The organism is Arthrobacter saudimassiliensis, assembly GCF_059090665.1.
Window position 1 is genome coordinate 112,170 of record NZ_JBNHFX010000005.1, and the last position, 55,912, is coordinate 168,081.

At 70.9% G+C, this 55,912-nt stretch carries 52 protein-coding genes, 1 tRNA gene and 2 riboswitches (2 of these 55 only partly in view); of the genes, 21 read left to right on the forward strand and 32 right to left on the reverse strand.

Features of this window, described 5'->3' with window-relative positions; genetic code table 11:
- From fdhD to AC5RV6_RS16600, 9 genes are all read right to left on the reverse strand, one after another.
- A protein-coding gene (gene fdhD, locus AC5RV6_RS16560; protein WP_494008459.1) for a formate dehydrogenase accessory sulfurtransferase FdhD crosses the window boundary here: on the reverse strand, window positions 1-785 show its 5' portion. The gene continues 43 nt to the left of window position 1, outside the view; the window shows 785 of its 828 coding nt (coding positions 1-785); it begins with the start codon at window positions 783-785; its stop codon lies off the left edge, out of view.
- Window positions 786-817: 32 nt separating this feature from the next.
- Window positions 818-2,116 carry a molybdopterin molybdotransferase MoeA gene (locus AC5RV6_RS16565; protein ID WP_494008460.1) on the reverse strand — a complete coding sequence of 433 codons (1,299 nt, stop codon included), beginning with the start codon at window positions 2,114-2,116 and terminating at the stop codon, window positions 818-820.
- Complete coding sequence (locus AC5RV6_RS16570) at window positions 2,109-2,396, reverse strand: DUF6457 domain-containing protein (RefSeq protein WP_494008461.1); 288 nt, start codon at window positions 2,394-2,396, stop codon at window positions 2,109-2,111. Before AC5RV6_RS16570 ends, AC5RV6_RS16565 begins: the two co-directional genes overlap by 8 nt.
- Before the next feature lie 10 nt (window positions 2,397-2,406).
- Window positions 2,407-3,120: a molybdenum cofactor guanylyltransferase gene (gene mobA, locus AC5RV6_RS16575; protein ID WP_494008462.1), complete on the reverse strand. Its 714-nt coding sequence runs from the start codon at window positions 3,118-3,120 to the stop codon at window positions 2,407-2,409.
- Window positions 3,117-3,617, reverse strand: coding sequence for an HNH endonuclease (locus AC5RV6_RS16580; protein WP_494008463.1), 501 nt, complete (start codon window positions 3,615-3,617; stop codon window positions 3,117-3,119). The genes mobA and AC5RV6_RS16580 overlap by 4 nt, the downstream gene beginning before the upstream one ends.
- 217 nt (window positions 3,618-3,834) lie before the next feature.
- A complete protein-coding gene (locus tag AC5RV6_RS16585; protein WP_494008464.1) occupies window positions 3,835-4,626 on the reverse strand; it encodes an NlpC/P60 family protein in 792 nt (263 codons plus the stop codon).
- Between the two features lie 36 nt (window positions 4,627-4,662).
- The gene (locus AC5RV6_RS16590; protein ID WP_494008465.1) at window positions 4,663-5,415 is read right to left on the reverse strand and encodes an NlpC/P60 family protein; all 753 of its coding nucleotides are present in this window, start codon (window positions 5,413-5,415) and stop codon (window positions 4,663-4,665) included.
- Window positions 5,416-5,418: 3 nt separating this feature from the next.
- A riboswitch (cyclic di-AMP (ydaO/yuaA leader) is annotated at window positions 5,419-5,575 on the reverse strand.
- A 124-nt stretch (window positions 5,576-5,699) separates the two neighbouring features.
- Entirely contained in the window at window positions 5,700-6,353 is a 654-nt protein-coding gene (locus AC5RV6_RS16595; RefSeq protein WP_494008466.1) for a M23 family metallopeptidase, read from the reverse strand.
- Between the two features lie 109 nt (window positions 6,354-6,462).
- Window positions 6,463-6,673: riboswitch (cyclic di-AMP (ydaO/yuaA leader) on the reverse strand.
- A gap of 81 nt (window positions 6,674-6,754) precedes the next feature.
- The gene (locus AC5RV6_RS16600) at window positions 6,755-7,450 is read right to left on the reverse strand and encodes an iron-dependent transcriptional repressor DtxR (protein WP_494008467.1); all 696 of its coding nucleotides are present in this window, start codon (window positions 7,448-7,450) and stop codon (window positions 6,755-6,757) included.
- A 285-nt stretch (window positions 7,451-7,735) separates the two neighbouring features.
- Here AC5RV6_RS16600 and serC point away from each other — a divergent pair, with 285 nt between their 5' ends.
- Complete coding sequence (gene serC / locus AC5RV6_RS16605; protein WP_494008468.1) at window positions 7,736-8,863, forward strand: phosphoserine transaminase; 1,128 nt, start codon at window positions 7,736-7,738, stop codon at window positions 8,861-8,863.
- A 34-nt stretch (window positions 8,864-8,897) separates the two neighbouring features.
- Here the strand turns inward: serC and AC5RV6_RS16610 are convergent, their stop codons facing one another.
- From AC5RV6_RS16610 to AC5RV6_RS16620, 3 genes are read right to left on the reverse strand one after another with little or no spacing between them, the layout of a single operon-like run.
- Window positions 8,898-10,172: an MFS transporter gene (locus AC5RV6_RS16610; RefSeq protein WP_494008526.1), complete on the reverse strand. Its 1,275-nt coding sequence runs from the start codon at window positions 10,170-10,172 to the stop codon at window positions 8,898-8,900.
- Window positions 10,173-10,216: 44 nt separating this feature from the next.
- On the reverse strand, window positions 10,217-10,798 hold the full coding sequence (locus AC5RV6_RS16615) for a DUF3027 domain-containing protein (protein ID WP_494008469.1): 582 nt from the start codon (window positions 10,796-10,798) through the stop codon (window positions 10,217-10,219).
- A gap of 15 nt (window positions 10,799-10,813) precedes the next feature.
- Window positions 10,814-11,197: a cold-shock protein gene (locus AC5RV6_RS16620; RefSeq protein ID WP_494008470.1), complete on the reverse strand. Its 384-nt coding sequence runs from the start codon at window positions 11,195-11,197 to the stop codon at window positions 10,814-10,816.
- Window positions 11,198-11,407: 210 nt separating this feature from the next.
- Here AC5RV6_RS16620 and AC5RV6_RS16625 point away from each other — a divergent pair, with 210 nt between their 5' ends.
- The 4 genes from AC5RV6_RS16625 to AC5RV6_RS16640 all read left to right on the forward strand — a co-directional run bounded on the left by AC5RV6_RS16625 (window position 11,408) and on the right by AC5RV6_RS16640 (window position 18,577).
- Window positions 11,408-11,668, forward strand: coding sequence for a hypothetical protein (locus tag AC5RV6_RS16625; protein ID WP_494008471.1), 261 nt, complete (start codon window positions 11,408-11,410; stop codon window positions 11,666-11,668).
- Between the two features lie 39 nt (window positions 11,669-11,707).
- Complete coding sequence (locus AC5RV6_RS16630; RefSeq protein ID WP_494008472.1) at window positions 11,708-14,173, forward strand: helicase-associated domain-containing protein; 2,466 nt, start codon at window positions 11,708-11,710, stop codon at window positions 14,171-14,173.
- Window positions 14,166-15,812 carry a DNA repair helicase XPB gene (locus AC5RV6_RS16635; RefSeq protein ID WP_494008473.1) on the forward strand — a complete coding sequence of 549 codons (1,647 nt, stop codon included), beginning with the start codon at window positions 14,166-14,168 and terminating at the stop codon, window positions 15,810-15,812. Before AC5RV6_RS16630 ends, AC5RV6_RS16635 begins: the two co-directional genes overlap by 8 nt.
- A gap of 203 nt (window positions 15,813-16,015) precedes the next feature.
- The gene (locus tag AC5RV6_RS16640; RefSeq protein WP_494008474.1) at window positions 16,016-18,577 is read left to right on the forward strand and encodes a LuxR C-terminal-related transcriptional regulator; all 2,562 of its coding nucleotides are present in this window, start codon (window positions 16,016-16,018) and stop codon (window positions 18,575-18,577) included.
- A 138-nt stretch (window positions 18,578-18,715) separates the two neighbouring features.
- Here the strand turns inward: AC5RV6_RS16640 and AC5RV6_RS16645 are convergent, their stop codons facing one another.
- Window positions 18,716-19,375 carry an LPXTG cell wall anchor domain-containing protein gene (locus AC5RV6_RS16645; RefSeq protein ID WP_494008475.1) on the reverse strand — a complete coding sequence of 220 codons (660 nt, stop codon included), beginning with the start codon at window positions 19,373-19,375 and terminating at the stop codon, window positions 18,716-18,718.
- Window positions 19,376-19,766: 391 nt separating this feature from the next.
- Here AC5RV6_RS16645 and AC5RV6_RS16650 point away from each other — a divergent pair, with 391 nt between their 5' ends.
- The 3 genes from AC5RV6_RS16650 to AC5RV6_RS16660 all read left to right on the forward strand — a co-directional run bounded on the left by AC5RV6_RS16650 (window position 19,767) and on the right by AC5RV6_RS16660 (window position 22,480).
- Window positions 19,767-20,480 (forward strand): response regulator transcription factor, encoded by a 714-nt coding sequence (locus AC5RV6_RS16650; protein ID WP_494008476.1) that lies wholly within the window; start codon window positions 19,767-19,769, stop codon window positions 20,478-20,480.
- A gap of 3 nt (window positions 20,481-20,483) precedes the next feature.
- On the forward strand, window positions 20,484-22,046 hold the full coding sequence (locus AC5RV6_RS16655) for a sensor histidine kinase (RefSeq protein ID WP_494008477.1): 1,563 nt from the start codon (window positions 20,484-20,486) through the stop codon (window positions 22,044-22,046).
- 143 nt (window positions 22,047-22,189) lie between these two features.
- Window positions 22,190-22,480, forward strand: a complete 291-nt coding sequence (locus AC5RV6_RS16660) for a WXG100 family type VII secretion target (protein ID WP_494008478.1) — start codon at window positions 22,190-22,192, stop codon at window positions 22,478-22,480.
- Window positions 22,481-22,576: 96 nt separating this feature from the next.
- Here the strand turns inward: AC5RV6_RS16660 and groL are convergent, their stop codons facing one another.
- From groL to AC5RV6_RS16680, 4 genes are all read right to left on the reverse strand, one after another.
- Window positions 22,577-24,214, reverse strand: coding sequence for a chaperonin GroEL (groL, locus tag AC5RV6_RS16665; RefSeq protein ID WP_494008479.1), 1,638 nt, complete (start codon window positions 24,212-24,214; stop codon window positions 22,577-22,579).
- A 342-nt stretch (window positions 24,215-24,556) separates the two neighbouring features.
- Window positions 24,557-24,763 carry a cold-shock protein gene (locus tag AC5RV6_RS16670; protein ID WP_494008480.1) on the reverse strand — a complete coding sequence of 69 codons (207 nt, stop codon included), beginning with the start codon at window positions 24,761-24,763 and terminating at the stop codon, window positions 24,557-24,559.
- A 208-nt stretch (window positions 24,764-24,971) separates the two neighbouring features.
- Complete coding sequence (locus AC5RV6_RS16675; RefSeq protein ID WP_494008481.1) at window positions 24,972-25,619, reverse strand: LytR C-terminal domain-containing protein; 648 nt, start codon at window positions 25,617-25,619, stop codon at window positions 24,972-24,974.
- 32 nt (window positions 25,620-25,651) lie between these two features.
- Complete coding sequence (locus AC5RV6_RS16680; protein WP_494008527.1) at window positions 25,652-25,927, reverse strand: DUF3263 domain-containing protein; 276 nt, start codon at window positions 25,925-25,927, stop codon at window positions 25,652-25,654.
- A gap of 282 nt (window positions 25,928-26,209) precedes the next feature.
- On the opposite strand from AC5RV6_RS16680, the gene AC5RV6_RS16685 reads away from it, so the two are divergent.
- Window positions 26,210-27,109 (forward strand): uracil-DNA glycosylase, encoded by a 900-nt coding sequence (locus AC5RV6_RS16685; protein WP_494008482.1) that lies wholly within the window; start codon window positions 26,210-26,212, stop codon window positions 27,107-27,109.
- 35 nt (window positions 27,110-27,144) lie between these two features.
- A complete protein-coding gene (locus tag AC5RV6_RS16690) occupies window positions 27,145-27,990 on the forward strand; it encodes a siderophore-interacting protein (protein ID WP_494008483.1) in 846 nt (281 codons plus the stop codon).
- 67 nt (window positions 27,991-28,057) lie between these two features.
- Here the strand turns inward: AC5RV6_RS16690 and AC5RV6_RS16695 are convergent, their stop codons facing one another.
- On the reverse strand, window positions 28,058-29,539 hold the full coding sequence (locus AC5RV6_RS16695) for a threonine/serine exporter family protein (RefSeq protein WP_494008484.1): 1,482 nt from the start codon (window positions 29,537-29,539) through the stop codon (window positions 28,058-28,060).
- Between the two features lie 31 nt (window positions 29,540-29,570).
- Between AC5RV6_RS16695 and AC5RV6_RS16700 the strand changes: the two genes are divergently transcribed.
- Window positions 29,571-29,825, forward strand: coding sequence for a hypothetical protein (locus tag AC5RV6_RS16700; RefSeq protein ID WP_494008485.1), 255 nt, complete (start codon window positions 29,571-29,573; stop codon window positions 29,823-29,825).
- A gap of 164 nt (window positions 29,826-29,989) precedes the next feature.
- Here the strand turns inward: AC5RV6_RS16700 and AC5RV6_RS16705 are convergent, their stop codons facing one another.
- Window positions 29,990-31,063 carry a lipid II:glycine glycyltransferase FemX gene (locus AC5RV6_RS16705; protein ID WP_494008486.1) on the reverse strand — a complete coding sequence of 358 codons (1,074 nt, stop codon included), beginning with the start codon at window positions 31,061-31,063 and terminating at the stop codon, window positions 29,990-29,992.
- Between the two features lie 195 nt (window positions 31,064-31,258).
- On the opposite strand from AC5RV6_RS16705, the gene AC5RV6_RS16710 reads away from it, so the two are divergent.
- Window positions 31,259-32,311, forward strand: a complete 1,053-nt coding sequence (locus AC5RV6_RS16710) for an LLM class flavin-dependent oxidoreductase (protein ID WP_494008487.1) — start codon at window positions 31,259-31,261, stop codon at window positions 32,309-32,311.
- Between the two features lie 67 nt (window positions 32,312-32,378).
- On the opposite strand, the gene AC5RV6_RS16715 is transcribed toward AC5RV6_RS16710, so the two are convergent.
- The 5 genes from AC5RV6_RS16715 to pxpA are packed head-to-tail and all read right to left on the reverse strand — an operon-like array spanning window position 32,379 to window position 36,641.
- Window positions 32,379-33,356 (reverse strand): 5-oxoprolinase subunit C family protein, encoded by a 978-nt coding sequence (locus tag AC5RV6_RS16715; protein WP_494008488.1) that lies wholly within the window; start codon window positions 33,354-33,356, stop codon window positions 32,379-32,381.
- Window positions 33,346-34,248: a 5-oxoprolinase subunit B family protein gene (locus tag AC5RV6_RS16720; RefSeq protein WP_494008489.1), complete on the reverse strand. Its 903-nt coding sequence runs from the start codon at window positions 34,246-34,248 to the stop codon at window positions 33,346-33,348. The genes AC5RV6_RS16715 and AC5RV6_RS16720 overlap by 11 nt, the downstream gene beginning before the upstream one ends.
- Window positions 34,245-35,600, reverse strand: coding sequence for an acetyl-CoA carboxylase biotin carboxylase subunit (locus tag AC5RV6_RS16725; protein ID WP_494008490.1), 1,356 nt, complete (start codon window positions 35,598-35,600; stop codon window positions 34,245-34,247). The genes AC5RV6_RS16720 and AC5RV6_RS16725 overlap by 4 nt, the downstream gene beginning before the upstream one ends.
- Window positions 35,597-35,845: an acetyl-CoA carboxylase gene (locus tag AC5RV6_RS16730; RefSeq protein WP_494008491.1), complete on the reverse strand. Its 249-nt coding sequence runs from the start codon at window positions 35,843-35,845 to the stop codon at window positions 35,597-35,599. The genes AC5RV6_RS16725 and AC5RV6_RS16730 overlap by 4 nt, the downstream gene beginning before the upstream one ends.
- A gap of 31 nt (window positions 35,846-35,876) precedes the next feature.
- Window positions 35,877-36,641, reverse strand: coding sequence for a 5-oxoprolinase subunit PxpA (pxpA, locus tag AC5RV6_RS16735; protein WP_494008492.1), 765 nt, complete (start codon window positions 36,639-36,641; stop codon window positions 35,877-35,879).
- A gap of 117 nt (window positions 36,642-36,758) precedes the next feature.
- Between pxpA and AC5RV6_RS16740 the strand changes: the two genes are divergently transcribed.
- Entirely contained in the window at window positions 36,759-38,231 is a 1,473-nt protein-coding gene (locus tag AC5RV6_RS16740) for a PucR family transcriptional regulator (protein WP_494008493.1), read from the forward strand.
- Here AC5RV6_RS16740 and AC5RV6_RS16745 read toward each other — a convergent pair.
- Complete coding sequence (locus AC5RV6_RS16745; protein WP_494008494.1) at window positions 38,228-39,796, reverse strand: MFS transporter; 1,569 nt, start codon at window positions 39,794-39,796, stop codon at window positions 38,228-38,230. The two genes, AC5RV6_RS16740 and AC5RV6_RS16745, sit on opposite strands and share 4 nt — an antisense overlap.
- 33 nt (window positions 39,797-39,829) lie before the next feature.
- Window positions 39,830-40,849, reverse strand: a complete 1,020-nt coding sequence (locus tag AC5RV6_RS16750) for a CHAD domain-containing protein (RefSeq protein WP_494008495.1) — start codon at window positions 40,847-40,849, stop codon at window positions 39,830-39,832.
- Between the two features lie 173 nt (window positions 40,850-41,022).
- On the opposite strand from AC5RV6_RS16750, the gene AC5RV6_RS16755 reads away from it, so the two are divergent.
- The 3 genes from AC5RV6_RS16755 (at window position 41,023) to AC5RV6_RS16765 (ending at window position 43,465) form a co-directional block, all read left to right on the forward strand.
- Window positions 41,023-42,000, forward strand: coding sequence for an aldo/keto reductase (locus tag AC5RV6_RS16755; protein WP_494008528.1), 978 nt, complete (start codon window positions 41,023-41,025; stop codon window positions 41,998-42,000).
- A 122-nt stretch (window positions 42,001-42,122) separates the two neighbouring features.
- Entirely contained in the window at window positions 42,123-42,494 is a 372-nt protein-coding gene (locus AC5RV6_RS16760) for a DoxX family protein (RefSeq protein ID WP_494008496.1), read from the forward strand.
- Complete coding sequence (locus AC5RV6_RS16765) at window positions 42,491-43,465, forward strand: hypothetical protein (protein WP_494008497.1); 975 nt, start codon at window positions 42,491-42,493, stop codon at window positions 43,463-43,465. Before AC5RV6_RS16760 ends, AC5RV6_RS16765 begins: the two co-directional genes overlap by 4 nt.
- A 24-nt stretch (window positions 43,466-43,489) precedes the next feature.
- Here AC5RV6_RS16765 and zapE read toward each other — a convergent pair whose 3' ends face one another.
- A complete protein-coding gene (gene zapE / locus AC5RV6_RS16770) occupies window positions 43,490-44,539 on the reverse strand; it encodes a cell division protein ZapE (RefSeq protein WP_494008498.1) in 1,050 nt (349 codons plus the stop codon).
- Window positions 44,540-44,714: 175 nt separating this feature from the next.
- Here zapE and AC5RV6_RS16775 point away from each other — a divergent pair, with 175 nt between their 5' ends.
- From AC5RV6_RS16775 to AC5RV6_RS16790, 4 genes are all read left to right on the forward strand, one after another.
- The gene (locus AC5RV6_RS16775; RefSeq protein WP_494008499.1) at window positions 44,715-45,008 is read left to right on the forward strand and encodes a DUF1540 domain-containing protein; all 294 of its coding nucleotides are present in this window, start codon (window positions 44,715-44,717) and stop codon (window positions 45,006-45,008) included.
- Entirely contained in the window at window positions 45,005-45,859 is an 855-nt protein-coding gene (locus tag AC5RV6_RS16780) for an HNH endonuclease (protein ID WP_494008500.1), read from the forward strand. Before AC5RV6_RS16775 ends, AC5RV6_RS16780 begins: the two co-directional genes overlap by 4 nt.
- A gap of 74 nt (window positions 45,860-45,933) precedes the next feature.
- Window positions 45,934-46,779 carry a hypothetical protein gene (locus AC5RV6_RS16785; RefSeq protein WP_494008501.1) on the forward strand — a complete coding sequence of 282 codons (846 nt, stop codon included), beginning with the start codon at window positions 45,934-45,936 and terminating at the stop codon, window positions 46,777-46,779.
- A gap of 38 nt (window positions 46,780-46,817) precedes the next feature.
- On the forward strand, window positions 46,818-47,201 hold the full coding sequence (locus tag AC5RV6_RS16790; protein WP_494008502.1) for an RNA-binding S4 domain-containing protein: 384 nt from the start codon (window positions 46,818-46,820) through the stop codon (window positions 47,199-47,201).
- Window positions 47,202-47,222: 21 nt separating this feature from the next.
- Here the strand turns inward: AC5RV6_RS16790 and scpC are convergent, their stop codons facing one another.
- Window positions 47,223-48,749: a succinyl-CoA:acetate CoA-transferase ScpC gene (gene scpC, locus AC5RV6_RS16795; protein ID WP_494008503.1), complete on the reverse strand. Its 1,527-nt coding sequence runs from the start codon at window positions 48,747-48,749 to the stop codon at window positions 47,223-47,225.
- 135 nt (window positions 48,750-48,884) lie between these two features.
- A tRNA-Lys gene (locus AC5RV6_RS16800) sits at window positions 48,885-48,958 on the reverse strand.
- Between the two features lie 196 nt (window positions 48,959-49,154).
- On the opposite strand from AC5RV6_RS16800, the gene AC5RV6_RS16805 reads away from it, so the two are divergent.
- Entirely contained in the window at window positions 49,155-50,108 is a 954-nt protein-coding gene (locus AC5RV6_RS16805) for an endonuclease/exonuclease/phosphatase family protein (RefSeq protein ID WP_494008504.1), read from the forward strand.
- Between the two features lie 24 nt (window positions 50,109-50,132).
- On the opposite strand, the gene AC5RV6_RS16810 is transcribed toward AC5RV6_RS16805, so the two are convergent.
- The 3 genes from AC5RV6_RS16810 to AC5RV6_RS16820 form a co-directional block, all read right to left on the reverse strand.
- Window positions 50,133-54,005 carry a lamin tail domain-containing metallophosphoesterase family protein gene (locus AC5RV6_RS16810; RefSeq protein ID WP_494008505.1) on the reverse strand — a complete coding sequence of 1,291 codons (3,873 nt, stop codon included), beginning with the start codon at window positions 54,003-54,005 and terminating at the stop codon, window positions 50,133-50,135.
- A 188-nt stretch (window positions 54,006-54,193) separates the two neighbouring features.
- A complete protein-coding gene (locus tag AC5RV6_RS16815) occupies window positions 54,194-54,880 on the reverse strand; it encodes a peptidyl-tRNA hydrolase (RefSeq protein WP_494008506.1) in 687 nt (228 codons plus the stop codon).
- A gap of 84 nt (window positions 54,881-54,964) precedes the next feature.
- Window positions 54,965-55,912 carry the 3' portion of a DUF5129 domain-containing protein gene (locus AC5RV6_RS16820; RefSeq protein ID WP_494008507.1) on the reverse strand. 492 nt of this gene lie beyond the right edge of the window, so 948 of the gene's 1,440 nt are visible here — the last part of the coding sequence; its start codon lies beyond the right edge, outside the window — the gene reads right to left on this strand; it ends in the stop codon at window positions 54,965-54,967.

Sequence of the window (55,912 nt, forward strand, 5' to 3'; positions counted from 1 at the left end):
GTGCCGCGGCTGAAACCGATCAGCGTCATGCCCGCCTCGTGCGCCAGTTCGGCCGACAGCGAGGACGGCGCGCTCACCGCCGCCAGCACCGGAATCCCGGCCATCTGCGCCTTCTGGACCAGTTCGAAGGACGCCCTGCCGGAGACCTGCAGCACCATGCCGCGCAGCGGGAGCATGCCCGCGCGCAGCGCCCAGCCCACCACCTTGTCGACGGCGTTGTGGCGCCCGACGTCCTCGCGCAGGCACAGCAGCTCCCCTTCATGGTTGAACAGCCCCGCGGCGTGCACGCCCCCGGTACGGTCGAACAGCTTCTGCTCCCGGCGCAGCCGGTCCGGCAGGGAAGCCAGCAGGGGCAGCGGGAAGGCTTCGTCGTCCTCGGCCAGATTGAACCGGGCCTGCTTGCGGACGGCGTCGATGGACGCCGTGCCGCAGATCCCGCAGGAGCTGGAGGTGTAGACGTGGCGTTCCAGGGACGTGTCCGGGGGCGCGACGTCGGGGCGCAGCTGCACGTCCACGACGTTGAAGGTCTGCCGGCCCTGGTCATCGGTGCCCGCGCAGTAGCGCAGGCTGACGATCTCGCCCGGGGCGCTGACCACGCCCTCGGAGACCAGGAACCCGGCGACCAGGTCAAAGTCGTCGCCGGGGGTGCGCATGGTGACGCTGAATGACCGGCCGCCGACGCGGACCTCCAACGGCTCCTCTCCGGCCAGCACGTCCTCGCGCCTGCCGGCGCCGCCGTCGAGCCGGAAGCGGGTCACCTTCCGGCGCTGGGTGAGACGGGGCATGGTTCCTCCTGACTGGGTGGTGGATCGCCGGCTCAGCGGCCGCTGCCGGGCGTCGGCGCCTCGCGCACCTTCCACGGCAGCGGAAGCGCCAGCAGCGGCTCGTCCGGCTGGCATCCCTCCGCGGGGATGACCATGACGGCGTCGGCCTCGGCCAGGCCGCGCAGCATGCCGGAGCGGAAGTAGGGCGAGGTGTGGGCCCTGCCGTCGCGGATGGTGCAGGGCACCAGCCTGGTCCGGCCGGGCAGCGGCTCGACGGCCGATGCCGCCAGCACGTGGTGCGGGCGGGCCGGCCGGGCGCCGCTGAGCCCTTCGAGCAGGGGCTGCAGCACGGTGAACACGGCCATCATCGCGGCCAGCGGATTGCCCGGCAGCGCCACCACCAGGCGGCCGTCCTCCAGCCTGGCCAGCATGGTCGGGTGTCCCGGGCGCATGGCGATCCCGTCGATGAGCAGCTCGGCGTTCACCTCCTCCAGGGCGAGGCGGAGATGGTCGGCATCGGACCGCCCGGTGCCGCCGGTGGTGACCAGGACGTCGCCGAAGCTCATCGCGATGGCGCTCTCATCCGTCGCTTCGGTGGTCAGCGCCGCGACCACGTCCTCGAAGCGGTCAGGGAGCCGGCGTACGACGTCGACGTGCCCGCCCAGCATGCCGATCAGCTGGGGCAGCTGGGGTCCGAACGTGTCCCGGACCTGGCCGGTGTCGGGCAGGCCGGCTTCGATGACCTCATCTCCGGTAAGCAGCAGCGACACCCGCGGGGCCCGCAGCACCGGCAGCGTATCGTGCCCGCACACCGCCGCCAGCGCGATGTGGGCAGGGTTGAGGGTGGTGCCGCCCGGAATGACGACCTCGCCGGCTGCGGCTTCCTCCCCCGCCGGCCGGATGTGCTCGCCGGGCCGCGGCTCATCGGCCCGCGCGGCCGGAGACAGGCTCAGGATTCCGGCGCCGTCCAGGAGCCCGCTTTCGCTGCGCAGCACGCTGTCCGCGCCCTCCGGCACCGCCCCGCCGGTGAGGATGGCCACCGCTTCGCCGGGCTGCAGCGGGCGGCGCCCGGATTCCCGGTGGATCTGCCAGCGCTCGGGCTCGGGCTCGGGTTCCTTGAGCCGCCAGGGGGCGGTGCCCGCCACGGCCCAGCCGTCCATGGCGGCGGACGCGTAATGCGGCACGGGCTGGAGTGCGCGGGCGTCTTCGGCGAGCATCCGGCCCAGCGCCTCGGCCAGCGGCACCGTCTCCACGGGCAGTCCGGGAGCGGCGGCATAGGCGGTGCGGCGGGCTCCGTGCCAGTCCGCGTGCGCGGAGGGCCGGGGGGCTGCGGGTGCCAGGGGATCAGTCATTGCGGTCCTCCTCACCGGCAAGGGCACGGCACTCCGAGCCTGCCGCCCGCATCGCGGCGCGCATGGCGACGGCGTCCGGGGCCTGCGCGCTTCCCACGGCGACTCCGGCGGCGTAGCCCGCGATGAAGGTGGTCAGCGGGGCGGCCGGCCGGACCACCGAGTGCGCGGCGTCCGCGGCCAGCTTCAGCACGGCGCCCACGTCCACCGGCGTGCCCTCCAGCTCGAGTGCTCTCAGCAGCCTGGCGCTCCAGGCCTCAAGCTGCTCCTCCTGGCTTGCCATATGTGCTCCTTTAGTGCAGTTCCGGTGCCCCGGCGGTCGACGGTCCGGGGCCGGCGACGGCACCGGCCCGCCGGGCGTCCTCCCATGTGTCGACATCGGAGGTGCTGCCTGCCGGGACGGGTACTTCCCTCCTCTGCACCCTAGCAAGGAGTTTGAACACGGACAGGTTCTCCAATCCTCCGGCCCCGCGCTGCCCGCGGACGGCGGCGCGCAGCGCGGCGGTGTCGTGCAGGCCCGCCAGCGGCTGGGCGCGGCCTTCCGCGCAGGCCAGCAGCGACGTCCCGGGCGGCACGTCGTCGGGGCTGCCCGCCGCCTCCAGGAGGGCGTCGACGGCGGCGGCGATCCCGGGCATGTCGCAGGCCAGCACCAGCAGCCACGGCGCGCGGGCACCGGCGCGATCGAGTGCATCGAGCCCGGCGCCGATGGCTGCGGCGGGTCCGCTGTAGGGCGGGTCCTCCCGCACCGACAGGCACTGCCCGTGGGCAAGGCCGGCTGCCGGAAGGTATTCGGCCGGGCCCACCACCGCCACCTGCCCGGCCCCGGCCGCGGCCTCCACCGTCCGCGCCAGCAGCGTCCGGCCGCCGGCCCTCAGCAGCGCCTTGGGTTCTCCGCCGAGGCGCGAGGATCGGCCTCCGCTCAGAATGAGCGCATCATAGGCGGGCAAGACGGGCACGGCCGCCGGTGACTGCCGGGTTCCGTCCGCGGGCGGGGTGGTACCGGTCATGCGGCGGTGTCACTGCCCAGGAAGGCGTGCCACTGCGGCGCGGGACGTTCCAGTTCCCGGATCTGCCAGCGGGCACCGCGCGGCGGCTGCGGGCGAAACCGCAGCTCCCAGCCGAGCTGTTTGAGCGTCTTGTCCCCCTTGGCGTTGTTGCAGCGCAGGCAGCATGCCACGAGGTTCTCCCAACTGTCTCCGCCGCCCCTGGACTTGGGCACGACGTGGTCCACGGTCGCGGCCGCCTTGCCGCAGTAGGCGCACCGGTGGTCGTCGCGGCGCAGCACGCCGCGCCGGGTGGCGACCGTGCCCTCCCGGTACGGCACCCTCACATACCGGTTCAGGAGGATCACCGAGGGGCGGGCGAACACCTCGTTGGGGCCCACCACCGGTTCCCCGCTTTCGGCCACCACGCTGGCCTTGCCGGCCAGCACCAGCACCAGGGCGCGCCGGAAGGTGACCACGGCCAACGGCTCGTACCCTGCATTCAGAACGAGAGTGCGCATGCACAGTCCTCTTCGCCTGCATTCTTCGCGGCGGTTCTCCAGCAGCCGCCACGCGGAACGGTACAACGGATCGACAATGCAAGGGTAAGCCCCGCCTCCGGTCTTGACCATTTATCCGCCCGCGGCGGCCCGCCGCCGCGGGGCTGGTGAACGCGCAGACAACACAAAAGGGACCCGCGGGCGGGTCCCTTTGGTGTTTGGTTCTGTGTGGCGGGGTCTAGCCGCCGACGCGGATGTACACGCCGCCGGAGCCAAGCTCCGCATCGGCAATCACCGTGGTGTTGCCGTTGAAGCCGCCGTGCACGGCCTTGCCGCCGCCGATGTAGACCGCGATGTGGGCCAGGCCCATGCCGCCGTCGGCGTAGTAGATCAGGTCGCCGGGGACAGCCTCCGCCGCGCTCACGGTGCGGCCGAGGGAGAGGTAACCGGCCGGCCAGCCGTGATAGTTGATGCCCGCGGCAGCCAGTGCGTTGGTGGCCAGCGCGGTGCAGTCCTGCATGACGCCGAGCTGCGCGAGCGCGGCGCTGGCGATGACGGCGGCGGTGCCGCCGGCCGGGGCCGGTGCAGGTGCCGGTGCCGGAGCAGGCGCCGGGGCGACCTGCTGGGACTGCAGGGAGACGTTGGCCGCTGCCGGAGCGGAGGCGGCCGGGGCAGCCGCAGCCGGGGCCGCTGCCTGCTCCTCGACGGCGACGGGCGCGACCGCCGGAGCGGCTTCGACCACACCGGCTACCGCGGCACGCTCGAACGAGACGGGCACGTCATCGGCCACCAGCAGGGGTGCGTTGGCGATGTCCAGCTTGCTGGTGTGGACCTCGCGCTGCGCCTCGACCGGAGCCCCGGAGGCCGTGGCTGCTGCACCGGAGGCCAGGACCAGGCCGGAGGCCGCGGCGATGACTGCGGCCTGGCGGCCGACGGTGCCGGCGTTGGAGGACACTGCATCCGCCAGGGCGGAAAGGGTGTTGCGCTCGACTGCGGCCCGGTGGCGGGCGCGCTCAGGTGTCGTAGTCATGCTGATTCTTCCTCGGGTGGTTACGACAACTGGTGTCTAGCTGACGCGGACGAAGCTGGCGCCCGGCAGGTCGGAAAGGTTGTGCAGGGCGGTGTTGAAGCCGTTGAAGCCGCCGCTGATGACCTGGCCGTTGCCGACGTAGATGGCAACGTGACCGGGAGTGATGACGAGGTCGCCGGGCATCGGCGAACCGACGACGGTGCCGTAGGCGTAGAACTGGGCCGGTGCGAGGTCGCCCACGGACTTGCCGGCGGCGCGCAGGGCCTTCTCCACCATGGCGGTGCAGTCCTGGGCGACGCCGATCTGGGAGTACGCGGAACCGACCAGGATGTCGGCGACGGCGCTGGCGGCCGGAGCGCTCTGGACGGCGACGTCTGCGGCCGGGGCCGGGGCGGCCTGGACGGGAGCAGCCGGGGCCGGCGCTGCGGCCTGCTGGACGGCGGTGCGCTCGGCGGCGGCGGCCTGCTCGGCTGCGGCCAGTTCGGCTGCTGCTGCCTGCTCGGCGGCGGCGCGCTCGGCGGCGCCGGATTCGGAAACCACCTGCTCAAGGCCGGCCAGCTGGAACGGGGCGTCGGCCGGAACGGACAGGGCGCCGCCGCCGGTGACGATGTTCAGGGGCAGGGCCTCAAGCGCCTGGCGCTCGGTGCTCGGAGCGGCCTGCGCCGGGATGCCGGCGGCCAGCACGAGGCCGGACGCGGCGGCTACGACGGCGGCCTGGCGGCCTACGGATGCAAGCGGGCTCGTGGAAGTGCTGGCCGCGCGGCGGCGGCCATGGGTGCGTGATGACAAAGCTGTGCCTCTCCCTACGCCTGCGAGGTGAGCTGTCGGGTTCGGATGGGAGTCACCCGGCTGGGCGGCGCGAAGCCGCTCAACTTAACCCCAAGGGCACCAAACGGTGCCCGAAAATTGGTTCCCCCGCCCCTGCCATGCGATTGTGCGAACGGACCTCGAACAGTGGCAGAGCTAGGCGATCTGCTCGAGGGTGCCTGGCCGTTGGGGGCCGGGCACGGTGACGACCCTACAGGAAGCTTTCAGGAATGTCACGTTCCGGTCACAGAACGGTATGTCTGCGGTTACAACCAGCCCAGGGGGTCGACGACATCGCCGTTTACCATTACCTCAAAATGCAGGTGGCAGCCCGTGGAGGCACCGGTGGATCCGCTGGCCCCGAGGAGCGCTCCGCGGTCCATGGTGTCCCCTACGGCCACGTGGATCGCGGAAAGGTGGTTGTAGGTGGTCTCGACGCCGTTGCCGTGGTCGATGACGACGCGCTGGCCGCCGCCGTACGGGTGCCAGCCGGCGAAGGTGACGGTTCCGGCAGCCGCCGCGGTGACGTCCGTGCCGCAGGCCGCTGCAAAGTCCTGGCCCCGGTGGAGCTCTCCGCTCATGCCCGTAATCGGGGACACGCGGTAGCCGAACCCGGAAGTGGACACCATTTCCGAGGCGAGGGGCTTGGCCAGGGTGCCCTTGGCGGCGGCGGGCGTAACGGAGGAGGCCGCAGCCGCCACCGTGACCTCCTGCAGGCGGGCCTCGGGGTCGTACCGGCTGCTCAGCCCTGCACGCTCGAAGTTGACCTGCGCGGCGGGATCTGCCGTGACGGTCTCCTGGACCGCGGCGGCCTGGACCTGCGGTTCCGGCTCGGCCGCCGCTGTGGTAGGAATGGCGACGCTCAGGATGAGCCCGGAGGTTGCTGCCGTAATGGCAACCTTCTGGGCGGTGTCCCCCACGGAGTGATGCTTGGTTTCGGCCCGCCGGCGTCCGCTCTGGGAGCGCGGACGCGCAGGTGTTGCCGGGGCAGACGCGCGGCGCCTGCCCGAAGCAGCATGCTTCGACAAGTGGTTCCCTCTCTCAAGCCTGCGAAGTTAGCTGTCGGATTCGAGTGGAGAAGCACTCGGCCTCCGGCCGGCAGCACGGCTGTTGCCATGCTGCTTGCTGTGGAGGCTTCACCCCGAGGCAGCGGCTGCTGCCAAAGAATTGGGTCCTCCGCCCCCGCCTAGCGAACGGTATGGTGCTCCGGCCCAACGGCAGGGTTAGGCATTTGGGCCGGATAACGATGGTGGTTCAGCGTCGTCAAACACTATAGGGGAACAGCGCCGAAATTTACCATTCCGTTATCGGCGCTGCGGAATCAGCGCTGCGCGACGAAGACGTGGGAGGCCACTTCCGGCGGCAGCTCCAGCGCACCCTCGATGCCGGGGACGCGGACGGAGATGTACCCGCCGACGGTTTCGGCGGTCAGTTCGGCGCCGGGATGCAGGCCGGCCTCATCCAGCTGGCCCAGCAGCTCGGGATCGACCTGGATGGGCTCGGCAAGCCGCACGAGCTGGTACTTCTGGCCCTCCCCCGCGCCGGCCACGGCCGTGGCGAGCGAGACGGTATCGGCCGCCGCACCGGGCGCGGGCATGCCGCCAAGCTCCTCCAGTCCGGGGATGGGGTTGCCGTAGGGGGATGCCGTCGGGTGGCCCAGCAGGTCGTAAAGCCGGCGTTCGACGCGCTCGCTCATCACGTGCTCCCACCGGCAGGCTTCGTCGTGGACGTAGGCCCAGTCCAGCCCGATGACGTCCGAGAGCAGGCGTTCGGCCAGCCGGTGCTTGCGCATCACGCCAACGGCGCGGGCCCTGCCCAGTTCGGTGAGTTCCAGCTGCCGGGTGCCCGAGACCACCACCAGCCCGTCACGCTCCATCCGGGCAATGGTCTGCGACACGGTGGGCCCGGAGTGGCGCAGGCGTTCGGCGATCCGGGCGCGCAGGGCGACGATGTTCTCCTCTTCCAGCTCCAGGATGGTCCGCAGGTACATCTCTGTCGTGTCGATGAGATCCGTCATGGCCGGCCGCTCCTTGAAATCGTGCGGAAGAAGTGGGATGCGGGCAGCATCGGCCGCCACAGGTCCCTGGTATGCCCCAAGGTTAGCCCATCGCGACAAAGCCCGGGCAATCACCCGGCTGCCGGTTCGCCCCCGGCTTTTCCCGCGCCTGCCCGGGAAAAGCCGCGGGCGGAGGCGGTCCTTCCCGACGCCGCTGCGACCCGATTCACAAATGGGCCGGGCCCGCCGCGTGGGGCAGAATGAAAGGGCGAAATGCACTGACGAATCCGCTGGAGCGTAGAGACCATGGGCGAAAACCCCGCACTGACCATTCCCGCCGAACTCCTGCCCCGGGACGGGCGGTTCGGCGCCGGCCCCTCCAAGGTCCGGCCCGAGCAGGTACAGGCCCTGTCGGACGCCGGCGCACGGCTGCTGGGCACCTCACACCGGCAGGCGCCGGTGCGCGGCCTGGTAGGCAGCATCCGTGAAGGCCTGTCCGCCTTCTTCCGCGCCCCCGAGGGCTATGAAGTGGTCCTCGGCGTCGGCGGTTCCACCGCCTTCTGGGACGTTGCCTCCTTCGGCCTGGTGCAGGAGAAGGCGCAGCACCTGTCCTTCGGCGAGTTCGGCTCGAAGTTCGCCGCCGCCACCAACAAGGCGCCGTTCCTCGCTGCGTCCTCGATCCTGAAGGCAGAGCCGGGCACCCGGCCCGAGCCGCAGGCCGAGGCCGGGGTGGACGTCTACGCCTGGCCGCAGAACGAGACCTCCACCGGCGTGTCCGCTCCGGTGAAGCGGGTCGGCGGAGCGGACGACGGCGCACTCGTCCTCATCGACGCCACGTCCGCGGCGGGCGGCCTGGACGTGGACGTGTCCGAGTCCGATGTCTACTACTTTGCGCCGCAGAAGAACTTTGCCTCCGACGGCGGACTGTGGCTGGGGCTGTTCTCTCCGGCGGCGCTGGAACGCGCGGCGCGGATCAATGCCTCCGACCGCTGGATCCCGGATTTCCTGAACCTGCAGACGGCGATCGACAACTCGCGCCTGAACCAGACCTACAACACCCCCTCGCTGTCCACGCTGGTGACCCTGGACGCCCAGGTGCAGTGGCTCAACAACAGCGGCGGCCTGGACTTCGCGGCCGCGCGGACCGCCGATTCGGCCGGACGGATCTACCGCTGGGCGGAGGCCTCCGGCGTCGCCACCCCGTTCGTGAGCCGACCCGAGGACCGCTCGAACGTCATTGCGACGATCGACTTTGATGAGTCGATCGATGCTGCGGCCGTCGCGAAGACCCTGCGGGCCAACGGGATCGTCGATGTGGAGCCGTACCGCAAGCTGGGCCGCAACCAGCTGCGCATCGCCACCTTCGTCGCCATCGACCCGGAGGATGTGAGTGCGCTGCTGCGCAGCATCGACTTCGTGATCGAAAACCTGTAGGGCCGCAGCCGGCCCGACCGGGGCCCGGATGCCGTCAGGCGTCCGGGCCCTGCTGCTTTTCCGGGGCCCGGACCAGGCGCAGCCGGCGCCGGGACGAGCGGTCGTAGGCCAGCCGGAGCCGTTCGGCCCGCCAGGCCCAGGCCGCGCCGATCAGCGCGGCCGCCAGCCCGGACAGGGCGGCCACCCCGAGGCCCCAGCGGGGTCCGAAGCTGTCCGAGACCAGCCCCACGATCGGTGCACCGATCGGCGTGCCGCCCATGAAGATGGCGAAGTACAGGGCCATGACCCGCCCGCGCATGACCGGCGTGGTGGTGGTCTGGACGTAGGCGTTGGCGCTGGTCATGAGCGTCAGCGCGAACAGCCCCACCGGCACCAGGGCCAGCGCGAACAGCTCCAGGCTGGGGGCCAGGCCGGCCAGCGCGCATGCTGCGCCGAACAGGCCCGCTGCTCCGAAGACGAAGCGCAGCCGCGGCCGGTCCCGCCGGGCGGAGAGCAGCGCTCCGGTGACGGAGCCGATGGCCATGATGGAGTTCAGCAGCCCGAAGATCCCGGCGTCCTGCCCGAACTCCGTTCGGGCCATGGACGCTATATATACGGCGAAGTTCAGCCCGAAGGTTCCCACGATGAAGATCGCCAGCATCACCATGATCAGGTCCGGACGGTAGCGGACGTAGCGCAGGCCGGCCCGGATCCTGCCCTTGCCGGGCGGGGCCTTGGGCAGCACGCGCAGCTCCGAGGAGCGCATGTTCACCAGTGCGAGGACCATCGCGCCGAAGGTCAGGGCGTTGATCATGAACACCCAGCCCGGGCCGACCGCCACGGTGAGCAGCCCGGCGACCGCCGGTCCGATCATGCGGGCGCCGTTGAAGGAGGCGCTGTTCAGGGCGACGGCGTTCGGCAGGTCCCGTTCGGAGACCACTTCGGAGACGAAGCTTTGCCGGGCCGGGGCGTCCACCGCCGAAACGACGCCCAGGGCCAGGGCGAACGCGTAGACGTGCCAGAGCTCCGCGGCGCCGGTGACGACCAGGGCGCCGAGCCCGACACCGAGCAGCGCCATCGACAGCTGCGTGGCCAGCAGCACCCGCCGGCGGTCATAGCTGTCAGCCAGCAGGCCGGCCCAGGGGGCGAGCACCAGCTGCGGTCCCAGCTGCAGCGCCATGACGATGCCCATGGCCGCGGCGTTCTGGTCCGTGAGGATGTCGTACACCAGCCAGTCCTGGGCGGTGCGCTGCATCCAGGTGCCGATATTGGAGACCAGTGCCCCGAGGAACCAGATGCGGTAGTTGAAGATCTTCAGGGACCGGAACATCATCGCTCCGCCTCCGTCAATGCCGCATCCAGTGCCGTCACGGGTTACTCGTCCTCCTGTTCCCCGCCCTGTGCATCGGGGCCCGCGGGGGCCTGCGCGTGGCGGGTTTCGGTGCCGCTTTCAGCCGCAGCGGCGTCGGTGTCGACGTCGGCGCCGTCGGCGGCGGCGGCGGCGTCAGCATCGCCGGAGGCCGCGGCCTCGGCCTGTTCCTTGTCCGCTGCGATTTCCTCCGGGCGCACCCGTTCGGACCAGGGCACCCACTCCGGCGCCAGCAGCGCCTTCGCGGAGGGCAGCAGGCCCACCTCGCATACGGTGGCGACCTTGCCGCGGGGCACGCGCGCCAGGGTGGCGTACCACTCCCAGCCCGCGTATCCGCGGCGGTTGGCTTCGAACCGGTGGGTCAGCAGCCGGTCCGCCTCGATCGTCACGCCCACGTGCGCACCGATTTCCTCTTCGCCGGTGATCTCCAGCAGCCCCTGCCGCGCCGTTTCGACAGCGGCGGCCAGGACGGCGTCGGGCTTGGTGGGCCTGCGCGGCGCGCGCTTTCGGGGGGCGGGGGCAGCGGGCTGGTCCGCCGGATCGGCGGCGCGCGGTTCCCCGCCGTTCGGAGCAGTGGAAGTCGTCATCGAACCGCGCCCGCCCTATACGTCGAGGTCGTCCGCGACGGCGCGCAGCACGGCGGCCACCTTGGCGGCATGCCTGCGGTCCGGGTACCGGCCGCGGCGCAGCCCGTTGGAGATGCCGTCGAGCAGCTTGATCAGGTCCTCGGTGATCACCGCCATGTCCTCGGCGTTCTTCCGCGTTGCCTTGGCCACCGACGGCGGCGCCTCGAGGATGCGGGCGGACAGCGCCTGCGGCCCGCGCTTGCCTTCGGCGACGCCGAACTCCATGCGGGTCCCCGGCTTCACCTCGGTAACGCCCGCGGGCAGGGCGGAGGCATGAAGAAAGACCTCCTGGCCCTCATCCGTAGCCAGGAATCCAAAACCCTTACCAGCGTCAAACCATTTGACCTTACCGATGGGCACTTCGATTACCTCGTTCTCAGCAGTTGGAAAGCGGCGGGCGCGGCCCGCCGTCGTCGTTTCAGCCCGCAGCGCGCCCCGGCGCCGAAACGGCGGCCGGTGTCAGCGAATCCTACGGGGAAGTCTGTTCCCTTTAGAATATCCCGGGCGCGGGCCCATCCCCTACCTTGGCGGTTCGGCGGCCGCGCCGCTGCGCTGCTAGCGTTGAATCCCATGAGCAACAGTGCCCTCCCCCCGTCCGGCGGAGCCCCGGGCCGTTCCCGGCGGGCCCCGCTGCAGCGGTTCTTCGCGGCCCTCGCCGGGCTGCTGGCCGTGGCCGGATTGGTGAGCCTTGCCGCGATCCTGCTGGGCGCCCTCAACGGGACCGATGTGTGGCCCGGATTCGCCGCCGGCGCCATCTATGCCCTGCCCGCCGCCTTCATCCTGATGGGCGTGCTGGTAATTGACGGCATCCGCCGTCGGCGGCGCAGCTAAGACCTCTGTTTTGATCCGGTCTCGGGTAACGTAAAGCTGATGTCAGCGATTCGTGCCTTGGCCGAAGACCTCGCGTCTCGCAGTGACCAGCAGCTGCGCGAACTGCTTGCCGCCAGGCCGGACCTTGTGCTGCCGCCCGTGCCGCACTTCGATGCGCTGGCGGCCCGCGCCTCCACCCGCATCAGCGTGCAGCGGGCGCTTGAGAAACTCAGCGCCCCGGAGCTGCAGGTCCTCGAAGCCGTGGACCTGACCACCAACGAGGAATCCCAGCTGAGCACCACCGCCGCGTGGCTCAAGACGATGGTCGCCGGGTCCACGATCAAGGCGCTCGACGCCATCCTGGTCCGCCTCCATTCCCTGGCTTTGCTGCGTCGGGCGGCCCCGCATCCCGGCGCCCCGAAGGCCGACGCGAACCGCCGCTTCTACCTTCCGGTCTCGGTCCTGGGCGAAGCCCTGGGCGCGTATCCGGCGGGCCTTGGCCGGCCCTATTCGACGCTTGCCGCCCAGCTGCCGGACTTCCGTCAGCGGCTGGTGGGCATCGTGGCGGGCCTGCGCGAGGCCGGCCTGCCCATCGAGAAGGCCGACACCCCCTCCACCGCGGCGCACGCGCTGCACCACCTCGTCTCCGACCCGCAGGGCTGGGACGCGCTGATGGCGCAGGCTCCGCCGCAGACCGCTGAACTGCTGCGCCGGTTCAAGTACTCCCCCGTCGGCACCATCGGGCGCCGGTCCTCCCTGAGCCGCGCCGTGTTCGACAACCCGGCACCGGCTCCGGTGGAGTGGCTGGTCGCCCGGGGGCTGCTGGTGCCGCTGGACCAGCTGCACGTGGAGCTGCCCCGCCCGGTGGGGCAGGCCAGCCGGGGCCACGTGGTCGTCTCGGAGCTGCAGCTGCGCGAACCGGTGCCCGCGGGGCGGCCGGTGTCCCGCGCCCTGCGCGACAACGCCGCCTACGGGGCCATCGCGGAGACGCTGCGCCTGGTCACCGAACTGCTGGCCGTCGCCAGGCAGACCCCCATCAGCACCCTGCGCTCCGGCGGAGTGGGGGTGCGCGAGGTGCGCCGCGTCGGCGAGGCGCTGCACACCGACACCGCCGTGACCACCTGGCTGCTGGAGCTCGCCGCCCTGGCCGGGCTGCTCTCCCTCGATGTGACCACCTCCCGGTGGGACGCCCCGGAGACCGCGTGGCTGACCGTCGACCGCGAACACCAGTGGCGGCTGCTGGTCCAGGCGTGGCTGAACGCGGACCGCGCCCCGTCCCTGGTGGGCTCCCCGCTGCCCGGCGGAACCGCCATCAGCGCCCTGGCCGGGGAGGTGGCCCGCCCGGACGCGCCGGTGGTGCGCAGGCGCATCCTTGAACTGCTGGCCCGGCTGGCGGCCGCGGAGCCCGACACCGGCCCGGACACCCGGGGGGCGGAGGAGGACGGCGGCGCGGCGCTGACCGCGTACGACGCCGAGGAACTGATCTCCGCCCTGACCTGGCACCAGCCCCGTTTGCAGCGCCGCTTCGCCCGCCTGGTGCCCGGGATGCTGCGCGAGGCTGCCCAGCTGGGGCTGCTGGGCTCGGGCGCCGTCACGGACCTGGGCCTCGCCGTCGCGGCCGAAGACTACGCGCGGGCCACATCGCAGCTCCGCGAGGCCCTCCCGGAGCCGGTGACGTCCTTCCTGCTCCAGGCGGACCTCACCGCCGTCGCCCCCGGATACCTCGAACCGCGGGTGGCGCGCCAGCTCGCCCGCATCGCCGCCCCCGAGGGGCAGGGCCCGGCGGCGATCTACCGTTTCTCCGCGGACTCCCTCCGCCGCGGGCTGGACTCGGGGTGGGACGCCGCCGGCATCCTGGAATTCCTCGGCCGGCACTCCGCCACCGAGGTCCCCCAGCCGCTTCGCTACCTGGTGGAGGACACGGCCTCCCGCTACGGGCGGCTGCGGATCGGGCCCGCCCTGTCCTATCTGCGCGGCGACGACGACGACGCCGTCCAGGCGCTGCTCGCGGACCCCCGGGCGGAGTTCCTCGGCCTGACCCGGCTGGGGCCTTCGGCCCTCGCTGCCAAGGTCCCTCCGCAGGAGCTGCTCCATGCCCTCCGGGATCTGGGCTACAGCCCCGCCCTCGACGGCATGCCCCGTCCCCCGACCGGCTCTCACCGGCGGCCCGAGCCGGACCTGCCGCCGGAGCCGGCTCCGCGCCCGAACCCCTGGGAACTGACCGATGACGACCTCGCCAACCAGCTGGCCGCGCTGCGCGGCGCCGGCGGCTCACCGGTCCGCAGCTCCCAGCCCGAGCCGCTGGTCGGGCTGGAGACGCTGCGCTCGGCCATCCGCACCCGGCACAACGTGCGGATCAGCCTGGTCGACGGCGAGGGGAATCAGCAGCGCCAGGAATTCGTTCCCCTCTCCGTAAGCGAAGGCCGGATCCGCGTCTTTGACCCGGAGCGCGACGTGGAGCGCGTCGTGTCGGTGCACCGGATCCTGGATGTGGAACTAGTGGAGGACACCCCAACGCATGGTTGACGGACCCCTGATTGTCCAAAGCGACAAGACGATCCTGCTGGAGGTCGACCACCCGCGCTCGACCGAGGCGCGGCACGCCATCGCCGCCTTCGCCGAACTTGAACGCGCTCCGGAGCACATGCACAGCTACCGGATCACGCCGCTGGGCCTGTGGAACGCCCGGGCCGCCGGCGTCGACGCCGAGCAGGTGCTCAACACGCTGCTCACGTTCTCCCGTTTTCCGGTGCCGCACTCGCTGCTGATCGACATCGAGGAGACGATGTCGCGGTACGGGCGGCTGCGGTTGGAGAAGGACCCGCAGCACGGGCTGGTGCTGCGCACCGAGGACTATCCGGTACTCGAGGAGGTCCTGCACGCGAAGAAGATCCAGCCGCTCCTCGGCCCGCGGATCGACGGCGAGACCGTGGTGGTGCACGCCGCTTCGCGGGGCCAGCTCAAGCAGCTGCTGCTCAAGCTCGGCTGGCCGGCCGAGGACCGGGCCGGCTACGTCGACGGCACCCCGCATCCCATCCTGCTCGACGAGCAGGGCTGGTCCCTGCGCCCCTACCAGCAGCTGGCGGCGGAGAACTTCTGGGCCGGCGGCTCCGGCGTCGTCGTCCTGCCCTGCGGTGCGGGCAAGACCTTGGTGGGGGCCGCCGCGATGGCCACCAGCTCCACCACCACCCTGATCCTGGTGACGAACACGGTGTCCGCGCGGCAGTGGAAGGACGAGCTGCTCAAGCGCACCTCGCTGACCGAGGACGAGATCGGCGAGTATTCCGGCGCCGTCAAGGAGATCCGTCCGGTCACCATCGCCACCTATCAGGTGCTGACGCTCAAGCGCGGCGGGCTGTATCCGCACATGGAGCTGCTCGACGCCAATGACTGGGGCCTGATCATCTATGACGAGGTCCACCTGCTGCCGGCCCCGATCTTCCGGATGACCGCCGATCTGCAGGCACGGCGCCGGCTGGGCCTGACGGCCACCCTGGTCCGCGAGGACGGCCGGGAGGGCGAGGTGTTCTCGCTGATCGGCCCGAAGCGCTACGACGCGCCGTGGAAGGACATCGAGGCGCAGGGGTACATCGCTCCCGCGGAGTGCGTGGAGGTCCGCGTGGACCTGCCCCGCGATGAGCGCGTCGCCTACGCCATGGCCGACGACGCCGACAAGTACCGGCTGTGCTCCACCTCGGAGGTGAAGAACGACGTCGTGCGCCGCCTCGCGGCCCGGCATCCGGATGAGCAGGTGCTGGTGATCGGGCAGTACCTCGACCAGCTGGACGAGATCGCCGAACTGCTGGACGCACCCGTGATCAAGGGCGAGACGCCGGTCAAGCAGCGCCAGCGGCTCTTCGACGAGTTCCGTGCGGGCACCCTGCGCGCCCTGGTGGTCTCCAAGGTCGCGAACTTCTCCATCGACCTGCCCGAAGCCTCCGTCGCCGTGCAGGTCTCCGGGTCCTTCGGCTCCCGCCAGGAGGAGGCGCAGCGCCTCGGCCGGCTGATGCGTCCCAAGGGTGACGGGCGCACCGCCCACTTCTACACCGTCGTCGCCCGCGACACCCTGGACCAGGACTTCGCGGCCAAGCGCCAGCGCTTCCTCGCCGAGCAGGGCTACGCCTACAACATCCTGGACGCCGCCGACGTCGGCGAACCCGCCTGACAGGCCCTGTCCCCACCCGTGCAGGCCGCCGGCGGCGCGGTGTGAGAAGCCGGCCGGGCTAACAGCGTGTCCTCCTGCCGAACCTTCGGCAAGCTTGCACGCTTCTTGAGCCCGCCTTGGGCGCAGCCCCCTACTGTGTCGCTGGTCAGAAGCGTGATGCACCGTCAGCTGGGGGGCCGATGGTTTACGCAGAGCCTGCTCCGTTGCGTGGGCTGCGGCGCCACCGGCCCGCGCCCGGCAACCGCAATCGCCTTCTGCATGCCCTGGACCGGGCCTCCGCTGCTGCCCTGACCATCGTCCGCGGCCACGGAGGATCGGGGAAGACAGCGCTGCTGGCGGACTGGGCGCAGGCCCGCGACGGCAGCTGCGCCTGGCTCGCTCTGGCGCCGTTGGCCTCGGAGGAGCAAGGCGACGCACGACAGCTCACCCGGTGGATGCTGGATGCCCTGGCAGCCGCCTCTCCTCCCGAGGAAGCTGCGCTCTTCGGCCGGGCCGGTGCGGAAGCCGCCTCCGGGCGTGCCCTTTCCGCGTCCCTGGCCCTGCCGCCCCACCTTCGTTCTCCCCGCTTCCTGCTCATCGATGACCTGCACCTGATCCGCGAAGACCAGACGTTCCCGATACTTGAACTCCTCCGCGCCCTGCCGGGGCTGCACATCGTTGCCTCGACCGCCGTTCTCAGCCCGCTCGAGCACGGGCGTGCCTTCCACGAGCTGGAGACCGCTCTCATCGGCCTCGGCGAACTGGCTCTGACCGAAGCGGAGACCGCCGGGGCGCTTCTTGGCAGCCCGCTGGCCGCTTCCTTCCGGTCGGTGCGGGCCGCAGCTGCAGGCTCGGCGCGCTGGGTGCGGTACCTGGCGATCAAGGCGGCCGACCTGTCCGGGGATTTTCCCGGTTGGGAGGAGTTCCTCGACCTCGCCGCACGGGACCTTGCCGACCACATAGTCCCGCCGTGCCCCGGAGATCAGCAGCGGTTTCGCCTCGGCATCGCCGTCCCCGAGTCGATATCCGTCGAACTTGCAGAGCAGCTCTGTCCGGGCGCGCCTGCGGAAAGCCTGCTCCGCGGCGCCGAACTGGACGGACTGCTGACCCGCAGCGCGGATGGCGAAGCGGTCCTCGTTCCGCTGGTGCGCCGCAGCCTGCAGGCCGTCCTGGCCGGCCAGCCGGCCAGGACACGCCGGAACCTCGAACGCGGATGCGCCGTTCATTACCTGGCATCCGGGCAGCCTCCCGCGGCCCTGCGGCACGCAGTCGGGGCCGAGGACCCGACGCTCGTGGCCGAAATCCTGCACAGCCGCGGCATCGAGCTGCTCCAGCGACACCCTGCCGGTACCCGCCGGGAGCTGGAAAGGATGCCGTTGCCACTGCTCGTCCAGGAGCCTGCTCCGGCATTGGCCCTCGGCGCCCTGTACATGACGGATCCTCTCCGCCGGTCACGCGGATTGGAGCTGTGTGCCGCGGCTGTTGCGGCGGCACGGCGTGCGCGCGGCAGCATTCCGCCGCCGGCGGCGGAGCGGTTCCTGCTGGCCGCTGTGGAAGCCGTGGGGCTCCGCCTGCGCGGAGGCCTGGGCAAAGCGCGCCGCCGGGCCAGGGAAGGCCTGGACCTTTATCTGCAGATGCCGCTCGCGGAACGGGAACGCATCGGCCCGCTGGAAGCCCCGGCCGTTGCCCAGCTGGGCATCACCCTCGGACGGGGAGCCGATCGGCACGGCGCCGCGGAGGCCCTGAAGCGGGCCGGGGTCCTCAGCTCCGCATCCGACGCGCAGCACGCGGGGTTTTACTGGGCCCTGGTCGCCTGGCTGCAGGCGTCCGCGGGGGACGTCCGCAGCGCCGAACGGCATCTTCTCGAGAGCTGCGTGAACGGCTGGCGCGAAAGCGCGGCCGACTCCTACTCCGCCACTCCTTACCGGCTGGCACAGGCCCGGATTGCCTTGGAACACCTGGACATTGCCGCTGCCCGGGATGCCCTTGAACCCCTGCTTACCGCCGCCAATGCCAACGAGTTCTGGCCGTATGTCCGTTGCTGCAACGCTCTGGTGGAGTTGTTGGCCGGCGATGCCTCCGCGGCCCTGGCACAGCTGGAAAGCCTCGAACCGCGACGCCGGGACCTGCCTCCGATCGCCAAGTCCGAGCACACCTCCCTGGCCCGGATGCGGGCGCTGCTGCTGCTTGCCGTGGGCCGCCCTGCCCAGGCGCTGAAGCTGCTTGAGCGCCTGCCTGCAACCGAACCGGAGACGGCGCTGCTTACGGCACGCATCCGTATCGCCTGCGCCCAGCCTCAGGAGGCATTATCTGCGCTGGCCCGGTTCGACGAGGACCCAGACAGGGCACCCGCCGTGCAGGTCCAGCTGGCGGGCCTGTCCGCGGCGGGAAAGGCTCAGCTGGGCGATACGGAAGGAACAGTCTTGGATCTGGCCCGCCTCGCCGCGCTCCAGGAACGGTTCGGGCTGGGTCTCTCAACAGCTCTGCTCCCCCGGCCCGACCTGTGCCGGCTGTCAGCAGCCGCCTCCGACGCCGGTATCGACGTCGCACTTCCCGTCGGATTCCACGGCGTCATTGCCGGCTGCGCGCCGGTCGCCGTGCTGACCCCACGCGAGGAGGCTGTGCTGCAGGCGCTGGTCAGCACCGGTTCCGTTGCCGAGATCGCCGCCATGGGTTTCGTCTCAACCAATACGGTTAAGTCCCAGCTGCGCAGCCTGTACCGGAAACTGGGAGTCGCGAACCGCGACCAGGCGTTGGCGGAAGGACGCAGCAGGGGCCTGATATAGGGGCATGAAGGTGCCCCGGGCAGGAGGCGCCGGTCTCAGGGGCGGCTCCTGCCCGGGGCCGACACCGAAGGCGCTGGGACCTCCGGTGCCTGCGGAGGTCCGACGGCGGTCAGCCGCCGGACCTCCCGTCTGGAAAGGTCAGCCGGTGGGCCCGGTGATGAATCGGCGGGTCAGGACGAGGCCCGCCCCGGCAATGAGGAAGAAACCTGCGACGGCAACAGCCCTAAGCGTCGTCTCCGCACCGGTGTCCGCCAGCGTCGTCCCCTGTGTGGCAACAGCCGCCGGCTCGGGCCCCGGCCGGGGATCCAGGTCCGGGTCCGCAACAGGCACTGAGCCCGAACGCTCCGGCTGCGGGCCCGGCGGGTTCTCCGCCTTCGGATCTTCCGGGTTCTCCTGCTTCGGTGCCTCGGGCTTCGGGTCCTCGGGCTTCGGGTCCTCCGGCTTCGGATGCTCCGGCTTCTCCGGCTTCGGGTCCTCCGGCTTCGGGTCCTCCGGCTTCGGATGCTCCGGCTTCTCCGGCTTCGGGTCCTCCGGCTTCGGATGCTCCGGCTTCTCCGGCTTCGGGTCCTCCGGCTTCTCCGGCTTCGGGTCCTCCGGCTTCGGATGCTCCGGCTTCTCCGGCTTCGGGTCCTCCGGCTTCGGATGCTCGGGCTTCGGATGCTCCGGCTTTTCCGGCTTCGGGTCCTCCGGCTTCGGATGCTCCGGCTTCTCCGGCTTGGGATCCTTCGGGTCCTCCGGCTTCGGATGCTCCGGCTTCTCCGGCTTCGGGTCCTCCGGCTTCGGATCCGGGTACGTCAAGGGAGCATCGATGCTTCCTGTTGCGTCCCCCGTGGCATAGGCCGCCGTCGCCGGCCCTCCGGCCAGGAGGAGCAAAGTTGCCGCTCCGGTTGCTATGCGTCTGCGATGTCCAGCCATCGTTGTCCTTCCATTCATCGTCGACTGAGTCGGAACCCTCAAGCGCCCGGTCAACGGGCGGGTCCCGGTGTGTCTTCGCGAATGATGCTGCCGAAAGATAAGGCTGCTTATTGCCGATGTCCTGAACTTCACCCTCGGTTTCACCCTCCGGTACGCTCGCGGGCTGAAAGAGCGTGGCGTAGGCCGCCTGGGGGCACGTAGTTCACGGAGTCCGTTCAGGAATCACAGCGAATATCTACAGACAACGCCCAGCTAAATGTAAGAAACTAGGCGGGTGAATAAGTCTTCCGGTCCCGAAGCACGCCTCCTGGTCGTCGACGACGAGCCGAACATCCGGGAGCTGCTGTCCACGTCCCTGCGGTTTGCCGGCTTTGAGGTGGTGGCGGCCGGCAACGGCCGTGAAGCCCTCGCCGCCGTCGAGAAGCAGGCGCCCGACCTCGCCGTCCTGGACGTCATGCTTCCGGACATGGACGGGTTCACGCTCACCCGGCGGCTGCGCGCCGCCGGCCGCCATTTCCCGGTGGTGTTCCTGACCGCCCGGGACGACACCGAGGACAAGGTCACCGGTCTCACCGTCGGCGGCGACGACTACGTCACCAAACCCTTCAGCCTCGACGAGGTCGTGGCCCGGATCCGCGCCGTCCTCCGCCGCACCCAGCCGCTCGAGGACGACGACGCCGTCATCCGCGTCGACGACCTGGAACTGGACGACGACGCGCACGAGGTCCGCCGCGGCGGAGTCGCCATCGACCTGTCCCCCACCGAGTTCAAGCTGCTGCGCTACCTGATGCTCAACCCCAACCGGGTGCTGTCCAAGGCGCAGATCCTCGACCATGTCTGGGAGTACGACTTCAACGGCGACGCCTCGATCGTGGAGTCCTACATCTCCTATCTGCGGCGCAAGATCGACCGCAACCCCGATTCCCCGGCCCTGATCCAGACCAAACGCGGCGTCGGCTATCTGCTGCGCACCGCGGAGAAGCGATAGGCCTTGCTGCGACGCTGGAAGTCCGCGTCGCTGCGGTCACAGCTGGTCGCCATCATGGTGGTCCTCATGGTTGTCACCGTCACGATCACCGGGGTGGCCACCATTACCGTCCTGCGCCAGATCCTGGTGACCCGCCTGGACAGCGACATCGGCGACAACGCCCAGGCGGTGCTGCGGTACCTGCTCTCCGACGCTGAGGCCACCGAGCCCACTCTGTTTCAGTACTACGGCCAGTACCTCAACGAAGACGGCAGCTACGGCCCCGCCACCCACAGCGCGGCCGGCATGGACACGCCCGTCATCCCCAACTACACGCGCGACGAAGCCCTGGCCACCAACCAGGAGGGGTTCGATGTCCGGGGCACGGCCCTGAACAGCAAGGGCTGGCGGGTGCGGGTCTACGCCGTCGAAAACCTGCCCGGCTCGATCGCCGTCGCGGTGCGCCTGGACGGCGTCGCCGAAACCGTCGACGAGGCCGCCTCCCTTGTGTTTTCCGTCGGCCTGCTGGGGACGCTCGGTGCCACCGGCGTCGCCTACTGGGCGGTGACCCGCCAGTTCCGGCCGCTGCGCCAGGTGGAAAAGACTGCGGCGGCGATTGCCGCCGGTGATCTCTCCCGCCGGGTCGACGTCGGCAACCCCGCCACCGAGATCGGGCGGCTGTCGCGTTCCCTGAACGCGATGCTGGCGCACATCGAGCGCGCCTTCGCCGCCCGCACGCAGTCCGAGGAACGGATGCGCCGCTTCGTCCAGGACGCCTCGCACGAGCTGCGCACCCCGCTGGTGACCATCCGCGGCTTCTCCGAGCTTTACCGGCACGGCGCCCTGCAGAAGCCTGAGGATGTGGCCGCCGCGATGGGCCGGATCGAGAGTGAGGCCAAGCGGATGGGCCAGCTGGTCGAGGACCTGCTCACCCTGGCCCGGATCGACGAACAGCGCCCCTTGGAGATGGCTCCGGTGGACCTGATGATCCTGGGCACCGACGCCGCCTTCGATGCCCGCGCCAGCGCGCCCAACCGGGAGATCAGGGTCATCGGCCTGGACGGAAACGGGCCGCGCAGCGCGCCCACCCTGGGCGATGAGGCGCGGCTGCGCCAGGTCGTCGCCAACCTCATGACCAATGCCCTGCGCTACACCCCGGATGGGTCGCCCATCGAAATCGCCGTCGGCGTCGCGCCGGTCATCCACGACCGGATGGACGCGGTGCTGGAGGTGAGGGACCACGGGCCGGGCATCTCGGAGGAGGACGCGGCCCGGGTCTTCGAACGGTTCTACCGGGCGGATTCCTCGCGCCAGCGCGAGACCGGCGGCACGGGCTTGGGCCTGGCCATCGTGGCCGCCCTCGTGGCCCAGCAGGACGGCACCGTCCGCCTCAGCGAAACCGAAGGCGGGGGCGCCACCATGTCCATCCGCCTGCCCTATCACCCTGTGGATCCGGCGCCCTCCGGCGAGGACGACGAAGAGGGGGACGGCGACGGCGGCAGCGGGGACGCCGGCGATGGCGATTCCGGCGGCGGGCAGCGGCGGGGCGGCCGCAGCGGGGCATTCGGGCGGGGTTCCCGCCGCTGAGGCCCTCCCACCGACCGCGGGCTGTCCTCCACAGGCATCAGCACCGCGCCCAGCGCCCACAGCCGGCCGCTGACCGCGGGGCCGGCATCCTTCCCGGCCTACCGTGGCTGCATCCGGGCACGGCTCACGAGGAGGAACACGAGATGGCACTTATCCAGGTCGACAGCGACGTCCTGATCGCCCGCAGCGCGGAGGTGCAGGGCACCATCGACCGGCTGCAGGCGGAGATCAACGGCATGCAGTCCGGGCTCCAGGCCCTGGCCGACAGCTGGCAGGGCCAGGCGTCGGCGAACTTCCAGTCCGTGGTGGGCGAATGGCGGGCCACGCAGGCGCAGGTCGAGGAGTCCCTGGCCAGCATCAACCAGGCCCTGCGGTTCGCCTCGGAGCAGTACGCCGAGACGGAGGCGGCGAACACCGCCCTGTTCCGCTACTGACGCACGATAAGGAGCACGGAACAGGAAAGGCGCGGCACCCTGGCGGGTGCCGCGCCTTTTCAGTCACGCGTCAGCGGAGCATGTCCGCGGCGGGGGCTAGAAGCCGCCCATGCCGCCCATGCCGCCCATGTCGTCGCCGCCCGGAACGGCCGCAGCGGCCTTCTCCGGCTTGTCGGCGACAACGGCCTCGGTGGTGAGGAACAGGCCGGCGATCGACGCCGCGTTCTGCAGCGCCGAGCGGGTGACCTTGACCGGGTCGTTGACGCCGGCGGCCAGCAGGTCCTCGTACTCACCGGTGGCCGCGTTCAGGCCGAAGCCCTCTTCCAGGCCGCGGACCTTGTCGACGACCACGCCGGGCTCCATGCCGGAGTTCAGCGCGATCTGCTTCAGCGGAGCGTCGATGGCAACCTTGACGATGTTGGCGCCGGTGGCCTCGTCGCCTTCCAGGGCCAGGTTGGCGAAAGCCTTCTGGCCGGCCTGGATGAGGGCGACGCCGCCGCCGGCGACGATGCCTTCCTCGACGGCAGCCTTGGCGTTGCGCACGGCGTCCTCGATGCGGTGCTTGCGCTCCTTGAGCTCAACCTCGGTGGCTGCGCCGGCCTTGATGACGGCGACGCCGCCGGCCAGCTTGGCCAGGCGCTCCTGCAGCTTCTCGCGGTCGTAGTCGGAATCGGAGTTCTCGATCTCGGCGCGGATCTGGTTCACGCGGCCCGCGATCTCCTCGGCGTCGCCGGCACCTTCGACGATGGTGGTCTCGTCCTTGGTGACGACGACCTTGCGGGCACGGCCCAGCAGGTCGAGGGTGGCGTTCTCCAGCTTCAGGCCGACTTCCTCGGCGATGACCTGGCCGCCGGTCAGGATGGCGATGTCGGCCAGCTGCGCCTTGCGGCGGTCACCGAAGCCCGGAGCCTTCACGGCGACGGACTTGAAGGTGCCGCGGATCTTGTTGACCACGAGGGTGGCCAGGGCCTCGCCCTCGACGTCTTCGGCGATGATCAGCAGCGGCTTGTTGGACTGCATGACCTTCTCAAGGACGGCCACCAGATCCTTCACGTTGGAGATCTTGGAGTTGACGATCAGGATGTACGGATCCTCAAGGACCGCTTCCTGGCGCTCGGCGTCGGTGACGAAGTAGCCGGAGATGTAGCCCTTGTCGAAGCGCATGCCTTCGGTGAGCTCGAGCTCGAGGCCGAAGGTGTTGGACTCCTCGACCGTGATGACGCCTTCCTTGCCGACCTTGTCCAGCGCCTCGGCGATCAGGTCGCCGATCTGCTTGTCACCGGCGGAGATGGACGCGGTCGCCGCGATCTGCTCCTTGGTCTCGATCTCCTTCGCGGAGTCGAGCAGCTGCGCGGTCACGGCCTCGACGGCCTTCTCGATGCCGCGCTTCAGGCTCAGCGGGTCGGCGCCGGCAGCCACGTTGCGCAGGCCTTCCTTCACCAGGGCCTGGGCCAGAACGGTTGCCGTGGTGGTGCCGTCACCGGCGACGTCGTCGGTCTTCTTGGCAACTTCCTTGACCAGCTCGGCGCCGATCTTCTCGTACGGATCGTCGAGTTCGATCTCCTTGGCGATGGACACGCCGTCGTTGGTGATCGTGGGAGCGCCCCACTTCTTCTCGAGGACCACGTTGCGGCCACGCGGGCCGAGGGTGACCTTGACGGCGTCGGCGAGGGTGTTCAGGCCTCGCTCGAGGCCCCGGCGTGCCTCTTCATCAAATGCAATGATCTTGGCCATAACGGCTATCGTCCTTCCGGAACTCTCATGCTTGGAGCGTAGATGCTGCATTCCGACCTGGGGCGCCCGCGACGGCTGGCCCGGCCCGCACGATCTAGGTACGTACGGTCCCTGCCATCACCCCGGTGGCCTGCGGGTTCACTCAACACCACCGACTTAGCAGTCGTCCGGTAAGAGTGCTAAGTCAATAATTAGCACTCCCGCCACTCGAGTGCAAGCGATCCGGCAAAGCCGGCCCGGACAGCCGGAGGGGACGCCGGGTTTCCCCTGCGTCCCCTCGTGCTGCCTCTTCAGGAACGTCGCCCGGCGGTGTCGCCACCGCGGCGGACGCCGCCGTCCAACCTAGGAAAGGGCCCTGACGTCCTCCGCCTGGGGACCCTTCTGCCCCTGCCCTATCTGGAACTCCACCCGCTGGCCTTCCTCGAGGGTGCGGTACCCCGTCGCCTGGATGGCTGACCAATGGACAAAGACATCGGTCTGGGCCTCATCGACCGTGATGAACCCGTACCCCTTCTCCCCGTTGAACCATTTGACGATCCCCTGCGCCATGTGTTTCTCCAATTTCTTGTGCCCCGCGCCGCGACCCTGCTGGCCGCGGTAAAGAATGGCCGAAGTTGCTGCGGAAAGACGGGCGAAAACGCAACGTAATTCAGCTGGCCCCGCGGCTGGCAACACTCTAACCAGCACCGCGGAGGCTGCACACGGAGGAAATGGAATGTTATGGAGATTTAACGAAAGGGCTTTCCCCCGCCGCCGGTTACCGGAAGCCCGGTCCGGCCGCGACCGTCACGTAGTCGAAGCCCGGCGACTGCACGGCGGGAATTCCCAGCAGCGTTCCCAGCGCCTCGGCGTTGATCCGCTGTTCCTCGGTGCTGTAGAACACCGCGGAACCCTGGAGCGGCTGGCCCTGCCAGTTTCCGACCTGTGCGGTGGTCCATCCGTCCTGCCCGATCCGGCCGGAGATGCTCGCACCGAGACCACCCACGGTGGTTCCGTTCAGCACGACCACCGGCTGTGTGCGGTCCGGCTGCGGGGCCGGTTCCTCGCTGGGTTCAGGGGCCGGCTCGTCGGTGGGCTCAGGCTCTGCGGTGGATCCGGTGTCTTCGGTTTCCGTGTCCCCGGCACCGTCTTCAGCACCCTCAGGCGTCGTCTCGGGGCGGGCCGTCGGGGATTCCTCCGCTGCGGCCGCGGTGGGCGAGTCGGCCGGCGCCGGGGCGCCGGCTCCGATGCCGAGCCTCGGCAGGACGAAATAGGCGGCCAGTCCCACGACGAGAGCCAGCACCCCCACGGTGATCAGCAGGCCCAGCCCATTGGAGCGGGCCGGAATAAGCCGCTCACGGTGCACGCCCTGCCGGGCGGAGGACTCGGGAACCTTATCGAATTCATCCCGCGGGTACTTGCTCATCGGGTCTTTCAGTCCTGTCTTCAGGAGCGGATTCAGGCGTCGTTGCCCAGGCGGCGCGCGCTGCGGGCGCGCTGGCGGGTCGTACGCAGTCTACGCAATCTCTTGACCAGCATCGGGTCGTGCGCCAGAGCCTCTTCGGTATCGATGAGCGAGTTGAGGATCTGGTAATAGCGGGTGGCGGAGAGTCCGAAAAGCTCGCGGATCGCCTGCTCCTTTGCGCCCGCATATTTCCACCAGGCGCGTTCGACGGCGAGCATCTGCTGCTCCTGCGCAGTGAGCGGGCTCTCGGGATCGACCGCGTCCTCCAACGAAAAGGCCTCGGCCGGCTGTGCCACGCGCTCTCCCTTCGCTGTCTGGACGACGCCGCGGTTCCGCGGCGCCCTGTTCAATGCTAGTCCCGAAATCACAGGCTTGTCATTCCGCCATGGCACGGGGCCGGCGGCGCCACGGCGGGCCGGCCGCGAGGATACCCCCCGGCGCGTGAGCGTTCCGGCGGGTACGGCAGCGGCCCGGAGGGCCCGGACAGAGGCGGCCCGGACACAGGTGGCTGCGAACTGTCTTTTCCCGCCGGTTTGGCCAAGACTGGAGGGGTGAGCACCACCAACCAGCCCGCGTTGTTCGACCTTCCCCACCCTTCCGGCTCCGGCGGGAACGGCCGGCCGGAGGCGGCACCGGACGGCGGACCGGCCCCCGCGCGGCCGCCGCGGAGGGCCTGGACACCGAACGGCCGGGAGGGCGCGCCGACGGCGTTTCCCCTCGCCGCTGAGACCGAGACCGCCGGGCGCGCCCAGGACGCCGATCCTTTGGCCGCCATGGCCCCGGACTGGGCCGAAGCGCTGGCCCCGGTGGCCGGAAAGATCCGGTCCCTGCTGGCGGACCTCGCCGCGGAGCGCGACGCCGGAGCCGATATCCTGCCCGCCCCCGGCAACATCCTGCGGGCCTTCACCCGCCCGCTCGCGGAGGTGAAGGTGCTGCTGCTGGGCCAGGATCCCTATCCCACGCCCGGGCACGCCGTCGGCCTGTCCTTCTCCGTGGACGCCGCCGTCCGGCCGCTGCCGCGCAGCCTCGGCAACATCTACCGTGAACTGAAGGCGGACCTGGACATCGATCCGCCGGCCCACGGCGACCTCTCCGCCTGGGCCGATCAGGGCGTGCTGCTGATGAACCGGGTGCTGACCGTGGAAGCGGGCAGCGCAGGCTCCCACCGCGGCCGCGGGTGGGAGGACATCACCTCCCTCGCAGTCGAGGCCGTCGCCTCCCGGAAGCTGTCCGACGGCAGCCACGCCCCGCTGGTGGCGATCCTCTGGGGCCGGGACGCGCAGTCCGTGGTCCCGCTGCTGCACGGGGCTCCGCGGATTGAATCCGTGCACCCCAGCCCCCTGTCGGCCTCCAAGGGTTTCTTCGGGTCCCGGCCGTTCAGCCGGGCCAACATACTGCTCAAGGCCCAGGGGGCGACACCGGTGGACTGGCGCCTCGAGGCGGTACGGTAGAGGCAAGTCCCCCGCGATGCTAGGAGATCCACCGCGTGCCCGCTGAGCCTCTTTCCCCGCCCCCGGGCGCTGCCCGGCGGCCTGCCCGTCCCCTGGTGTTCCTGGAAGTGCTGCGGCGCGAGCAGCTGACCCCGCACATGGTGCGGATCGTGGCCGGCGGACCGAACTTTTTCCAGTTCCAGCCCAAGGACTGCACCGATTCCTACTGCAAGATCTGGTTCGGGCCGGACGGCCGTCCCGTGCCGGAGGGCGCGGACCTGGAGCAGATGCGCGCGGATTCGCCCCGTGAGCAGTGGCCCGTGTCCCGCACCTACACGATCCGCTGGGTGGATACCGAGGCGGCCGAACTGGCCATCGATTTCGTCATCCACGGCGACGAGGGCATCGCCGGGCCCTGGGCCGACTCCGCCCGGCCCGGCGACACCCTGAGCTTCTCCGGCCCGGGCGGCGCGTTCACCATCGACCCGGAGGCGGACTGGTACTTCTTCGCCGCGGACGAATCGGCGCTGCCGGCCACAGCGGCCGCCCTGGAGGCGCTGCCCGCGGCCGCCGTCGGGCAGGCCTTCCTGGAGGTGCAGGGCCCGGCGGACCGGCAGGCCCTGCGGGCCCCGGAAGGCGTGCAGCTGCACTGGCTCTACCGCGACGAGGACCCGGCTCCGGAGCTGCTCGCGCGGGCCGTCGCCGCCGCTCCCTGGCTCGACGGCGCGGTGCAGGTCTTTGCCCACGGCGAGCGGGAGGCCATGAAGTCGCTTCGTGACGTTTTCTTCAGCCATCGGGGCCTGGAACGGTCCCGGGTCTCGCTCTCCGGGTACTGGGCCGCCGGACGGACCGAAGACGCCTTCCAGGCGGAAAAGCGGACTCCGGTCGGCAAGATTCTCTGACTCCCCCACGAAAGAGGCGTCCGTTCCCCGTGGGGAGCGGACGCCTCTTTCCGTTGGTCGGAGCGGGTCAGCGGCGGCGGTTCCGCCGCTCGACTCCGGTGAAGGAGCGGGTCAGCGGGCGGGCCATGTTGTCTCCAAGCACCACGCCGCCGGCGATCGCGAGGATGACCGTCAGGGCGTTGATCAGTCCGACGACGCCGCCGGAGATGTCGTCGATGCCGATCGTCAGCCCGTACATGGAGCGGAAGATGCTCAGCCCCGGGAACAGGAAGAGGATCGCCGGCACCGCCACGATCAGCTGTGGCGCCCCCATCCGCAGCGCCACCACCCGGGCCAGCACGCCGATGGCGACGGCGGCCACGGCCGGGGTCAGCCGGGGGCCGACGCCGGCGGCCTCTGCCAGCAGCTGGGCCAGGTAGCCGGCCAGGCCGACGCCCACGGTGGGCAGGATCAGGCGCATCGGTGACTGCTCGGTGATGCTGATGGTCCCGAGCGCGACCGCCAGCAGGGCCAGGGTGACGACGAACCCGTACTGCGACCCGGTGACGGTGGTGACCGCCAGCGGGGGCAGCCCCATCTGGGCTCCCAGCACCAGGCCGACGGCGATGCCCGCCACGATCGCGGCGAAGGACAGGAACGCGGACAGGAAGCGCCCGGACGCGGTCACGGGGAACCCGTTGATGGCGTCCTGCACGGCCGAGACCAGGCGGCCGGTGGGCAGCAGCAGCAGGATCCCGCCCGCCACGACCAGCCCGGGTGAGACCTGCGCCTCCCAGGCGCCGGCTTCGCCCAGCGCCCAGATCGCCAGCGCCAGCACGGTGACCAGGAACCCGCTGGCCGCGGTGGTGAAGAAGTCGGGGATGCGCCAGCGCCCGAACAGCCGCTGCAGCAGGCTGACCAGGATGGTGCTGGCGAACCCGATCAGCGATTCCAGCGGGCTGCCTCCGATGAACGCCACGATGGCGGCGGCGAAGACGCCGGTGCTCCCCGTGACGGCCCACCGCGGGAACGGTTTGGGCCGCTGGTTGATCTCGTCCAGGCGAACCGCGGCCTCGGCCCGGCTCACCCCGCCGTCGGCGATGTCCGTGACCAGCTGGTGCACCAGGGCCAGGCCGGCGTAGTTGTTGGTCCAGGACCGCACCACCCGCATCACCGTGATCGGCGTCTGGTCCTTCGGCGAGTAGTTGAGCAGCACCGACTGGTTGGTGATGTCCACCTCGATGCTGTCCAGGTCGAAGGCCGCGGTGACGGCGATGATCGCCGTCTCGACTTCCAGGGCCCCTGCGCCGTAGCGGAACATGGTCTCCGCCAGGCCGAGCGCGAAGTCCAGGCTCTTGCGGGCGCTGGCATCGGCCCCGGCCGTGCGGACCGGATTCGCATAGGGGCTGCCGGCCAGGCGCTCCACCAGGGACATGGCCTGAGTGGGCGGCGCCTCGCCCTGCACCAGGCGCCGCAGCATCCGGCGGGCGGCCGCGGTGGAGCGGTCGGGCCGGCTGGCGGAGGGAACGTGCCGCTCCGGCTTGGCCGCCGTGCCCGTGGTCCGGGGCACGACGGGCTTGGCCGTGCCCGGTGGCTTGGCTGTGGTGGTCGACCTCCCCGGGGCACCTGCGGCAGGCGGACGCCGGCTGCGGACCGTGCGGATCGCCCGCGTTGCAGCGCGTACCGCGGCGGTGGCCGGCGCCCCCGAGGGCACCGCCGTGCCGGTCACCGTGTCAGTGGGCGGCGGGGGCTTGGGCCTGGTGCTCTTCAGCTCGCCGGTGACTGCGGCCGCCGTCGCCCCTGCGGGGGGCCGTCCCGGCGGCTTGGGCTGCTGCCTGGGCAGCCCCGGGGCCTGAATCACCGGGATGGGGCCGGCCGCCGGCGCCGTGTTCGATGCGGAGCTGCGCTCCTCCGCATCGGGTGTCCTGTCCAATAACTCACCCCTCCCGCCCTTGCGGGCAAGCTGCTGTGCCTTGCGTGCCCTGCACGCCTGTGCTGCGGACCGCCCGGGCCCGTGTTCCTAGTAGAACGGCTGGTGGTGGCGGCGCCAGTAGATCTGGCGTGCCACCCGCTCCCCGATGACGTTCCAGAGCCGGTACCGCACCGGGTGCACCACCAGGTCATAACACCCTACGAAGTCGGTGACCGTCTTGGAAAAGCTGGTCTTGAACAGGCCCAGCCCGTGGTGCGGGTGGTCCTTGTCCTTGAGTTTGTCGCTGGGCGGGGTGCCGCAGAAGTCGTACTCGCTGATCCCGAAGTCCCGCTTCAGCTCGGTGATGGCGGTCCACTGCACCAGGTGCGAGTCGCCGTACTGCCGGCGCTTGGGCTTGGAGCCGCCGTCCTTGTAGGTGCCCTTGGAGCCGTAGGCGATGACAAAGGCGCCCACGGAGGGCTCGCCGTCCTCGAAGGCGAAGTAGAAGCGGCCCTGGCCGGCCTCCACGAAGTTGCTCCAGAACCGCTGGTAGTACTCGAAGGAGCGCAGCCGTGCCGCGGAGCGGTCCTCGATGTGGCTCATCAGCCGGTACATGATGCGCATGTTCTCTTCGGTGGGCTCCACGCGGCGCACGTCGGCGCCTTCCCGGATGGCCCGGCGCACCGCGTTGCGGCCCCGCGAGGACAGGTTCTTCAGCAGCTGCTCCTCGTCGACGCTGGTGTCCAGCAGCGCGGTGGAGTCGTTGGGCTGCAGATTGAAGGTCTTGACCAGCCCTGCTGCGGCGTACCGTGCGCGGATCTCCTCGGAGGCGACGACGTCGGGCTCCACCTTGATCCCGAAGACACCGCGGCGGGTCTCCCGCACGTAGCGGGCCAGCGCCTGCGCCATCAGCGGCACGTCGCCCGGTTCGGCCACGGACGGGCCCTTGATCATGTACCAGAGGCTGCCCAGGCCGGGCACCTTCTTTTCAATGACGAGGTTCCAGCTGGTGTAGCCGGCGCCTTCGAACACCACGTGCACGGGGTTCCAGCCGTGGTGGGACTTCACCTCGGCGTAGGCCGCGGACTGCAGGACGTTGCCGCCTCCGGGGTTGGAGAGCACCAGTTTGTCCCAGTTGGCAATCTCTTCGGCGGTGGCCAGGCGTGCCGTAAAGTCTCGCAAGATACCTCAATCAGTCGCTTGTCGGTGCTGCCCCGGAAAGGCGGATAACGACGTCGGCCCCCTGCCGTCCGCCCGCCGTCCGGGGCTGCCGCGGATCGGATTCAAGTCTATCCCCCGGCCGCCGGCGGGATCGCCACGCCTGACCGTCCGGCGTGCATAGAATATGCATACGCATACAAATTGGAGGCTGGAACCATGGCTCGGCTGGAACTGGGACTGGACACGTTCGGAGATGTGACGGAAGGGCCCGACGGGCGCCCGCTGGGGCAGCCGGAGGTGATCCGCAACGTTGTGGAGGAGGCCGTTCTCGCCGATACCCTCGGCCTCGACTTCTTCGGGCTGGGCGAACACCACCGCGAGGACTACGCCGTGTCCGCCCCCGACGTCGTGCTGGCCGCCGTGGCGGCCAAGACCACACGGCTGCGGCTCGGCTCCGCGGTGACCGTGCTGAGCTCGGATGATCCGGTACGCGTCTACCAGCGCTTCGCGACCCTGGACGCCCTGTCCGGCGGCCGGGCCGAAGTGATCCTGGGGCGCGGGTCCTTCACCGAATCGTTCCCCCTGTTCGGCTACGACCTGGCCGACTACGAGGCCCTGTTCGAGGAAAAGCTGGACCTGTTCCTGCGGCTGCGCCGGGAGGAACCGGTCACCTGGGAGGGCCGGCTGCGGCCGGGCCTGCACGGAGCCCGCGTCTTTCCGCCCACCGCGTCCGGACAGCTGCCGACCTGGATCGCCGTCGGCGGCACCCCGCAGTCGGTGGTGCGCGCCGCGCACTACGGACTGCCCCTGATGCTGGCCATCATCGGCGGGCAGCCGGCCCGGTTTGCCCCCTACGTGGATCTCTACGATCGGGCCCTGGCCCAGTTCAACCAGCCCGCGCTGCCGGTGGGGGCGCACTCCCCCGGCTACATCGCCGACACGGACGAGCGGGCGCTGGAGGAGGCCTGGCCGCACTACGCCGAGATGCAGGGGCGGATCGGCCGCGAGCGCGGCTGGCCGCCGCTGACGAGGGCGGCGTACGAGGCGGATGCGGGGCCCGACGGCGCCCTGTTCATCGGTTCGCCCGAAACGGTGGCGGAAAAGATCGTCCGCACCGCACGCACCCTGCGTCTGTCCCGCTTCGACCTCAAGTACAGCCTGGGAACGCTGCCCCACGAGCAGCTGATGAGCTGTATTGAGCTGTACGGCTCGGTGGTGGCTCCGCGGGTGCGCCGCGAACTGGCGGACGACGGCGAGGGCGCCGCCTGAGCCGAACGGCCCCGCCGAACCGCTCCATGCGGTTTCAGCGGGGCCGTTTCGGTGTTGCCCGGCCGCGCTAGAGACCGGCGAGGGAAGCGGCGGCGGCCTCCAGCAGGTCCCGGCGCTCACGCCGGGCGGCAAGGGCCTGCTCCTGGGTGACCTCCCGGAACCGGGTCGTGGTGCCCGGGGCCGCGCGGGCCACCAGGTCCATGTCCGCGCTGATGACGGTGGCCACCATGGCGTACCCGCCGCCGGAGACCGCGTCGCGGTGCAGGATGATCGGCTGCGTGCCGCCGGGAATCTGGATCGAGCCGACCGCGTATCCGGCGTCCACGATGTTGGAGGGATCCGACCCGGCTCCGAACGGCTGCTCGCGCTCCGTCCACTGCACTCCCGGCCCGGAGTACCGCAGCCCCATCCGGTCTGCGACCGGGGTCAGCGTCCACTCCGCGGAGAACAGCTGCTCCCGGCCCTCGGCGGTCAGCCGGTGGTCGTAGAGTCCCGGAACCACCCGCACCTCCTGGGCCTTGCTGAAGGCGGGCCGGTACTGCTCGGCCAGGCTCGCAGCCGCGGGAAGGTCACGGTCCGGCTCCCCCACCGGCAGGAGATCGCCGGCTTCGAGCTTGCGGCCGTGGTGGCCCCCGATGCCGCCGAGGACGTAGGTTGACCGACTCCCCAGCACCTTCGGGGTGTCCACGCCGCCGCGTACGGCGATGTAGTACCTCGTGCCGCCGCTGATCATGCCGAAGGACAGCTCGTCACCGGCCTGGAGCTGCAGCCGGGTCCACTGCGGGGCCGGTTCTCCGTTGATCTTCACCGGAGCCGGTGCCCCGGTGACGGCGATGACGGCGGGAGCATCGGTGACCAGCACCGGCCCGGTGTAGGTGCACTCAAGCACCGCCGCCTCGGGATCGTTGCCGACCAGGGCGTTCGCCAGATCTGCGGAGTACTGGTCCAGGCACCCGCCCTGCGGAATGCCCACGTTGAAGTACCCTGTCCGCCCGCGGTCCTGGACCGTCGTCGACAGGCCGGGGACCTTGATCTCAAATCCCATTGAGCTTCTCCATGATCGTGCGGTTGTAGCTGCGGGGGTCGGCGAGCGCCCGGTCCAGCTCGAAGGTGACCGGAGCCTGCCGGTAGCGGAAGGTTCCGTCGGCGACCTGCGCCTGGATGGAGCGGTATTCCGCCTCATCGACCGGCCTGAACTTCACGATGTCGCCGGGACGGAAGAACACCATGAACTCCTCGAAGTCCGCCAGGGACTGCGCGGGGTCGAAGATGGGCGCCGCCGCGACGCCAAACATCTGGTACCCGCCGGCTCCGCGGACCGAGTAGATGCAGCCGAAGCAGCCGCCGTGGCCCACAGTCAGCGGAGGCGTGTCCGTCCTGGGGCTGAGGTACTTCGGCACTTCCAGCTGCTCCTCCCGTTCCACCAGCTGGAACATGAACGGCAGCCCGGCCACGAACCCGACCATGGACACGATCCACGGCTCCGTGTGGTGCCGGCGGATGAACTCGTCCGGACCGGCCAGTCCGTTGACCGCCGCCGCGTACTCCAGGTCCGTACCGGACGGGTCCTGGTGGAATCCTTCGCGGAAGCGCTGCTGCACCTCGGAGGTGAACGGGTCGTCGTACCAGACGGGGATCTCCACGATCCGGGTTTCCAGGACCGGGGTCGGCCCGCTGGCGAGGGACGCTTCGAGGTCCCGGACCGCCCGTTCGAGGTCGGCGGGGAGCAGGATGTCCGGGTCAAAGCGGATCAGCAGGGAGGCGTTGGCCGGGCAGATGTCGATGATGCCGGCGGGAGCGTCGTCGGCGAGTGCCCGCGCCAGGGCCATCGCCTTGAAGTTCGCCTCCAGGCTCATGGCTTCCGCTATCTCGACGAAGAGGGTTTCGTCAGCCCCCCAGGTGTACCGCGACGTGGATGCGGTGGATGTGCTGCTCACAGTCCCTCCAGGATGGCCGGTGTCCGTTCGATGTACTTGGTGTGGTGGGCGGCGGCGGCGAACTCCGGTGCGCCGAGCAGCCTGAGGTGCAGCGGGATGGTGGTGCTCACGCCCTCCACCACCGCTTCGCCCAGCGCCTTGGACATGGCGGAGACGGCGCCCGCGCGGTCCTGTCCGTGGACAATGACCTTGGCGATGAGCGAGTCGTAGTAGGGCGGGATGACCGATCCCTCGCCGAAGCCTGAATCGATCCGGACGCCGTCGCCTTCCGGCCACTGCAGGGCGGCCACGGTTCCGGGGCTGGGCATGAAGTTCCGTGCGGGATCCTCGGCGTTGATCCGGCATTCGATGGCATGGCCGCTGAATTCCAGCTCGTCCTGGCGGAAGGAGATGCCGCCGCCGGAAGCGATCGCCAGCTGCTCACGGACCAGGTCGATTCCGGTGATCTCCTCGGTGATCGGGTGTTCGACCTGGAGCCGGGTGTTCATCTCGATGAACGCGGCTTCCTCCCGTACCGGGTCGTAGAGGAACTCCACCGTCCCGGCCCCCAGGTAGCCGCAGCTGGCGGCGAGCCGGACCGAGCTGGTGCGGATGGTCTCCCGCACGTGGTCGGGAAGGTTGGGCGCGGGCGCCTCTTCCAGCACCTTCTGGGACCGGCGCTGCATGGAGCAGTCCCGATCGCCCAGATGCACGTAGTCCGTGCCGTCTCCCAGGACCTGCACCTCGATGTGGCGGGCCGCTTCGATGAACTGTTCGAGATAGACCGCAGGGTCGCCGAAGATGGCTGCCGCTTCGCCGCGGGCGGCCTCGATGGTGGTGAGCAGGTCCGCTTCATCGGTGACCAGCCTGATGCCGCGGCCCCCGCCGCCGGCGGAAGCCTTCACGACCAGGGGGTAGCCGATGGTCCGGGCCGCGGCGACCGCGTCCTCGTCCGGCCGGAGCGGCCCGTTGGTCCCGGCGATGACGGGCACGCCGGCGGCTTCGGCCGCTTCCCGGGCGCGGGCCTTGTTGCCCATCAGCTCAATCGCTTCGGGCGAGGGTCCCACCCAGGTCAGTCCGGCGTCGAGGACCCGGCGGGCAAAGCCCGCGTTCTCGGAGAGGAAGCCGTAGCCGGGGTGCACGGCATCCGCGCCCGAGGAGGCGGCGGCGTCGAGGATCGCATCCTGGTTGAGGTAGCTCGCGCCGGCGGGCGGCGGGCCAAGCACCACGACGGTGTCGGCGGCCCGGGCCCAGAGCGAGTCCGTGTCGGCCTCGCTCACCACCGCGACGGTGGCGATATTCATTTCCGACGCGGTTCGCATGATCCGGACGGCTATTTCTCCGCGGTTGGCGACGAGGAGCCGGCTGATCATGCGGCGGGCCCCTCGACGACCGTCACCAGGACGTCTCCGGGGTTGACCATGGCCCCGTCCTCGACGCCGAAGGACTTGACCGTCCCGCTGACCTCGGCCTGGATCTCGGTGAACTGCTTCATGATCTCCACGATGCCGATCACCTGGCCGGCCTCGACGGCGTCGCCCTCGTTGATGAACGGAGGCTTGTCGGGGCCGGGCCGGCGGTAGAAGACTCCGGGAATCGGGGACTGGATATCTGCCATGGGGGTGGTGCCTTTCTTCGATGGAGCAGGGTCAGGAACGGGGGGCGGCTTCGTCGACGGCGCGTCGGACGGCGGCGGCGACGGCGACGGCCGTGGATGCGTCCGAATGCACGCAGACGCTCTGGAAGTCGATGTCCAGAGGCGTGCCGTCGACCGCCTGCACGGGCTCTCCGCGGAGCGCCCCGGCGACGCGGGCGTAGGCCTGCTGCGGGTCGGCCGGTTCCGGCCGGCGCTGGATCAGCAGCTCGCCGGCGGGGCCGTAGTTCAGGTCGACGTAGAGTTCAGCCACGAAGGGGACGCCAAGCCGCCGGCAGACGGCTTCATGGGCGGTGCCGGCGAGGCCGTAAAAGGGGACTCCGAACTGCTTCGCCACCCCGGCGGCTGCCTCCATCAGCTCCTCGTCGGCGGAGAGCATGCCGAACAGTGCCCCGTGCGGCTTGATGTGGTTCAGGCTCAGCCCGTGCTTGTCGAGGAACCCGGTCAGCGCCGCGGTCTGGTAGATCATCATCGATTCCACTTCTTCGGGCTGCAGCACCATGCGGCGTCGGCCGAAGCCGGTGAGGTCGGGCAGCCCGGGATGCGCCCCGACCGCCACGCCGTGGTCGGCGGCGAGCGCCACGGTGTGGTCCATGACCGCCGGGTCGCCGGCGTGGAAGCCGCAGGCGAGGTTGGCAACGTCGATGATCTCCATGAGGGCCTCGTCGTTGCCGAACGCGTGCAGGCCAAGCCCCTCCCCCATATCGGAGTTGATGAGGACGTTCGGCGCGGGCGTGGGTTCTGTCTCCGGACTCAGCATGGTGAAACCATATGGCTCCCGCCCCGGCCGCAATATTGTGCAGCCTGCAGAAGCTGTCCAATAGTGTGGTGCACTCTGCACAAAAAGCATGCGGACTGCTAGGAGGACCGAGGGCCGATGCGTGTCGAAGAGCTGGCCTCCGACCCCGAGCTGGGCATGACCCTGAAAGCCGGTCTGGGATCGCCGCGCCTTGGCCGTTCCATCACGTGGTGCGCGCCGACCGAGCATATGGATCCCACGCCCTTCCTGAGCGTCAACGCCCTGGTCCTGACGCAGGGCATGGGGTTGAACATCCGCGATTACCGCACCTGGGCGGCCTACGTCGAGCGGCTGGCCGCGGTCCCCATCGCGGCGCTGGTCTTCGGGCTGGGCGCCGCGCACCGGCAGATGCCGGAGGGCCTGGTCAAGGCCTGCACCGAACACGACCTGCCGCTGCTGGAACTGTGCGCCGACGTTCCATTTGTGGTGGTCATGCGGCGGGTCGAGGAGCGCCTTGGGGCGGAGCGGTTCAACGAGCTGCGCTCGGGCTGGGAGCTTGCGGACACCTGCGCCCGGCTGGCCAGCGGCGGCGCGTCCCTGGCCGATGTCCTGGCTGAGGTGGCCGGGACCGTGGGCGGACGGGCGAGCATCACCGACAGCGCCGGATATGAGCTGGTGGCGGCCGGCGAGCGCGGCGGCCGCGGACGGACGGCGCTGCGGATGCCGAGCACCGAAACGGAACGCTTCCAGCTGCGGATCGAAGGCGTGGATACGTCCATGCTGCTGCAGCCCCTGCTGGGACCGGTGGCCGGGGTCCTCGCCATGCAGCTGAGCTATACCCTCAGCTCGCGGTCGGCCCTGCATTCCTCCGACGCCCTCCGTTGGTTCGAACTGCTGCTCGAGGCGTCGCCGCAGAACCGCGGCGAGGTGCGGGAGCGGGCGGCAGGGCTGGGGTTCGACGTCGATGCGCCGTGGCAGTGCGTCCAGGTCTCGGCACCGGAGGGCACGGCCTGGGCCAAGCTTCGGTCAGTGGCCTGGCGCATCCGCACCGCCCTGGACGCCCCCGGCCGGCCTGTCCGCTTCATGGAGGAGGAAGGCCGCACGACCATGGTGCTGCAGCATGCACAGCTGCAGCAGCCCCGGGCCCTGGCGAAGCTGCTGACCGGCTGTGCCCGGGACGTCCCCGAGTTCTCAATCTGCGTTGCCGCAGGCGAGGACCTGGAGGATCTTCCCCTCACCCTGCTGCTGTTGCGACGCTCCCAGTCCGGCCCCGGAGTGCACTGTGCCGGGCAGGCGGACCTGCAAAGCATTGTCCAGGGCCTGCCGGCGGCCGGGCTGGAGTCCCTGGCCCGGCGGCTGCTGGGGGATGTGCTCCTGCCCTCCAACGCAGCCCTGCTGCAGACGCTGCATTCCTACCTCAGGAACAGCGGCAACACGGGACGGACCTGCGGTGAGCTGTTTATTCACCGCAACACCCTCGCTTACCGGCTGCGCCGGCTGGGGGAGATGCTGGAGGTGGATCTGGAGGACGGAGAGGTCCGGGCCACGTGCCTGCTCGCCCTGTCGGTGCTGGGAGTCACCGCAGGGCCGCCGCCGGGGGTGCGGACTTAACCCGGGTTCGCCGGCAGGAACCACCGGATCCGCGGTGGTTCCGTCAGGTGCTGCTCCGCGTCCTGGATCAATGCCCGGTCCTCACCGGTGATCCGCTGGTGCTCCTGGCGCAGGTACTCCCGCCATGTGGGCACCTCGTAGATCTCCCGGAACTGTTCCTCGTCCGTCACGGAATGCACCAGCTCCCACGCGGTCGCCCCGGTGCGGAGGCGGACCAGCCGAACCTCCTGCATGGCCTCGGTGAAGGCCTCCAGCTCCCCCTCCGCCACCTCGTAGGCCACCAGGAGGGTCACCGGCCCGGCGTCCGGCCGGGGAGCGGCGTCGTCATCGAGGTGCAGGTCGATCTCCGGCTCCGGCACCGAGCGGTCCAGCCGCCCCGTGCCGGGCAGCAGCGGCAGCACCAGGACGCTCGCTCCGGCCAGGAGCAGGAGGACGGCCGTGAAGGTCAGCACGCCGGAATACCCGTAGCGCGTGGCCGCGGATCCCCAGAACAGGGCCCCCAGGCCCTGGCTGCCGCTGTTGACCATGAGATAGACGGCCAGCCCGCGGGCCCGCACCCACTCCGGAAGGGTCAGCTGCATCGCGGCGTTGAGGATGGAGAAAGTACTGATCCAGGCCAGCCCGCCGACGAGCAGCAGGATGCCCAGGGGCACCGCGGGCAGGTGGCCGGCTCCCCACGCGGCGGCTCCGAACACCGCGGCCGCCGCTCCGAGGACCAGGCTGTCCGGCAGCTTCCGGATCCTTGGCAGCAGCACCACCCCCGCCACCGCGCCGGCTCCCAGGCAACCCAGCAGCAGCCCGTAGCCGGTGGACCCGAGCCCCAGGTGGCCGTCCACCGCCACCGGCAGCAACGCATACAGCGAACAGGCCGGCACCATGAACAGGACCACCCGCAGCAGGATCCGCCGGATGCGGGGAGCTGCGCGGATGTACCGCAGCCCTGCAGCGAACGCTTCACCGAGCCGCTCACGCTCCTCCTCCAGGGGCGGGGACCGCCAGACGTAGATCGCTGCGGCGGTGCCGACGAATGACAGCGTGTTGAGCCCGAAGACGAAGGCGGGGCCGGCCAGGGACACCAGGACGCCGGCGACCGCCGGTCCCACCGCCCGCGCCGCGTTCATCGCCGCGCTGCCCAGCGCCGAAGCTGCCTGGATCTCGCGCCGCGGCACGAGCGAGGGGATGATGGCCTGCCACGCCGGTGAGCTGATGGCCATGCCGCAGCCGATGAGGAACGTGTAGAGCAGCAGGCTGTCCGGTTCCATCCGTCCGACGGCGGTCAGGACGGCCAGGGTGCCGGCGGCGGCCGCGGCGAACAGGTTGGCGCCGAGGACCAGCAGCCGCCGGTCGAACGCGTCCGCCAGGACGCCGGCCACCAGGCCGAGCAGCAGCGCGGGGAGCAGGTTCGCGGTCTGGACCAGGGAGATCAGGGCGGGATTGGCTCCGGATTCGACCAGGAACCACTGGGCACCCACGGTCTGCATCCAGGTTCCGATGTTCGAGCCCAGCTGTGCGAGCCAGAGAACCAGGAACATCCGCCGCCGCAGCGGCGCCCAGGGTGACTCCATCTCCGATGCTCCCTCCGGAGGGCGGAAGGCGGCTCAGCGGACCTTGGGGAAACCGGCCCAGGCTGCCTCGAACTGCTGCCGGGCCGCGGCGGCCCGCTGCTGCTCAATGGCGTGCAGCCGGCCGAAGGTGAAGGCGTTGACCCCGCTGCGGGCGCCGGATGCGCCGAAGGTGCGCAGGTACCCTGCCGCGACCACCGCGTCCTGGTGCTCGCCGAGGATCTTCTGCAGCCGTTCGGCGGCGGCAGCCACTTTGCCGGCCGGCCCGGGTTCGGCGCCGGCCCACACCTCCGCCGAATAGCGCAGCCGCTTGGCCGCCTTGCGGGCGGTGTGCAGTGCCTCCTCCCCGGCTGCGTCGCCGTTTCCGCCGTCCGTTCCGATGTCGTTCCCGGCTCCGGTCGGTGCCGCCGCCAGGGCCGCCCTGACGTGGCGCTTCAGCCGGCGGCGCTGCCGGCGCACGACGTCGCGGCCGCCTCTGCCGGCAGGATCGGCGGCGGCTGCCTGCCGCTGCGGTCCGCGCATCAGGTTCTCCAGGTCCTGCAGCAGCTGCCCGTACCGCTGCCCGGCGAGCAGCTCCAGCAGCTGCGCCCTGGCCGCTGCCTGCTCGGCCAGCAGCTCCTCGTCAATCCGGCGGGCGGTGCCGCCCATCACCAGCTCGGGCGCCTGGGACGAGAGCAGCGCCTGGAACCGGCCGTGCATGACCTGCGGATCGCGTACCTGTCCCAGCGCGCCGGCTATCCAGCGCAGCTCACCGCGCAGCCCCAGCGCGGGCTGCTCCGCCAGGACGGGGCCGTAGCTGGCCAGCGCCGACCGCATCCGCCGGGTGGCGACGCGCATCTTGTGGACGGCGTCGTCCTCCCCCGCCCTCACCCGGGGATCCTGGCTGAGCAGCTCCAAGTACTGCCGGCGCAGATAGTCGAGCAGCAGGTCGCCGAGCCGGCGCGGCGGCCCGTCCACAGGCGGCAGGGCGGCGGCGCGTGCGGCCAGAACCTCGACGGCGGGAGCGGGGTGGATCTCCGGAAGGGGGCCGGCGTCGGCGCGGGGAGCGGAAACCATGGCTCAGTATAGGGCGGCGGATCGCGGCGGCGGCAGGACCCGGCGGCAGGTCCGCCGCTCAGCCGCTGATCTGCTGTCCCGCCCTGTTCGCCCGGCGTCCGCCGGGGGTAGCATCGGCCCGTCCGCCGCCGTCGACGCCGGCCCGCTGCCGGGGAAGGACCGCTGTGACCGCGATGCAGTATGTGAAGCTCGGCGCTTCAGGCGCCGCCGTCTCCGCCCTGGGCCTTGGCTGTCTCAGCTTCGGGGATCCGGACCGGGGCAGCCATTCCTGGACGCTGCGGGAGGAGGCCGCCCAGGCCGTCATCCGCGCCGCGCTGGAGGCCGGAATTACCTTCTTCGACACCGCGAATGTCTACTCCGCCGGCGACAGCGAACGCATCCTGGGCACCGTGCTGAACCGCCATGCCCGCCGGGAAGAGGTCGTAGTCGCCACCAAGGTGCACGGTGAGATGGGCCCCGGGCCCAACGGCTGGGGCCTGTCCCGCAAGCACATCCGCTGGCAGGTGGAACAGAGCCTGAAGCGGCTGGGCACCGACTACATCGACCTGTATCAGGTCCACCGATGGGACGACACCACGCCGCTGGAGGAAACCCTGGAGGCCCTCGATTCGCTGGTCCGGGACGGGCTGGTCCTCTATCTGGGCGCCTCGAGCATGCAGGCGTGGCAGTTCGGCAAGGCCCTGTCCCTGCAGCGCCGGCACGGGTGGGCTCCGTTCGTCACCATGCAGGGCCACTACAACCTCATCTACCGCGAAGAGGAACGGGAGATGTTCCCGCTCCTGGCCGACGCCGGCGTCGGCGCCCTGCCTTACTGCACGCTGGCCTGCGGCCGTCTGGCCCGTGGCCCGGACGCCGATACGCCGCGGCGGCGCCGGGACGAGCGGGCGGAGGCGCTGTACCGGCAGGCCGGGGCGGCGGACCGACGCATCGGTGAGGCAGCCGCCGAGGTCGCTGCCGAGATCGGCGCGTCCCGGGCCCAGGTGGCCCTGGCCTGGGTCCTGGCCAACCCCCTGGTCACCGCCCCGCTGCTCGGGGTGACTTCCGTGGCCCAGCTGACCGAGGACCTCGGCGCCCTGGACGTTGTGCTGGATGTGGACCAGATGCGCCGGCTCGGGGAAGGCTACGTGCCGCACGCCGTCGTCGGGCTGTGACCGGGACCGGTGCCGGGCCGGCGGCCGTGCGGGCGGTAGGGTGGAATCTTCTTGCCCCGGCGCCGTCGGCGGGGCGATGCTTAGCGGTGATCCGTTCCCGCTGACCCGTCTGAAAGGTGCCGATGACCGTCCTTGTGCTGTGGCTGCTGCAGCTGGTGCTGGCCATCCTGTTCGCGGGACTCGGCCTCATGAAACTGATCCAGCCCTATCGGCGGCTGACCCGCAGTCTGCGCTGGCCGGAGGATTTCACTCCCGCCACGGTCAAGGTGATCGGCGGGGCGGAGCTGCTGGGCGCCGTCGGGCTGATCCTTCCGGTGGCAGTGGACCGGTTCGAGATCCTCACCCCGGTGGCGGCCCTGGCCCTGGCCGTGCTGATGGCGCTCGCCATCAGGGTGCATGTGCGCCGGCGCGAAAGGAACATGGTCACCCTGCCGGCCATCCTGCTGGGCCTGAACCTGCTGGTTGCCGCCGGGCGGTTCGCGGAGTTCCTGTGAGCAGCACGGCCCCGGATCCGGCTGCCGGCGGCGCCCTGGCCGAAGCGGTGGCCGAACTCTACGGACTGCTTCCGGGCGAATTCACGGCCGCGCGCAACGCGAGGGCGGCCGCGGCGGGCCGGAACGGGGACAAGGACCTCGCGGCGCGCATCAAGGCACTGCCCAAACCCTCCGCCGCCGCGTGGCTGGTCAACATGCTCACCCGGCACCGGCGGGAGGAGATGGATTCCGTGCTCGAGCTGGGGGCCGCCCTGCGCGAGGCCCAGGAGGACCTGGACCCGCGCGAGATGCGGCGGCTCAGCACCGAGCGCCAGCGGCTGCTGCGGGCAATGGCCCGCGACGGGCAGCAGCTGGCCGCCGAGCTGGGCCTGCAGGTCAGCAACACCGTGGCCGGGGAGGCGGAGCAGACGCTGTGGGCGGCCATGACGGACGCCGACGCCGCCGCCGTGGTGTCGTCGGGCCAGCTGGTCCGGCCCCTGACTGCCAGCGGCTGGGGCAGCGTGGACCTTGACGGCGCCGTGGCCGTGCCTGACCTGGTACAGGCCGCCGGCGCCCCGGCCGGAAAGCCGCCCCGCACCGCCGCGCCCAAGCGCCCGTCACGGCAGGAGAAGGCGAGCGCCCGAAGCGCCGAGGACAAGCGCCGGCGGGCCGAGCAGGCCCGCGCCCTGCGCACGGCGAAGGCCGAGCTGGCGGAGGCGGAGCAGCAGGCCGGCCGCGCGGAGGAGGAGTTCTCGTCTCTGCAGGCCGAGGTGGACGCGTTGAGCGCGGAGCGCGACGCCGTGTCCGATGACCTGGAGGATCTGAGGGAGCAGCTGCGCCGGCTGGAGCAGGAGCTCGCCGGCCTCGACCGCCGCGCCGGCACCCTCGACCGACGGCGGGACACGGCGCGGCGGGCGGCCAGGGCGGCCGCCCGGGCGGCGGAGCGTGCCAGGCGCCGCGTCGAGGAGCTCGACGACGGGGCGGACGGCTAGCGCGCCGGCTTCGCACCGCCCCCGTCAGGCCCGCATGGCCTCCACCGGCTGCCGCAGCGCGGCCAGCCGGCTGCGGATCCGGGCCAGGTCGGTGGGATGCGCGGCGCCCGGCGCGTCCTCGCCCAGGTCGGGCAGGCCCAGCAGGTCCAGCCGGCAGCCGGCGTCGTAGAGCACATCCACCAGGTTGCCGAAGCGCTTCCACCCGTCGGGGTTGTCGGTGCGGGCCGAGGGAACGTCGTCGAGCACCCAGTGCCGGTACTGCCCCGCCAGCAGCAGGTAGTCCGAGGGCGCCGACGGGGCCAGGCAGAGGTCCTCAAAGCTGAACCACAGCTGCTCCCCGGCGCGCTGCGCTTCGAGGGCCCGGGTGCCGGGGCGCAGCGTGGCACGCTCCGCAGCCGACGGCCGTGCCAGCCCGGCCGCCCGCAGCGCTTCGGCGTCCGGCTCGGGCAGGTGCCATCCGGCGGCGAAGCCGGTCCGATGCGTGGCCGGCAGGGTGCGGTAGTCCGTGCCCTCGTCGAGCTCCACGACCTCCAGCTCCGCGGTCAGCGCCCGGATCGCAGGCTCCATCAGGTGGTGGAACAGCGGATCCGGAAGCAGGTCCTGCGGCGGATAGTTGGAGGTTGCGAGCAGGGTGATCCGCCGGGCCCGCAGCTGCTCCAGCAGCCGGGTTACGAACATGCCGTCCGCGGGATCGCCCACATGGAACTCATCGAAGCACAGCACCCGGGCCTCCCCGAGCAGCTGGTCGAGGGCCTCTGCGAACGCAGAACGCTCCGCCATCGGTCCGGCAGCGGCCCGGGCGGCAAACACCTTGGCATGCAGGTCCCGGAAAAAGGCGTGGAAGTGGACGCGCCGTGCCTTCGGGCCGGCACCCGCCTCCGCCGCCGCCTCAATGACGGCCGCAGCCAGCCAGCTCTTGCCCCGGCCCGGCGGGCCCCAGACGTACAGGCCCCTCCCGCCCGGCGCCACGGCGCCGAGCATCCGGTCAAGCAGGCGGAGCTGGCCGCCGTCGAGCACGAGGCCCTCGCGCCCGGCCCGCTCGAGGATCATCCGCCGCAGCTGTTCTGTCACCATGTTCCCGTTCTAGCCCGCCCCGGGTCTCCCGGCCAAAGCGGGCGGATGCGCGAGCGGCCAATACGCACCGCAAATTCGACCTATTTAATGCGTGCCCCCGGTGGTAGCTTGGCCGAAGGGGACCTTGGAACCGGGGACCAGCGCCGGCTCCACCACCGCGGATCCGGGAGGACTCATGACCAACCATCTCGCCAATGTCAGCACCTGCGCGGTGCATGACTGTTCCTTCAACGACCATGACGACTGCACGGCGTACGCCATTACGGTCAGCGGCGCAAAGGACCATGCAAGCTGCGCCACCTTCATCGACACCTCCCAGACCGGGGGGCTGCCCAAGGTCCTCGCCCACGTGGGTGCCTGCCAGCGTTCCGAATGCCGGTTCAACAACCACCTGATGTGCGATGCCCAGGGCGTCCGCGTGGGCCCCGGCGCGGAAAAGGCGGACTGCCTGACCTACCAGCCCCGGTGAGCCCCGCACCTCCCGACGCCGTCCTGCTCGCCTGGGATCCCGAGCTGCATGACAGGTGGGCCGGCGGGCACCGGACGGCAGCCGAAGCCGCTGCTGTCCGCGGGCGGGCACTGGGGTACTGGCCGGTGGGGCGGCGGCGCAACCTGCCGCCCGGAACGGAGGCCTGGTTCCTGATCCGCGGCTCCCGCCCGGGTGTCGTCGGCCACGGCGCCACCCTTGCGGCGCCGGCGGTGGATGAGGCCGGGCAGTGGTTCGTCACGGTCACCGCCGACGCCCTGCTCCCGGCCGGGGATCAGCTGCCGCTGGAGCAGGTGCTTCGGGAAACGGGGTGGCAGCAGCCTCCCCCCTCGGGCGCAGCGGTCCAGGCAGCCGACGCCGCCGTCCTGAGACGCCTGTGGCAGGCCCACCTGCCGTCCCGGCTGCTGCCGGATCCGCTCCTCGCCGCCCCGGGAAGCCTCCCGCCCGCCTCACTGCGCCACGCGGCGGTGGACCGCTGGGAACACGATCCTCAGCTGCGGCGGCTCTGCCTCGGTTACCACGGCACCGGCTGCGCCGCGTGCGGGTTTTCCTTTGAGTCGACCTACGGGCCGGTGGCCGGCGGCTACATCCAGGTCCATCGCCTCGATCCCGGCGACGGGGCGCCGGATCCGGTTTCCGGCCTCATTCCCCTGTGCCCTAACTGCCATGCCGTGGCCCATCTGGCCGGCCCGGATGCGCTGAGCCCGGCTGAGCTGCGCCGGCTGATCGCCGAGCACGGGCATCTGCCGGGCCAGGTGCTCGATGACGGGCAGCTGGCGGCCCGCGAGTTCGCCGGCAGGCTGCTGCAGGCGGACGGGGACGCAGCGCCGTAACACGGGGCCGGGTGTGAAAGACTTCCTCCCGTTGCCCGGCGCTGCGCCGGCGGGGTGGAAAGGAACGTTCTGCGGTGGCGTCGCTCGATTTTTGGCTGGTTCTGCAGACCTTCGCACTGGTGACGGCGGGATTCGGCATCTGGATCCTGGGGCGGGCCTGCTGGGAATACGCCGGGGTCCCCGCCGTGCAGGACGCCTACCTGGAGCTGGCGGACGCCCGGCTGCGGGAACTGGAACCGGCGGCGGCGCCCGTCCCGGCCGGGGCCCGCGGTGCAGGGGCCTGGGCAGCGGGCCCGTTCAGCGTGCAGGCCTCCCCGACCGACCGTTCCCCGGCTGCCGGCTTCGCCCGGCGGCTGCGCAACGCGTTGGGCTCCCGCCCTTCGGAGCAGGAGCGGGCGGCGTCGCAGGCCGCGCTGCTCCATCTGCTGGCCCGCCCCCATCTGGCGGTGGATCAGCAGCAGCTCGCAGCCCGGGTGCTGGCACCGCTGACCGGGCCGATATCCGCGGCCGGAAGCGTCCGGGAGCTTGCCGCCACCGGTCGGCTGCGCCGCAGCGCCGTCCTGGGGATGCTCCGCCGGGAAGTGCCCGCCCGGTTCCGGTCCGTCTTCCTCCCCGGCATGGCCCGGTACCTCGATTTCATCGGCCGCGGCAGCTCCCTGGGCCTGGCCGTCGGCGTGCTGCTGGCGGGCGGCATGAACGGCAACGCCGACCTGGTCGGCGCCCTCACCACGGTGTGCGGTGTCGGAGGCGCCATCATCTTCACCCTCACCGTGCTCCGCTGCGAAGCCCGTTCCTGGCCTGCCGGCCGTGCCGGGCTGTGGCTGCGCCTGGCCCGGCGCTTTCCGCAGCTGTTCTTCCTGCTGCGGCTGCTGCTCACCACCGGGGCGCTGCTGCTGGGCCTGTACATCCTCGGCCGATAGCCCGCCGGCCCCGGCAGGCACTAGACTCGGGAGCCACCATGAGCATTCCAGCCCCCACCGCCAAGACAGTCCGCATCGACGCCTGGCTCTGGGCCGTACGGGCCTACAAGACCCGCTCCGCGGCCACGGCGGCCTGCCGTGCCGGGCACATCCGGCTGAACGGCAACCCGGCGAAGGCGGCCCAGCCGGTGCAGCCCGGCGACACGGTGCGGATCCGGCTCCCCGGTCACGAGCGGATCCTCGAGGTGCGTCAGCTGATCAGCAAGCGGGTCGGCGCGGAGCCGGCCTCGCACTGCTTTATTGACCGCACGCCGGCCCGGCCGGCCGCCGACCTGCTGGGCGTTCCGGTGCGTGACCGTGGCACCGGCAGGCCCACGAAGAAGGACCGCAGGGACATGGAACGGCTGCGCGGACGGGGGTAGGCCCCGCCCGCGCAGGGTTGCCTACAGCGAGGCTGCCTGCGGGCGGCTGTCGCCGGTCTCCACAAACCGCTGGTGGAAGGACAGCGCCTCGTTCAGCAGGTGCGGGGTGTGCTTGCCGAAGCTCTCCCGGCAGGCCCGGTCAAAGTAGTCCTCCAGCAGGGGCTGGAAGTCCGGGTGGGCGCACTTGTCGATGACCGTGCGGGCCCGCTGCTTGGGCGAGAGCCCGCGCAGATCCGCCAGGCCCCGCTCAGTGATGACGACCATCGTGTCGTGCTCGGTGTGGTCCACATGCGAGACCATGGGCACGATCGCGGAGATCTTTCCGCCCTTGGCCGTGCTGGGCGACATGAAGGTGGACAGGAAACCGTTCCGGGCGAAGTCGCCGGAGCCGCCGATGCCGTTCATCATCGCCGTGCCCGCCACATGGGTGGAGTTGACGTTGCCGTAGAGATCGGCCTCGATCATGCCGTTCATGGCGATGCAGCCCAGCCGGCGGATCAGCTCGGGGTGGTTGGAGATCTCCTGCGGGCGCAGGATGATCCGTTCCCGGTAGAAGGCAATGTTCCGGTTGAATTCCTCGATGCCGGCCGGGCTGAGCGAGAGGGCGGTGGCGGAGGCCTTCTCCAGCACCCCGTCACGGATCAGGTACAGCATGCCGTCCTGGATGACCTCGGTGAAGGCGGTCAGGCCGCGGTAGCCGCTGTCGGCCAGCCCGGCCAGCACGGCGTTGGCGATGTTCCCGACGCCGGACTGCAGCGGCAGCAGGGACTCCCCCAGCCTGCCGGCTTTGATCTCGTGGCCGAAGAAGTCCACCAGGTTGGCCGCGATCTGCTTGGAGGCCTCGTCCGGGTCGGCGAACGGCGTCAGCCGGTCGGGGGCGTCGGTGACGACGACGGCGGCGACCTTCTCCGGGTCCAGGCGCAGATACGGCTCGCCGATCCGGTCATCGGGTTCGGTCAGCATGATCGGCTTGCGGTGCGGCGGCAGGGCGGTGCCGTAGTAGACGTCGTGCATGCCGTCCATGGCTTCGGACTGCTGCAGGTTGACCTCGAGGATCACCTTGTCGGCCTGCTCCAGCCAGGTCTTGTTGTTGCCGACCGAGGAGGACGGGATCAGGCTGCCGTCCTCGTTGATGCCCACGACCTCCACGACGGCCAGGTCGATGTGTCCGTAGAACCCGAACCAGGTGTGCTGGGCGACGTGGCCCAGATGGATGTCGAGGTACTCCAGTTCGCCGTCGTTGATCCGCCGGCGCATCTCGGGATCGGACTGATAGGGCAGCCGCAGCTCCATGCCCCCGGCCTTGGCCAGCACGCCGTCGAGTTCCGGCGCGGTGGACGCCCCGGTCAGCACCTTGATGCGGAACTCCTCGCCGCGGGAGTGGGCCGCCTCCATCTGCGCGGCGAGCGCCTGCGGCACCGACTTCGGGTACCCGGCGCCGGTGAATCCGCTCATCGCCACCGTCATTCCGGGCTTGATCAGCGATGCGGCCTGGTCGGCCGACATCAGCAGGTTACGGAGTCCGGGGTGGAGAATGCGGTCGTTCATGCTGGCCTTTCACGAGGTGGAACCTCCCCACCCTACCCCGGTGTGAGCGCCGCCTCATAAAGCCGGTGCCGGGGCTGTGCGGCAGGCCGCGTGCCCGGCACCGGACCTCCGCCTCCCCCGACCGGCTCCGCCAGGTGCCCCCAGCAGGGTTCGAACCTGCGACCCACCGATTAAAAGTCGGTTGCTCTGACCAGCTGAGCTATGGGGGCCGGACGGCGTGTTCCGTCCGGTTCCAGTATGCCTCCGCTGCACCGCGGCCCGCCCGCGTCCCGCCGTTCAGGTTGCTTCGCCGGCGTCTTATACGGGAAACCTACCTGCACGGGACACGTGCCCTGTCGACGGCTGCCGCCGACGGGACAGCATGCCATGCGCAGGGGTGGCCCGGAGAGCGAAAGAGGAGCAGCCGTGGACAACGCAACCCAGCAGGAGCATCAGGGAACAGCAGGCCGCAGGACAGTCCTGGGGGCCTTGGGCGCCGCCACGCTGGCGGCAACGTTCAGTACCGTCTCTCCCGGGCACGCCGCCGGCCGGCAGCGGCCGCCGGGGCAGCTGATCGGCCCGGCGGCCGCTCCGGACGTGCACGCGATGAGCTTCAACATCCGGATGGAAAGCTCCGAGGCGCGCCCGGGCCAGCCTGACTACTGGCCCGATCGCATTCCCGCCCTGCAGGCGTTGCTCCGTCTGGAGCAGCCCACGGTGCTGGGCGTGCAGGAAGCGGAGTTTCACCAGCTGGCCGCCGTCACGGACGCCCTGCCCGCAACCTATCGGATGGTCGGCTACGGCCGGGAAGGCGGCTGGCACGGAGAGCATTGCAGCATCTATTACGACAGCGCGCGGCTGCGCCTGGTGGCGTGGAACCAGTTCTGGCTGTCCGATGCCATCGGCGTCATCGGATCCAGGACATGGGGCAACCGGATTCCCCGCGTTCTCACCTGGGGAAGGTTCGCGGACCGGGTCACCGGCCGGGAGTTCGTTGCCGCCAACACCCACCTCGATCATGAGTCGGAGAATGCGCGGGTCCGCAGCGCCCGGCTGATGGCCGAGGCCAGGACCTGGTTCGCCGGAACGCCCATGATCCTGATGGGCGACTTCAACGCCTCCGCTGCGGCGTCTCCGGTGTATTCCATCCTCGTCGGCTCCGAAACGTTCCGGGACACCTGGCGGACGGCCGGAAACCGGCTGACGCCGGCGTACGGCACCTCGCCGGGGTACCAGATGCCTGCCGTGGGCGGCCGCCGCATCGACTGGATCCTGGGCACCGACGGGATGCCGGCCCGGTCCACCGCCATCAACCCGTTCCGGCACAACGGACGCTGGCCCAGCGACCATCTTCCGGTGCAGGCCCTGCTCCGCCTCTAGCGGGCCGAGCAGGACCTGCGCGCATCACGGAAGCCGGTCCGCTGCCCGCCGGCGGCGGATCAGGATCAGCGATCCGGCCGCCAGCAGCGCCAGCGCCAACCCGGCGGCGGTGAGGATACCGGCACCCACCCCGGTGTCGGGCAGGCCGCCCTGCACGGAGAGATCCGCGATGCCCGACGCCGCGTCGTCTGACGGTTCAGCCTCGCCGCCGGGCGCGGAGGGGCCGCCGTCCTCCGCTGCACCCCCGCCGGCATTATCGGACGGTTCCGGCGACGGCTGCGGGTCCGCCGGCCCGCCCGGCGTCGGGCTGCCCGGCTCCCCGGGGGAGGCTGCGGCGGCGGGAAGCACGGTGACCGCGGCGGCGGTGTTGCCTGCGGCGTCGGCGGCCCGCACCGTGACCAGCTGCTCGACGTCGGTACGCGGCAGGGCGACCCGGCGTTCAGCGCCGGCGGGAACGGACGCGGCGTCCGCTTCGGCGGACGGACCGGTCACCGCCCACCCGGAGGCGGTGAGCGTGGTGTCCCGGCGCAGCGAGACCTGGGCGACGAACTCGTCGTCTCCGGCGTCGTAGCGGGCGGCCGCGCCGCGGAACTCGGGCTCGTCGTACTTCCAGGCCTCAAACGAGTCCAGGGTCGGCGAGTAGGTGTTCACGGCCATCAGCCCGGCGTCGAGGTCGAACTGGAGCAGGCGCTGGAAGCCGGTGTCCCGGTCCAGCAGATCGGCCCGGGTAACGGTGGGATCGGCGGACTGGGTGGAGCGGTAGCCCTGGTAGTCGGCCAGCATCTCCACCACCGTGCGCCCGCTCGCCCCGACGTTGGTGATGGCGTAGGCGCCGTCGCCGGCGACCTCCGTGGCGTCCACCTGCTCGCCGGTCACCGGGTCGGCGTAGCTGGTGACCACGCCGTGGTAATGCCCGCCGAAGACCAGGAAGACGTTGTCGTTCGGGGCCACCACGGTGTTCCACATCGCATCACCGGTGGCACCGTAGCGCAGCTCGACGTTGTCCCGGGCGCCGCTGGTGTGGAGGTAGGAGTGCGTGGCCAGGATGACGTTGTGCCCCGGATGGGCCTGTGCCTGCGCGGACGCCCACTCCATCTGCTCCAGGGAGGGGCGGTAGGGCAGGTTGATCACCATGAACTCCACGCCCTGCGCCGTGAAGAAATCGGTGTGTGCGGAGTTGTCCCCGGGGGCCCAGGCTTCCCCGTACCAAGGCTGCTCCGAGAACATCTCCACGGGGAAGTACTCGTTGTACTTGTCGTTGTTGTAGCCCCACATGTTGTCGTGGTTGCCGGGCAGCACGCCGTTGGGGACGCCGGCCTCGTTGAGCAGGCCCACGATGCTCCGAGACGCCGCATATTCACGGTCGGCGCGTTCCGCGGAGTGGTTGCCGTTCATCCAGTTCTCGACGATGTCGCCGGTCAGCGAGTTGTAGGCGATCTTGCGGGCATCCTCATTGGCGATCACCCAGGTGGCCATCTGCCGGAAGACGTCCCGGAAGCCCTCGGAGTAGAACTGGGTGTCGGTCATGTGGTTGATCGCGAAGTCGTAGCTGCCGGGGTTCGCGAAGGCTTGGTCGGCCACGCCCACCTCATCAAGCAGCCCGCCTGCGGTGCGCGGCCCGTCGATCACCATCAGGTGACCGACGCCGTCCGTGACCGCCTCGGCCGGCAGGGCGGCGGAAAGCGTCAGGTCGCCGTCGCCGGACGGGACGGCGGCCGCGAGCTGCTGCCACTCGGCCCCCGTCCAGGCGAGCAGCTGCACCTCGTTGCGTGCCTCGCCGGTTCCGGTCCAGGTGAACTCGGGCAGGTCCGCGGCGTCCGGCACCGGGATCTCGAAGCGCTGGAACGGGAAGCCGCCGTCCTCGCCGCGGGTGTCGGGCTCCTGCCGCTCCGAGCCGGTCACCTCCCGCTCGCCGTCGACGGAGAGACCGGCCGGAACGGGGTCGGGGCTGACGCCGGCGTGGACCGTCACGTCCTCGTCCGAACGCAGCGGAGCGGTCCGGGTGCTCAGTTCCAGGGCGGAGTCGTCGGCGTCGGTGACGGTGATGCCGAGATCGGCGCCGTCGCCGGTGCCCGCGTCCACTTTCAGCGCCGGGGTGCCGGGAACGGCGTCCGTGGCCACGGCCACGGGGTCCGTTTCGCCCGGCAGCGGAACGGTCGGATCCACGTAGGGGGTGTCCACAAGGACACCGGGGGTGCGCGGGGCCGCCTGGAAGTCGTGTTCGTTGTCCCCGGTATGCTGCGCGCGGGTCATCGACTCGCCCTCGTCGAAGCGGGTGTAGTTGCGTGCCTCCTCGCCGAGCCGGCAGGGCGTATCGCGGTCGACGTTCACGTCGTACACGGCCACCGCGTCCACCAGCGCACCGGTGTCGTCGGTGATGTACATGCCGTACCCCTCGGTCTCGTTCAGGCCCTCCGTGTAGACGGCCTGGGCCGAGCTGAGCAGGGCACCCGGGGCGCCTGCGGCGGCCATCAGGTAGGTCTGGCCCGGGGCGAGGGTCACGTTGCCCAAGTCCGGAACCTGCGCGTTGGGCCCGACGCCAGCCTGTCCGCTGCCGTAGCAGCGGAAGGCGGAGAACCCCGAAAGGTTGATCGGCTCGGTGCCGTAGTTGGCCAGCTCCACGAATTCGTCGGCGCTGCCGGCGGGGCCGGCGGCGGTGATCTCGCTGATCTTCAGGCCGGTGTGCGGGGAGGGCGCGGCAGCGGTCGGAACGGCGGCCGGGTCGTGGCTGCCGGGGGTGCGGGTGGTGGTGACCGCGAAGTCGGCGTCATTGCTGCCGGTGTCGGCCACCCTCTGGTAGGCCTCGTCGTTGAAGGGGTTCAGCTTCGCCTCCACCGGGGCGCCGTCCGTGCAGGCGCTGTTGCGGTTGTCGTAGGCGCCCACCCGGTCCACGATCTGCTCGTCCGCGGTCAGGAGCATGAGCCCGAAGTCACGGAAGTGCAGGCCGGTGGCGTACGTGGCGTCGGCTTCCGCCGCGAGCGGGGACGCCTCATGGGCGAAGACCCAGCTGTCGCCCGGGGCCACCACCGATCCGGCGGCCACGGAGCCGATCTGCACGTACTGGGTGCCGTTCTCCCCGCAGCGGAAGAGCTGGTAGCCGCCCATGTCCACCGGTGCGGCGCCCTGGTTGGTGATCTCGACGTACTGTTCCGCGGTTCCGGCCGAGCCGCCGTTGGTGAACTCGGTGATCCGCAGTCCGTTGTCCACTTCCCGTACCGTTCCGGCGGCCGCGTTCGGGGCGTCGACGGTACGGGTGGCGACCACCCAGTCCTGTTCGAGGTTTCCGGTGTTGGCCACCCGCTGGTGGGATTCATCGAGCCGGTGCTGCAGCCCGCGCTGCAGCCAGTTCCCGTTGACGTCGGCGCAGTCCGTGGCGACGTCGGCGTGGTAGAAGCCGACGGCGTCCACCCGCTGTCCGGTGCCGTCCTCGAGGAACGCGCCGAAACCGAATTCGTGCAGGCTGGTGTCGTAGAACGCGTCGGCGGCGTAGCCGGAGCCCGCCCGGGCGGCGGTGAACCGGTCTCCCGGGGCCAGGACGGTGCCGGCGGGCACCACTGCCTGCGGACCGTAGCCGCCGCCGGTCTGCCCGCACCGGTAGATCTTCCAGCCGGAGATGTCCATCGGCCCGGCGCCGTAGTTGGTGATCTCGATGAAGTTCTTCGTTGAGTCGCGGTTCGCCTGGGGCGTGGCGCCGGCGCCGCCGTTGGCGATTTCGCTGATCAGCACGTCGGAGCCGGGCCGGATGTCGTAGCGCATCGGCACGGCCCCCTGCGCGGGAACGGCGGCGGAGGCGGCCAGCAGGCCGGCGAGGAGCAGGGCGCCTCCGGCGGTGCCGGAACGGCGCCTGCGGGCAGCGTCGGCCGGAAGTACCGGCCGGCGGGAACGGGTGGAGACCAAGGTATGCCTTTCGGGTGCGGTGCCCCGGAGTGTCCGGGAAGGCATCCCCTCACGGGAGCCTCACCGTCGAGACTTCCCAAGTCAGGGAAAGCCTCGTTGGCCGAAAGGTGAATCGCGGGTGAAGACTGCCCGAACGCCGCATGCCGCGTGCCGGAGACGGCACGGTGCCGCACGCGGCGCGCGGCAGGTCAGGCAGCTGCCGGCGCTCCCGCGGCCACGAAGGCGGTGGCGGTGCCGGGGTCGATCTCGGTCAGCCCGGCGTCGACGATCAGCGGGCCGTTGCCGGGCCGGTCCGCGAGCGCCGCGAAGTCCTCCGCGTCCAGCTCACGCACGAGCACCGTGGCCGGGACCGCGGGCAGCGCCGGAACGGTGTAATCCCCGGCGTCGGCGCCGCCGGTGCGGTCCGCCGCCTGGAGGTACCAGGCCAGCAGCGCGTGCGCGGCCTGCGCTGAGGCCTTGCCGGTGGACATTTTCAGTCCGGCGTTCAGGACGATCACGGGTACGGGGGCACATGCATCGGCCGCGGGCCCGTCCCCGGTGCGCGGCAGCTCGGTTCCGGAAACCTGCAGGGCACGCAGCGCCCGCGGCATCTGCTCATAGGTCACCGGTTCGAAGGCGACGGCGCGGGCCTTGCCGACGGCGGTGATTCCGCCGGGGGCGCCGGCGGCCAGCTTGGTGAAGGCCTTCGGCCCGGCGCGGCGCACGGTCTTGGTGAAGCGCCCGTCCACCCAGCCGGCCCACGCGGCGTCGTCCTGCCGGGCCGCGTAGGACCGGACGGATGCGAGCGCGGCGGCTGCCACGGCGTCGTGATGTGCGGCCGGGTCCGCCTTGTCAACGAGCAGGACGATGGGCTGGACGGTGTCGGCGGGGAGCATGCTCCCAGTTTTTCACGCCCACCGTGCCCGTCGTCGCGCCCGCCGCGGAGCCCCCGAACCGCCGGCAGTCAGGAAACTCCCGCCTCAGAAGCGCGAGGAGCTGCCCGAGCCGGAGAAGCTGCCGCCGCTGGCCCCGTAGCCGGTGCTGGAACCGGAGCTGGCCGCCGAGCGCGCGGACTCCACGCTGCTCACCCCGGCGCTGTAGCTCTGGATATACATGGGGGCGGTGAAATACCAGGTGGACGGGTACGCGGCGTCGAGGATGCCGTAACCGCGCCGGTACCGTGTGCCGCTTCTGCGGGCCTTCTCCATTTCCCCGCGCATCGACTCCAGCTCGGTCTTGTTCTTCGCATAGGCCTCCATCGCGGCCTCGCTGTGCTCCTGCAGCAGCGCCGAGAGTTCCTCCCGGGCGCGGCGCAGTTCATCCAGCGCCTGCTCCGGGCTCATCCGCCCCTCGGCGAGGGCCTGTGCCCACTCCCCCGGCCGGTCCTGGGTGCGGCTGCGGAACCGGCGCAGCGCATCCGCCGTCGGGCCGGAGGCCAGGCCCTGCGCGAACACCTCGTCAAGTTCCTCCAGGTCCTCGCGCAGCGGCATGGCCTGCCGCTCCCATGCGGCCTCCCAGCCCGGTGCCCGGTTCAGCAGGGTGTTGGTGTCGGCAATGACGTCGTCCACGGCGTCGAGCTCACCGGCGGTCTCGGCGTAGCGGTCGATCACCTTGGTGGCCCCGGTGGTCTTCAGCTCCTTGTCGGAGAACGCCCGCGCCTGGTTGCCCAGCTCCGTGGCCTCCGAGTACTGCTCCCGAAAGCTGCGGTACCGGTCGAGGACCTTGGCGCCGTAGGGGGAGTTCTCCGGAATGGTGTGGGTGTTCAGTTCGGTTGCGTCCAGGTCCGCGGTGACGCTGGCGTAGGCGGCTTCGGCCTCGCGCAGCTTCTCCCGGTTCTTCTTCTGCCGGTTGTTCCGCACCAGCACGACGGCGCCGGCGGAGATGCCGCCCGCCGCCAGGACGCCGCCCCCGGCGACGTAGAGCGCCGG

Coding starts and splice junctions, on each gene's coding strand:
- AC5RV6_RS16675 (WP_494008481.1), bottom strand. CDS start 25,619: ATGAGCAAGTACCCGCGGGATGAATTCGATAAGGTTCCCGAGTCCTCC.
- mobA (WP_494008462.1), bottom strand. CDS start 3,120: ATGACCGGTACCACCCCGCCCGCGGACGGAACCCGGCAGTCACCGGCG.
- AC5RV6_RS16790 (WP_494008502.1), top strand. CDS start 46,818: ATGAGCATTCCAGCCCCCACCGCCAAGACAGTCCGCATCGACGCCTGG.
- serC (WP_494008468.1), top strand. CDS start 7,736: ATGGGCGAAAACCCCGCACTGACCATTCCCGCCGAACTCCTGCCCCGG.
- AC5RV6_RS16755 (WP_494008528.1), top strand. CDS start 41,023: ATGCAGTATGTGAAGCTCGGCGCTTCAGGCGCCGCCGTCTCCGCCCTG.
- AC5RV6_RS16815 (WP_494008506.1), bottom strand. CDS start 54,880: ATGCTCCCCGCCGACACCGTCCAGCCCATCGTCCTGCTCGTTGACAAG.
- AC5RV6_RS16745 (WP_494008494.1), bottom strand. CDS start 39,796: ATGGAGTCACCCTGGGCGCCGCTGCGGCGGCGGATGTTCCTGGTTCTC.
- AC5RV6_RS16725 (WP_494008490.1), bottom strand. CDS start 35,600: ATGATCAGCCGGCTCCTCGTCGCCAACCGCGGAGAAATAGCCGTCCGG.
- AC5RV6_RS16610 (WP_494008526.1), bottom strand. CDS start 10,172: ATGTTCCGGTCCCTGAAGATCTTCAACTACCGCATCTGGTTCCTCGGG.
- pxpA (WP_494008492.1), bottom strand. CDS start 36,641: ATGCTGAGTCCGGAGACAGAACCCACGCCCGCGCCGAACGTCCTCATC.
- AC5RV6_RS16775 (WP_494008499.1), top strand. CDS start 44,715: ATGACCAACCATCTCGCCAATGTCAGCACCTGCGCGGTGCATGACTGT.
- AC5RV6_RS16740 (WP_494008493.1), top strand. CDS start 36,759: ATGCGTGTCGAAGAGCTGGCCTCCGACCCCGAGCTGGGCATGACCCTG.
- AC5RV6_RS16715 (WP_494008488.1), bottom strand. CDS start 33,356: ATGGGATTTGAGATCAAGGTCCCCGGCCTGTCGACGACGGTCCAGGAC.
- AC5RV6_RS16580 (WP_494008463.1), bottom strand. CDS start 3,617: ATGCGCACTCTCGTTCTGAATGCAGGGTACGAGCCGTTGGCCGTGGTC.
- AC5RV6_RS16670 (WP_494008480.1), bottom strand. CDS start 24,763: ATGGCGCAGGGGATCGTCAAATGGTTCAACGGGGAGAAGGGGTACGGG.
- scpC (WP_494008503.1), bottom strand. CDS start 48,749: ATGAACGACCGCATTCTCCACCCCGGACTCCGTAACCTGCTGATGTCG.
- zapE (WP_494008498.1), bottom strand. CDS start 44,539: ATGGTGACAGAACAGCTGCGGCGGATGATCCTCGAGCGGGCCGGGCGC.
- AC5RV6_RS16660 (WP_494008478.1), top strand. CDS start 22,190: ATGGCACTTATCCAGGTCGACAGCGACGTCCTGATCGCCCGCAGCGCG.
- AC5RV6_RS16615 (WP_494008469.1), bottom strand. CDS start 10,798: ATGACGACTTCCACTGCTCCGAACGGCGGGGAACCGCGCGCCGCCGAT.
- AC5RV6_RS16585 (WP_494008464.1), bottom strand. CDS start 4,626: ATGACTACGACACCTGAGCGCGCCCGCCACCGGGCCGCAGTCGAGCGC.
- AC5RV6_RS16565 (WP_494008460.1), bottom strand. CDS start 2,116: ATGACTGATCCCCTGGCACCCGCAGCCCCCCGGCCCTCCGCGCACGCG.
- AC5RV6_RS16760 (WP_494008496.1), top strand. CDS start 42,123: ATGACCGTCCTTGTGCTGTGGCTGCTGCAGCTGGTGCTGGCCATCCTG.
- AC5RV6_RS16600 (WP_494008467.1), bottom strand. CDS start 7,450: ATGACGGATCTCATCGACACGACAGAGATGTACCTGCGGACCATCCTG.
- AC5RV6_RS16635 (WP_494008473.1), top strand. CDS start 14,166: ATGGTTGACGGACCCCTGATTGTCCAAAGCGACAAGACGATCCTGCTG.
- groL (WP_494008479.1), bottom strand. CDS start 24,214: ATGGCCAAGATCATTGCATTTGATGAAGAGGCACGCCGGGGCCTCGAG.
- AC5RV6_RS16630 (WP_494008472.1), top strand. CDS start 11,708: ATGTCAGCGATTCGTGCCTTGGCCGAAGACCTCGCGTCTCGCAGTGAC.
- AC5RV6_RS16625 (WP_494008471.1), top strand. CDS start 11,408: ATGAGCAACAGTGCCCTCCCCCCGTCCGGCGGAGCCCCGGGCCGTTCC.
- AC5RV6_RS16710 (WP_494008487.1), top strand. CDS start 31,259: ATGGCTCGGCTGGAACTGGGACTGGACACGTTCGGAGATGTGACGGAA.
- AC5RV6_RS16570 (WP_494008461.1), bottom strand. CDS start 2,396: ATGGCAAGCCAGGAGGAGCAGCTTGAGGCCTGGAGCGCCAGGCTGCTG.
- AC5RV6_RS16750 (WP_494008495.1), bottom strand. CDS start 40,849: ATGGTTTCCGCTCCCCGCGCCGACGCCGGCCCCCTTCCGGAGATCCAC.
- AC5RV6_RS16730 (WP_494008491.1), bottom strand. CDS start 35,845: ATGGCAGATATCCAGTCCCCGATTCCCGGAGTCTTCTACCGCCGGCCC.